Below are 57,671 nucleotides of genomic sequence, written 5' to 3'. Positions count from 1 at the left end.
CGGTCATGGACCGCACGACCCGCGCCGTGATCATCCAGCCGAACACCGCGAGCAGTCCCACGAACGCGAACCAGCCGGCGCCGCGCAGCCGTGGCGAGACGATCGCGATGATGAGGAAGGACGGGAAGACCAGGAGCAGGTCGACGAGGAACATCAGCAGCCGGTCGGACCAGCCGCCGAAGTAGCCCGCGCACGCCCCGACCAGCGCGGCGAGCCCGGTGGCGAACAGGGCCACGAGGACCCCGATGACGAGGGACTTCTGGAGTCCGCGCACGGTCTGCGCGAAGACGTCCTGGCCGATGCGGTTGGTGCCCCACCAGTGGTCGGCCGAGGGGCCCTCGCGCAGCGCCGTGTAGTCGACGGTGCTGTACGTCCAGGAGGTGAGGTGCGGGCCGAGCACGGCGAGGGCGACGAGGAGCAGCAGGACGCAGGCGCCGGCGAGAGCGCCGCGGTTGCGCAGGAAGCGGCGGGCGACGACGGAGGCCCGGCCGCGGGGGCGGGCGAGCGGCGCGTTCTCCACAGGTATGGCTGTCATGGCAGGCGATCACTCAGGCGCGGCGCACGCGCGGGTCGAGGGCGGCGTGCAGCGCGTCGGCGAGGAAGCCGGACAGCAGCACGACGACGGCGGCGAAGACATTGACGGCGACGACGGAGTTGACGTCGTTCTTGCCGATGGAGGAGACGAACCACTCGCCCATGCCGTGCCAGCCGAAGATCGTCTCGGTGAAGGTGGCGCCGGTGAACAGGGCGAGGAACCCGTAGCTGAAGAACGTCGACATGGGGATGAGGGCGGTGCGCAGTCCGTGCTTGAGCAGGGCCGCGCGGTGGGTGAGGCCCTTGGCGCGGGCCGTGCGCAGATAGTCGGCGCCGAGCACGTCGAGCATCGCCGAGCGCTGGTAGCGGCTGTAGCTCGCGATGGCGCCGAGCGCGATGGAGACCGTCGGCAGCAGGAGGTGCACCGAGCGGTCCTTGAGCACGGCCCAGAAGCCGGAGTCGACGCCGGGGCTCTTCTCGCCGGTGAACTGGATGACGTCCGTGCCGGTCCGCTGGTTGAACCAGATCGCGCCGATCTTGAGCAGAACGGCCAGCAGGAACACGGGAGTCGACAGCAGCGCGAAGGAGGTCAGCGTCAGCGCGCGGTCGGAGAGCCGGTACTGGCGCACCGCCGTCCACGCCCCGGCCGCCACCCCGAGCACGGTGCCCGCGACCGTGCCGAGCAGCAGCAGGCGCAGGCTCACCCCGATCCGACGCCCGAACTCGGCGCTCACCGACGAGCCGTCGATGGTCCGTCCCAGATCACCGCGGACGGCGTGCCCGGCCCAGGTCAGGAAGCGGTCGAGGAGCGGCTTGTGGTCGTTGACGCCGATCGCGGTCAGGTGGTGTTCGACGGAGGCGCTGGACAGCGGGGGCTGGCGGCCCTCGTAGTAGGCGCGCGGGTCCAGGGCCAGCGAGGCCAGGAGGTACGACAGACAGATGGCGACGGCGAGCAGGACGACGTAGTAGCCGATCCGCTTGCCCAGATAGCCCCACACCTGTTCGTCCTCCGTTTGTGCAGGTCACCGGCTTACCGCTCCAGCATGATCGCGGTTTGTTGCTGCGTCATGAAGAGCACATGTCATCTCCCGGGAGCCCTTCCACGGGCGTCGTCGGCAGGCTTACGGTCCCGTCGACCGTGGCCGCACCCCTGGCCGCGCCCGACCCGGAGGAACCCCCATGCGCAGATCCACCGTCACCGCCCTCGCCGCCGCCCTGTCGGCCAGCCTGGTGCTGGCGGGCTGCGGGTCCTCCGACGACGGCAAGCCGGTCAAGAAGCAGGCCGCCCCGGCGGCCGACGGGCAGGACGTCAACGCCCACCCGGTGAGCGATCTGAAGCAGGGCGGGACGCTGAAGACGTACATCACGCAGTGGCCCGTGCAGTACAACGTGAACACGCCCGACGGCGCCCAGGGCGACACCCAGGAGATCGTCGGCGCGATCCTGCCGGACCTCTTCGACTCCGACGCGAAGGGCGCCGTCCACGCCAACCCGGACTTCCTGGCCTCGGCGAAGGTCGTCTCGAACGACCCGCAGATCGTCGAGTACGAGCTGAACCCGAAGGCGAAGTGGACCGACGGAACACCACTGAGCTGGAAGGACTTCGCCTCCCAGTGGAAGGCGCAGAGCGGCGTGAACAAGGCGTACGAGGTGGCGGACACCTCCGGCTACGACCAGATCTCCAAGGTCGAGCAGGGCAAGGACGCCCACGGTGTCCGCATCACCTTCGACCAGCCGTACGCGGACTGGCAGCGGCTGTTCGACCCGCTGTACCCGGCGGCGTACACGAGCACGCCGAAGAAGTTCAACGCGGCCTGGCAGGAGAAGGTGCCGGTCTCCGGCAACGCCTTCAAGATCAAGTCGTACGACAAGACGGCGCAGACCGTCACGATCGTGCCCGACCCCAAGTGGTGGGGCGCCAAGCCCCGGCTGGACTCCGTCGTCTACCGCGTCATCGACTTCACGGCGACCACCGAGGCGTACCTGAACAAGGAGATCGACTTCGCGACCGCGCTGCTGCCGGAGGACTACAAGCGCCTGGTGAAGGCGTCCGGCACGGACATCCGGCGCGGCGCCCGCTGGGACGAGGTGCACATCGCCCTGAACGGCGCGCACGGTCCGCTGAAGGACGTACGGGTGCGCCAGGCGCTCGGCAACGCGATCGACCGCAAGGGCATCAACGCGGCGTTCAGCAAGGACCTCTCCTTCGAGCTGAAGCCGCTCGACAACCACTTCTTCATGCCCAACCAGGAGGGCTACCGGAACAACGCGGGTGAGTACGGGACGTACGACCCGGAGAAGGCCGGCAAGCTCCTCGACGCGGCCGGCTGGAAGTCGGCCGGTGAGGGCGAGCCGCGCACCAAGGGCGGCAAGCAGCTCACCCTGGAGTACACGCTGAGCGCGGGCAGCACCTCGGCGCAGTTCGACCAGGCGGAGCTGGTGCAGCAGCAGCTGGCCGCGGTCGGCATCAAGATCACGCTGAAGAAGGTCCCGGCGAACGACTTCTTCCCGAAGTTCGTGAACACCGGCAACTTCGACCTCACGAGCTTCCGCAACGTGGACGCGGTGTTCAAGTCGACCATCGTGCCCACGTTCCTCCAGCCGCAGGGCAAGAACCTGCTGCAGAACTACGGTTCGATCGGTTCCCCGAAGGTCGACGCCCTGCTGAAGAAGGCGCAGCGGACCACCGACACCGCCGAGGCGAACAAGCTCTACAACGACGCCGACAGGGAGCTGTGGAAGCTCGGCCACTCCATCGAGCTGTACCAGCGCCCGCAGATCCTCGCCGTCCGCTCGGGCCTCGCGAACTACGGCGCCGAGGGCCTGGCCAGCAGCGACTACACGAAGATCGGCTGGCTCAAGTAGTCAGCCCGCGTGAGCGGTCAAGCGGTCCGCGGCCGCAGGGCGTCCCGCACGAGGCGCCCTGCCCCGCCCTCCCCCGGCGGCACCAGCACGCACGACATCGCGAGGCGGACGGCCAGCTCGCAGTCCCGCGCGAGCGCCTCGGACTCGGTCATGGGCGCGCCCGGCGTCCCCAGCGCGGCCAGGCACCGGTCGCGGACGGCGGAGACGAAGTCGGCGGGGGCGGGCAGCGGCCCGTCCGCGCGGCGCTGCGCGGGCACGGCGGAGGAGGAGGGCACCGCGGAGAGCGTCGGCGAGGGCAGCCGCTCGCTCCAGCAGCCGGTGAGCGCGGCCCGCACCAGCGGATTGCGCCGCGCCGCGGTCACCGTCCACTCGGCGACCGCGTCGAGCCCGCCCTCCTTCAGGGCCCGGTCGACGCCCGCGAGATAGGCGTCGGCCTCCCGGCGCACGAGCGCCCGCGCGAGCCCTTCCTTGCTGCCGAACTCGTTGTAGAGGGTCTGCCGGGACACCCCGGCGACCGCCGCCACGTCCACCATCCGCACGCCGCCCCAGGGACGCCGCGCGAGCGCCGTATAGGCCGCGTCCAACAAGGATTCCCGCGCTGCAGGCATCGTCGCCTCCCGGGGCCGCCGTGTGTTCTACGGCTCGTTTCGCCAGAGTTGACGGGCTTGTCCGCACTGTCAATAGTCCGCGCGCCCGCGGTGGGGGCCGTTCCGGCCAGGGTCCGTCGTCGGACTCCCCTCGTCGCCGGGAGGGCAGCCCCCGGGGCCCTGTGGCCGAGAGCCGATCACGGTCGCTACTGTGCAGTCATGCCCGACTACCACGATGATCTGCGGCTCGCCCACGTCCTCGCCGACTCGGCCGACGCCACGACCATGGCCCGCTTCAAGGCCCTCGACCTGAAGGTCGAGACGAAGCCGGACATGACGCCGGTGAGCGAGGCCGACAAGGCCGCCGAGGAGCTGATCCGTGGCAACCTCCAGCGGGCCAGGCCGCGCGACGCGATCCTCGGCGAGGAGTACGGCGTCGAGGGCACGGGACCGCGCCGCTGGGTGATCGACCCGATCGACGGCACGAAGAACTACGTACGCGGCGTGCCGGTCTGGGCCACCCTGATCTCCCTCATGGAGGCGGGCGAGGGCGGTTTCCAGCCGGTGGTCGGCGTCGTGTCGGCCCCCGCGCTCGGCAGGCGCTGGTGGGCGGCGAAGGGCGCGGGCGCGTACACCGGGCGCAGCCTGACCTCCGCGAGCCGGCTGCACGTGTCCAATGTGGGCCGCATGGCCGACGCCTCCTTCGCGTACTCCTCGCTGAGCGGCTGGGAGGAGCAGGGCCGGCTCGACGGGTTCCTGGGCCTGACCCGGTCGGTCTGGCGCACGCGCGGCTACGGCGACTTCTGGCCGTACATGATGGTGGCCGAGGGCTCGATCGACATCTGCGCTGAGCCCGAGCTCTCCCTGTGGGACATGGCGGCGACCGCGATCGTGGTGACGGAGGCTGGCGGCTCCTTCACCGGGCTCGACGGGCGCCCGGGCCCGCACAGCGGCAACGCGGCGGCGTCGAACGGTCTGCTGCACGACGAGATGCTGAGCCACCTCAACGCCCGCTGACCGGATCTCCGTCGCGCGGCGGGCGCCCCCGAACTCACCTCACGCGCCCTCTTGTTGGCACTCCCTTTACCTGTAACTCTGAGAGTCCCCCCACTTGTGAACTTGTGAACCGTTTCTCGTTGAGCGGTGGACAGGTACCTCACACAGGAAGGTGGCTCCATCCATGCTCGTCCGCGACGCCATGAGCACGATGGTCCTCACCATCGGACCGACCCACACCCTGCGCCAGGCGGCCCGGCTGATGTCCAGCCGCCGCGTCGGAGCCGCCGTGGTCCTCGACCCCGACGGCTCCGGCATCGGCATTCTGACCGAGCGCGACGTCCTCAACTCCCTCGGCCGGAACCAGAATCCGGACATCGAGACCGCCGACACCCACACCACCACGGATGTCGTCTTCGCCGCTCCCGCGTGGACCTTGGAGGACGCCGCGCAGGCGATGACGCACGGCGGGTTCCGGCACCTGATCGTGCTCGACGGCCAGGAGCCGGTCGGCATCGTCTCGGTGCGCGACATCATCCGCTGCTGGGTCCCGGCGCGGCGGCACGCGCCCCCGCTGACCGTCTGAGGACAGCAGAAGAGGGCCGGCTCCCCGACAAGGGAACCGGCCCTCCTCCTCACGCCTTCACGCGTTCACGCGTTCACGCCCTCATGCTCAGCGCAGGTCGAACCGGTCCAGGTCCATGACCTTGGTCCACGCCGCGACGAAGTCCTTGACGAACTTCTCCTTGGCGTCGTCGCTCGCGTAGACCTCGGCGACCGCGCGCAGCTCGGAGTTGGAGCCGAAGACGAGGTCGGCACGGGTGCCGGTCCACTTCACGGCGCCGGAGGCGTCGCGGCCCTCGAACTCCTCCTGCGCGGACGACGTGGACTTCCAGCTGTAGTCCATGTCGAGCAGGTTGACGAAGAAGTCGTTCGTCAGCGTGCCCGGACGCTCGGTGAGGACACCGTGCTTCGAGCCTCCCGCGTTGGCACCGAGGACGCGCAGGCCGCCGACGAGGACGGTCAGCTCGGGCGCGCTCAGGTCGAGCAGGTTGCCCTTGTCGATCAGCAGGAACTCGGCGGGGAGGCGGTTGCCCTTGCCCACGTAGTTCCGGAAGCCGTCGGCGGCCGGCTCCAGCGCGGCGAACGACTCGACGTCCGTCTGCTCCTGCGTGGCGTCGACCCGGCCGGCCGAGAACGGCACCTCGACCTGGACGCCGCCGTCCTTGGCCGCCTGCTCGACGGCCGCGGAGCCCGCGAGCACGATCAGGTCGGCGAGGGAGACCTTCTTGGCGCCCTTGGCGTTGAACGACTCCTGTACGCCTTCCAGGGCGCGCAGCACCGCGGCGAGGTCGTCGGGGTTGTTGACCTCCCAGCCGCGCTGCGGCTCCAGGCGGATCCGGGCGCCGTTGGCACCGCCGCGCTTGTCGCTGCCGCGGAAGGAGGAGGCGGCGGCCCAGGCGGCGGAGACCAGCTGGGAGACGGTCAGGTCGGTGCCGAGGATCTGCTCCTTGAGGGAGGCCACGTCGGCGGCGTCGATCAGCTCGCCCTCACGCGCGGGCAGCGGGTCCTGCCACAGCAGCTCCTCGCTGGGCACCTCCGCGCCGAGGTAGCGCACGACCGGGCCCATGTCGCGGTGCGTCAGCTTGTACCAGGCGCGGGCGAAGGCGTCCGCGAACTGGTCGGGGTTCTCGTAGAAGCGGCGCGAGATCTGCTCGTAGACCGGGTCGAAGCGCAGCGACAGGTCCGTGGTGAGCATCGTCGGCTTGTGCTTCTTGGCCGCGTCGAAGGCGTCGGGGATGGTCTCCTCGGCGTCCTTCGCGATCCACTGGTTCGCGCCGGCCGGGCTCTTGGTGAGCTCGTACTCGTACTCGAAGAGGTTCTTGAAGAACCCGTTGCTCCACTGGGTCGGCGTGCTGGTCCAGGTGACCTCGAGGCCGGACGTGATCGCGTCCTTGCCGACGCCGGTGCCGTGCGTGGACTTCCAGCCGAGGCCCTGCTGCTCCATCGGCGAGGCCTCGGGGTCGGCCTCGACCTTGTCGGCCGGGCCCGCGCCGTGGGTCTTGCCGAAGGTGTGGCCACCGGCGATGAGGGCGACGGTCTCCTCGTCGTTCATCGCCATGCGGCGGAAGGTCTCACGGATGTCGCGGGCCGCGGCGATCGGGTCCGGGTTGCCGTTGGGGCCCTCGGGGTTGACGTAGATGAGGCCCATCTGGACGGCGCCGAGCGGGTTCTCCAGCTCGCGGTCGCCCGTGTAGCGGCCGTCGCCGAGCCACTCGGTCTCGGGGCCCCAGTAGACGTCCTCCTCGGCCTCCCAGACGTCCGCGCGGCCACCGGCGAAACCGAAGGTCTCGAAGCCCATGGTCTCCAGCGCGACGTTGCCCGTGAGGATCAGGAGGTCGGCCCACGAGATGTTCTTGCCGTACTTCTTCTTCACCGGCCACAGCAGACGGCGGGCCTTGTCGAGCGAGGCGTTGTCCGGCCAGCTGTTGAGCGGCGCGAAGCGCTGCTGACCGGCGCCGGCGCCACCGCGGCCGTCGCTGATGCGGTACGTGCCGGCCGAGTGCCAGGCCATCCGGATCATCAGCGGGCCGTAGTTGCCGAAGTCGGCCGGCCACCAGTCCTGCGAGGTGGTGAGCACCTCGGCGATGTCCTGCTTGACGGCGGCGAGGTCCAGCGCGCCGAACGCCTCGCGGTAGTCGAAGTCCTCACCCATCGGGTTCGCGACCGCGGGGTTCTTCGCGAGGATCTTCAGGTTGAGCCGCTCCGGCCACCACTGACGGTTTCCCCCGCCCTGGGTCGGGTGCGCCGCACGCCCGTGCGCGACCGGGCAACCACCCTCCCCCTCCAGCTTCGGGTCAGTGACGATTGCTTCGTGATTCTCGGACATTGGGGGCCCTTCCGGAGTTGTCCTGTCGCTTGGCCTGAGCCGTTTCTGATCCTACAATGGACAATGTCTAAGTCAAGTAAGGCTCCAAAGTCACACCCGTTCGGGATTTGTTCCCCTGACTGTTAGGCTGGTTTCCATGAGTGACCTGTTGGAACGACTGCGCGGACGCGGCTGGCGGATGACCGCGCAGCGCCGCGTCGTGGCCGAGGTCCTCGACGGCGACCACGTCCATCTGACGGCCGACGAGGTGCACGCCCGCGCCGTCGCGAAGCTGCCCGAGATCTCCCGGGCCACCGTCTACAACACCCTGGGTGAGATGGTGTCGCTGGGCGAGGTCATCGAGGTCGCCACGGACAAGCGGGCCAAGCGCTACGACCCGAACGCGCACCGCCCGCACCAGCACCTGGTCTGCGCGCAGTGCGGCCAGATCCGCGACGTCCACCCGACGGGCAACCCACTGACGAGCCTGCCCGACTCGGAGCGCTTCGGCTTCACGATCTCCGACGTAGAGGTCACCTACCGAGGCGTCTGCCCCACCTGCAGCGCCCCGTAGTTCCGCACGCCTTCCAGAGCGGCCCGCACTTTCCGGTGCGGGCCGCTTCTTTGCGCCCCGCCAGGGGCGCGGGGAACTGCGCGAGAAGCCCCACCGGCCGCCACCCGACCGACAACCCCAGGGGCGCGGGGAACTGCGCGAGACCCCCCACGACGGCACACCCGGCACCAAACCCCCACCCCCACCCCCTCTTCCAGAATCTGACACCCCGTCATATTCTCGCGGGCGCCCACCACAACTCCCGCACCCCGGAGGGCCCATGCACCCCAAGCTGCAAGCCCACGACCTCACCCGCACCTTCGGCCCCACCCACGCCCTCGGCCCCCTGGACCTGACCGTCACCCCCGGCGAATTCGTCTGCGTGGTGGGCCCGTCGGGCTGCGGCAAGTCCACCCTCCTGCGCATCGCGGCCGGCCTGACCCGCCCCTCCACCGGCACCCTGGAGATCCGCACCGCCGACCCCCGCCCGGCCGCCATGATCTTCCAGGACTACGGCATCTACGACTGGAAGACGGTTCTGGCCAACGTCCGCTTCGGCCTGGACATCCAGAAGGTCCCCCGCAAGGAGGCGAACGCAAGAGCGCGCGACTGGCTCACCCGCATGGGCCTCGCCGACTTCGCCGACGCCTTCCCCGCCGCGCTCTCCGGCGGCATGCGCCAGCGCGTCGCGATCGCCCGGGCCCTGGCGGTGGAGCCCGAGATCCTGCTCATGGACGAGCCCTTCGCGGCGCTCGACGCCCAGCTCCGCACGATCCTCCAGGACGAACTGCTCGCCCTGACCCAGTCCACGCGCACCACGACCCTGTTCATCACGCACAGCCTGGAGGAGGCGATCGTCCTCGGCGACCGGGTCCTGGTGATGTCGGCCCGCCCGGGCCGGGTGATCGCCGAGCGCCGTCCGCCGTTCCCACGACCGCGTACCGGAGACATCCGCGACACCCCGGAGTTCACCTCTCTCAAGGGCGAGTTGTGGGACCTGCTGCGCGGCGAGGTGCACCAGGAGGCGATCCCGGCATGACGACGACCGCCCCCGCCCAGTCCCCCGGCGACGACGTCCTGGTCCGCGCCCCCGGCCCGCAGGAACTCCACCCCGCCCGCACCCGCCGCCGGCGCCGCACCCTGGAACTCGCCCTCGCCGTCGCCGTCCCCCTGCTCCTGGTCCTGCTGTGGCAACTGGCGGCCACCCAGTCCTGGATCGACGACCGGGTCTACCCGGCCCCCTCCACGATCCTCGCCGACGGCTGGGACCGGGCGACGGCGGGCGACCTGTGGCCTGACGTCTGGGCCACCCTCAAACGCGTCCTCGGCGGCTACGCGATCGGTACCGTCGCGGGCTACGCCCTGGGCCTGCTGATGGGCTCGGTGTCCCTGATCCGCGCGGCCCTGGAGCCGCTCCTCGACGCCCTCTACGTCGTCCCGAAGCTCGCCCTGCTGCCCGTGTTCCTGAACATGTTCGGGCTCGGCGAAGGCCCCCAGATCGCCCTCGTCGCGGCGACGGTCTTCTTCTTCGTGTGGATCTCGACCATGGCGGCCGTCCTCTCCGTGCCCGCCGGGCACCGCGACGCGGGCCAGGTCTTCGGCGCGTCACCGTGGCAGATGTTCCGCCACGTCCTGCTGCCGGCCTCGCTCCCCGCCGTCCTGGTGGGCGCCCGCATCGCCGCGGGCGTGGCGGTCCTCGTGATCGTCGCCTCGGAGCAGATCGCGGCGACGAACGGCCTCGGCCACCTCATCTTCGACGCGCGCGCCCTCTTCCAGAACGACGTGATGTTCGTCGGCATCGTCTGTGTCGCCGTGCTCGGCGTCGTCTTCTCCGAACTGGTCCGCCTGGCGGGCCGGTTCCTCACCCCCTGGGCGCCGCGCGACCGCGGCCGAGGCCAGTCCTGACTTCTTTTTGCACCCCTGTACGGAGGTTCCATGCGCACCAGAGACCTACGTACGGCCCTGCTCGCGACCGGCGCCCTGCTCCTCACCACCGCGGCCTGCGCCAAGAACGACACCGACACGTCCGGGCCCGCGGCCGCGCCCCGCACGATCAAGGCGGTCGACGGCTGCGGCAAGGGCGGCTGGACCGACCCGGCCGACCTGGCGACCGACCGCGAGCCCGCACGCTGCGCGTCCGGCGCCCCCGCCCCCGTGAAGCTGGCGAAGCCCCGCAAGCTGACCATCGCGACGGGCACCCTCAGCGCCGAGTACGTGGCTCCACTCGAAATGGCCGTCGAGAAGGGCGAGTTCAAGAAGGAGGGCCTGGACGTCACGCTCAAGGTCCTGCCCACCCCCGACGCCCTCCCCCTGCTGGCCAAGGGTGACATCGACGCGCAGTGGGCGGCTCCCGAGGCCGCCGTCATGAACGGCATCCTGGGCGGCTTCGACATCAAGTGGGTCGCGGGCAACTTCTCCCCCGACCCCAAGTCCAAGTCCGGCCTGTGGGTACATCTGAAGGACGGCGAGAGCGCGTCCCACGTCTCCATGGCGGGCCGGAAGATGGGCACGATGATCGGCAAGGGGTCCGTCATCTCGTACCCCATGAACACGGCGCTCAAGAAGCACGGCGGCGGCCTCGACAAGATCCAGTTCCAGCAGCTCGGCTCGGCGGACGTACTGACCGCGCTGCAGAACGGCGGCGTCGACTCCGCCTGGCTGCTCGACCCGGTCTGGCGCAAGGTCGACGGCGACAAGCGCTACGCGTTCCTCGGCGGCCAGCCCTTGGGCGAGCCGCTGGGCGGCCTGTTGTTCGGCCCGAACCTGCTGAATGACGACCCCGACGCGGGCGTGGCGTTCCTCCGCGCGTACATCCGCACGGTGAACACGTACTTCGCGGGCGACTACAAGAAGGACCCGGCCTTCGTGACGGAACTGGCCGCGCTCCTGAAGACCGACAAGAAGGTCCTGGAGTCGACGCCGTCGCTCCGCATGGACTGGGAGATCCGCGCCGGCACGACGGACCGGCTCCAGAAGGCGTACAAGGCGGCGGGCGTCTCGAAGGGCGATCCGCTGCCGGAGTCGAAGACGGTGGACAGGAAGCTGTACGAGGAGGCCGTGGGCCACAAGCCGTCCTGAAGCCCCCTGAACGCGCCGAAGCCCGGAACCTTGATGGTTCCGGGCTTTGGACTTTCAGTAGCGGGGACAGGATTTGAACCTGCGACCTCTGGGTTATGAGCCCAGCGAGCTACCGAGCTGCTCCACCCCGCGTCGGTAAACCCGACTCTACGCGACGCCCCCGACCAGCGCAAATCCCTTCCCAGCCGCCTTGGGCAATCTGCCGCTTTCCCACCCCGCCCCGCCGCGTTGGGCAATCTGCCGCCAGGGGCGGCAGGGTGGGCAAGGCGGCACCCCGGCGCGGGGCGAGCGCGCATCAGGCCCGAGCCCCAGCCCCGCCGGACCAGCCACAGCCCCGCTCTAAGCCGAAAGCTCCTGCCGCAAGGCATCCCGCAACCGCCCGGCCCGCTCGGCAACCTCAGCCGGCCCGAGCTCGACAGCCCGAGACGCCCACGTCTGCCCCGCGGCAAGCTCCCCACGCCGAGCACACAGCAGAGCCAACCGCAACGCCGCCCGCCCATGCCCCGCATCAGCCGCCCGCGTCCACCACAGCGCCGCCTCCGGCTCACTGCCCTCCCGCGCGAGCAGCAGCCCGAGATTGAACGCCCCGTTGCGCGACCCGGCCTCGGCGGCCGCCCGGTACCAACGAGCCGCCTCGACGACATCCCCGCGCGCGGCGGCCAGCATCCCGACCCGTACCTGCGCACGCCGGTGCCCGTGCTCGGCGGCCCGCTCGTACCACTCCTCGCACTCGGTCTTCGCCGTGACGGGCTCCCCCAGCTCGTGCCGGGGCGCGGGCGGCGTCCGCCGGTCGAGCAGCGTGGCGAGCCGGTAGGCGGCCTCGGGGCTGCCCCCGCCCGCCGCGCACCGCAGATGCCGCTCGGCGCCCTGCTCGTCGCCGTCACGCAGCCGCGCGATACCCGCCTGGAGGGCGGCCTCGGTGTGCCCGCCGGCCGCGGCACGCTCGTACCACTGGACCGCCTTGAGAGCCGACTCCGCCTCTTCGCGACCCGCGTAGAGGATGCCCAGATTGAAGGCGGCATCGACGCTGCCCGCTTCGGCGGCCTTGGAGAACCAGGGCTCGGCGCCGACCGCGTCCCCGTTCTGCAGGAGCAGGACAGCGAGCGCGTTGGCCGCCTCGCGGTGCCCGGCGTAGGCGGCACGCCGGTACCAGTCCTCGGCCTGCGCGGTGCGCTTCTGCTCGGCGCACAGCAGACCGAGGTTGTACGCGCCGTTGTTGTCGCCCGCGTCCATGGCGGCCCGGTACCAGCGCTCGGCGGTCTGCGTCTCGCCGCGTCCGGCGTGCAGCGCGCCCAGCGCGTTCGCCGCGTTGCCGTCGCCGTCCTGGGCGGCGCGCAGCCACCACACGGCGGCGCTCTCCTCGTCGCCGGCGTCACGCAGCAGGAACGCGAGGGCGCACGCGGCGCGCGGCTCACCGTCCTTGGCGGACGTCAGGTACCAACGGCCGGCCTCTTTCAGCTCGCCGCGCTTCTCCAGGATCGCGCCGAGGTGCAGCGCGCCCCTGCGGTGCCCGCGCGCGGCGGCCTGGCGGTACCACTGCTCCGCTTCCTCGGCGGGGCTCCTGGCGTCTCCCGCGACCAGCACATCGGTGCCGCTCTTGCGGTCGAGCGCGCGGGCGAGGCGGTACGCGGCCTCCCGGTGCCCGCGCTCGGCGGCGACCCGCATCCAGCGCTCGGCGCCCACGTCGCTGCGGTGCTCAAGGAGGTCGGCGAGGGCGTACGCGGCGAGCGTGTGGCCCTGCTCCGCGGACTGGCGCAGCCAGTACTCGGCGGCGGGCTCGTCGCCCCGCTCGCGGTGGTGCCGGCCCAGGGCGTGGGCTGCGGCGGCGGAGCCGGCGACGGCGGCGATCCGCCACCATCCCGCGGCTTCGTCGGCGTAGCCCCGCTGGTGGAGCAGGACACCCAGATTGTTGGCGGCGGCCCGGTCGCCCACGCTCGTGGCGTTGCGCAGCAGAGGCTCGGCCCCGTCGAGATCACCGCGGCGCAGCAGCATGGCGCCGAGGACACTCATCGCCTCGACGTCGCCGGCCTCCGCGGCCAGCCGCTGGCGTGCTTCTTCTACAGCTTCACCGGATTCGTCCCGATCTGTCGGCTGCACAAACCGCCCTGTCTCCAACAGAGTTGCCTTGTCCCCCATAACGTCCATCGTCGCACCACCTGCAACCTGGGTACATCGTGAATACCGCAGCCAGTGAGGTCACTTCAGCGTTTTGTCGACATGCCCACAGAGAGATAAGTGAAACACAGATTCCTCAAGTCTCCCCGGGCGAAGCCTCTTTCGCACGTACCTGGGACAGACCTGGTACATCTCTGGTACGCCCCTGGCACGCGTACCCGGAACAGCCCGTTTCGCACTGAGTCGCACCGCACATGCCAGCGACTCATGACATCCGGTGCCCTGACGCACCGAAGGCCCGGAAGCCTTAGCTTCCGAGCCTTCGATCATCAGTAGCGGGGACAGGATTTGAACCTGCGACCTCTGGGTTATGAGCCCAGCGAGCTACCGAGCTGCTCCACCCCGCGCCGTTGTGATGCAACCGTACCACGGCGCGGGATGGTGCTCACTCACCCTCCGACCTGCACCTCAGCCACTGCTGCTCGTGCCGTCGGAGCCTGCCTTGTCCTTGCTGCCGGACTTGCCGTCACCGTTCTTGCCGGCTTCCTTCTCGGCCACGGTCTGGGCCTTGTCGGCGCGCTCCAGGGCGTCCTGCAGATCGTCCTGTGCCGTGCCGTACGCGGCCCAGTCGCCGTCCTTCAGTGCCTTCTGGCCCGCTTCGAAGGCCTTCTCGGCGTCGGCGAGGGCCTCCTTGACCGTGGAGTCCGTCGGCGTCGTCTTGTCACCGCCGGGTTTCTCCGGTTCGGTCGTCGAGCCGCCGTCCACGTCGAAGGCGTCGTTCAGCGCATCCGAGAGCGAGTTCGCGAAGCCCATTCTGTCTCCGTACGAGACGGCGACCTTGCGCATCAGCGGGTACTCGGAGTTGCGTCCCTGTGCGTAGATCGGCTCGACGTAGAGGAAGCCGCTGTCGAGTGGCACCGTCAGCAGATTGCCGTACAGGACCGTCGAGTCGGCGCCCTTCATGTCGCGCACCCAGTTCGCCACCGGATCCCAGGAGTTGAGCTTGTTCTGTACCTGCTCCGGCCCCTGAACCTTGTCCTCGGTGACTCTCAGCAGCCTTATGGCGCCGTAGTCCTTACTGGTCGCGTCGGCGTCCACCGCCATGAAGGCCCGTAGATTCGGCCTTCCACTGGGTGTGAACGTCGTCGTCAGTGAGAACTGCTGACTGGTCTGACCCGGCATCTTCATGGACAGGTAGTACGGCGGGACCGCGCTGTTGTCCTTCTTGGTCGGGTCGTTCGGCACCTGCCAGGCGTCGGACGCGTTGTAGAACTGGTCCGAGTCCGTCACGTGGTACAGGCTCAGCAGCTCCCGCTGGACCTTGAACATGTCCTGCGGGTAGCGCAGGTGCTCCTTCAGGTCGGCCGGGATGGCGCTCTTGGGCTGCACCGTGCCGGGGAACGCCTTCTCCCACGTCTTCAGGACCGGGTCGCTCTCGTCCCACGCGTAGAGCTTGACCTCGCCCGTGTACGCGTCGACGGTCGCCTTCACCGAGTTGCGGATGTAGTTGACCTGGTTCTGCTGCGCGACCACGGAGCGCTGGCTGTCGGCCTCGTTGAGCGAGTCGGCGGTGGTGTCGCCGAGCGTCGTACGAGACGCGTACGGGTAGCCGTTCGACGTCGTGTAGGCGTCGACCACCCACTTGATCTCGCCGTTGACGACGGTCGGGTACGCGTCGCCGTCGATGGTCAGCCAGGGCGCGACCGCCTCGACGCGCTCCTTGGGCGTGCGGTTGTACAGGATCCGCGAACCGTCGCCGATGGCGCCGGAGTAGAGGATCTGCGGCTCGCTGAAGGCCACCGCGTACGCCGCGCGGTTGATCGGGTTCGAGAGGTTGACGCCGCTCTTGCCCTTGTAGCTGGTGGTCTTCTGGGTGCCGTCCTCCTGCTCGTAGTCCAGCTCCTTCTGCGGCCCGCCGACGATCGAGTACTGCGTCGTCTTCTCGCCGTAGTAGATGCGCTGGTTGTAGTCCCCGAGGTCACCGCTGGTCGGCAGACCCGACTCGGTGAACTGCGGGGCGCCCTGCGAGGTGGAGGTGCCCTTCGCCGTCACGGCTCCGTAGCCGTGCGTGTAGACGAAGTGGTCGTTGATCCAGTTGCGCTTGTCGAGCTTGCCGAGGTTCAGCTCGCGCAGGCCCACGACGGTGTCCTGGCCCTTGTAGCGGTCCACGTCCAGGGTGGTCGGGAACTGGTAGTACTTCCGCTGCTGCTCGAGCTGCTGGAAGGTCGGCGACACGATGTTCGGGTCGTTCAGGCGGTAGCTGGCCGCCGAGTCGGCCTCCGAGCGCTGCTTCTTGGTGTCCTTGTCGGACCCCTCGCCGCTGTAGTCGCCGACCGTCGCCGTGTCGATGCCGTACGCCTTGCGCGTGGCATCGATGTTCTTCTTGATGTACGGCGCTTCCTTGGACTGCTCGTTCGGCTGCACCTGGAACTTCTGCACGATGGCCGGGTACAGGCCGCCGATCAGGATCGCCGAGAGCACCATCAGGCCGAAGCCGATGACCGGCAGCTGCCAGGTGCGCCGCCACAGGGTCGCGAAGAACAGCAGGGCGCAGATGACGGCGATGCAGAACAGGATCGTCTTCGCCGGCAGATACGCGGTCGCGTCGACGTACCTGAGGCCCGTCCAGTTGTCCGTCGCCTTGAAGTCGCTCGACTTCACCGCGAGCCCGTACCGGTCGAGCCAGTACGCGACCGCCTTGAGGGCCACGAAGAGGCCCAGGAGGACGGAGAGGTGTCCCGTCGCGGCCGCCGTGGCGCGCGCCCCGGGGCTGGTGATCCGCAGTCCGCCGTACAGGTAGTGCGTCAGCGCGGCGGCGACCAGGCCGATGACCGCGGCCGCGAAACCGAAGCCGAGGAGGAAGCGGTACCAGGGCAGGTCGAACGCGTAGAAGGACACGTCCAGGTGGAACTGCGAGTCCTTCTGGTTGAACGGCACGCCGTTCACGAACTGCAGCCATGTGCGCCACTGGCTCGCGGCCGAGGCGCCCGCGATCAGGCCGACGAGGGCGGTGATCCCGAGCAGCAGCCACTTCTTGAAGGGCGCGATGCCCATCCGGTAGCGGTCGAGGCTCTGCTGTTCCGTCGACATGGCGCTCAGCGGCGGGCGCAGCCGGTGCGCCAGCCAGATGTTCACGCCCACGGCGAGCGCCATGAGCAGACCGAAGACGAAGAAGAGTCCGATCTTCGTCTGCAACGTCGTCGTGAACACGGACGAGTAGTTGACCGACCGGTACCACAGCCAGTCCGTCCAGAACCCGGAGAACATGACGAAGGCCATGCCGAGCACGGCCAGGACGCCCAGCGTCAACAGCAGCGTCCGGGCACGCCGGGAGGGGCGTCCCACTCTGATCCGCGGTCCCGTCGGACCCCCGCCCCGGTCCGGCATCTGGAAAGCCAAGGTGCGCACCTCGATAGTTCGCTAATCGATCTGTCAGGCCCCCGAGATCGCGGACCCCTCACCTATGCAACTTACTCAGGCTTTACTCAGTTCCCGCTTCGGGGGACTAACGAGGCAGGATTGTGACCATGTCCAACACCCCCATGGCAGCAAGCCCCCTCACCCGCGCCGTTCTCGAGATCGACGAGTACGCCTCCGGCATGGGCTGGGACCAGCCCGCCCGTCTCTTCGCCCTCGTCGACACCGCCGCCCTGCGCAGCCAGGAACCGGCGCTCGCCTCCCAGCTCGGCCTGGAGAGCGAGGGCGAGACGACCGGCTTCACCCCGATCCTTCAGGACGAGGTTCCCGCCTCCAAGCCGCTGGACGAGTTCCTCGGCACCATCGCGTGGCCCGACGCCGTCGCGGGCTGCGCGCTGACGGTGGAGCGCCTGATGCTGCCGCCGTCCGCCGAGGCCTCCGTCCCGGAGGGACTGACCGGCAAGAAGCTCACCCGGTGGGTCGCCGAGCACCCGGACCGCCAGGAGGTCCGGATGACGGTCGCGGTCCTGCGCGACGGGACCCGCGACTCGGCGCTGCGGCTGCGCGAGAAGGACTCGCCGACCGAGGTCCTCACGGGTTCCGACCTGGTGCCGGGCCTCGCCGAGGCCCTGACGGCGACCTTCGCCGAGTGAGGTTCTCCTCGTCCACCCATTCGTCTACACGTTCGTCTACGTAGAGCCGTGTTTCGGCTCGTGCCTCAGCTTTCAGCTCTCAGCTCTTGGCGGAGCACTTCGGCAGGGCGTCGGTGTTGCCACTGCGAATGTCCTTCAGGGCGCCCATCGCGTCGTCCAGGGTGTCCACCTTGACCAGCGTGAGCCCGTCCGGGGTGTCCTTGGCCGCCGTCGCGCAGTTGTCCTTCGGCGTCAGGAAGTACTGCGCTCCCTTGTCCCGCGCGCCGACGAGCTTCATCCCGATGCCGCCGATGGGGCCGACCTTGCCGGCGTCGTCGATGGTGCCGGTACCGGCCACGAACTTGCCGCCCGTCAGATCGGTGGGCGTGAGCTTGTCGACGATGCCGAGGGAGAACATCAGACCGGCGCTGGGGCCGCCGACGTCGGCGAGCTTGATGTCGATCTGGAACGGGAAGGTGTGGTCGGTCCCAGCCTGGATGCCCACGATCGCGCGGCCGTCGTCGGCCTTGTCCGTCTTGATCGTGACGTTCTCCGTGCGGGTCGCCTCCTTGCCCTCCTTCTCGGCTGCGGCGGCTTCCTTGACGGGCACGACCGTGAAGACGACGTTCTCGCCCGCCTTGTGCTTCGTGACGAGCTTCGCGACATCGGCCGGCTTGGTGATCCTGGTGCCGTCGACGGCCTTGATGACGTCACCGGCGTGCAGTTCGCCCTCGGCCGGGCTGTCCTTGACGACGGAGGAAACGATCACCCAGGACTTCACGGGGATGTTCAGCTCCTCCAGGGCGGCGACCTTGGCGCTCTCCTGGGACTGGCTGAACTCCTCGGCGTTCTCCTGCGAGGACTGCTCCTCGGTCTGGCCCTCCGGGTACAGGGTGTCGTGCGGCACCACGATGCTGTCGTGGGCGAGCCATCCGTAGACCGCGGAGACCAGGTTCATGTTGAAGTCGGCGCTGGTGACCCGGACGGTCGTCATGTTGAGATGCCCGGACGTGTCGTACGTCTTGTGCCCGGAGATCTGGATGACGGGTTCGCCGTCGTGGTCCGCGAGGGTGTTCACCGTCGGGCCCGGGGACATCTCCGCGTAGGGCACTTTGATGAGAACCCCCGCGCAGAGCAGCGCGATCAGCATCAGAGTCGAGGCGAGCATCGTCGCGGTGCGGCGTGGCATGGAACGACAGTACGGGACGCGCCTGTCCGTGCACCTGTGGGGCCGGTCCGTACGGGACCACGGGCGCGGGCCGCCTCAGGTCCCGGAGTGGGACTTCTCCATCGCCTCGCGGAAGCGTTCGTAACCACTGAGCTCGGTGACGTCACCCGTTTTGTGCCGGGTCCGCCCGGCCCACGAGCCCCAGAGCCCGGCGCCGACCGCAGCGACAACCGGAATCAGCAGCCACAAGAGCACTGCCATACCGACCTCCCGACCCCATGTGCGACCGCAACTGACTGATCAGCAGATTAACCATCCGCACTGTCAACGCTCGCCGCAGGGGGGCGGTTACGCAACTGGAACCTCAGCAGGCTCCGACCCACTCCTCCGTACCATCGGCGAACGTCTGGTGCTTCCAGATGGGGACCTCGTGCTTGAGGTCGTCGATGAGCCTGCGGCACGCCTCGAAGGCCTCGCCGCGGTGCGGACACGACACGGCGACCACCACGGCGAGGTCACCCACCGCCAGGTCGCCGACGCGGTGGACGGCCGCGAGCGCGCGCACCGGGTACTCGGCGACGACCTTCTCCGCGACGCGCCGCATCTCGGCCTCCGCGGTCGGGTGGCACGAGTACCCGAGCCGGTCCACGTCGGCCCCGCCGTCGTGGTTGCGCACGGTCCCCACGAAGAGCGCGGTACCGCCCGCGGCGTCGTCCCCGACGGCCGTGAAGACCTCGTCGACGGAGAGCGGTCTCTCACGGACGGCGAGCAGTTTGATCGGGTCCTGCGCCGCCTGCTCGCCGGGGTGGTCGTGCTGGGTGGATGCCATGCCCTTCATCGTGCCGTACGCCACCGACAGCCGTGAATTGGAGCCTCCTACAGGCCACCCGGATGCAGGCAGGCATTCCGCACGGCGCGGCACGGCGGGCGAGGTCTCCCCCGCCCGGCCCTCAGATGCGCCGCCGGGCCTTGCGCACCCGCCGCACCACGGCCGCCGTACCCAGCAGGGCCACTGTCGCGCCCGCCGCGCCCGCGGCCGTCGCGTCCTTGCGCCCGAGCCGTCGTCCGGCCACGGTGCGCCGCCCGGCGACCTCCTCCAGCAGCTCCGCGAGGACCTCCTCGTTCGTCCACCGGGGCCGCCATCCGGCGTCGTGCAGCCGGCTCCCGCTGACGACCCAGGGGTACATCGTGTAGGCCAGGTCACCCGCGGGCGAGGGCGTGAGGCCGATCCGGTGCAGCCGGGCCGCGGCGCCGAGCGCGACGGCGGAGGGCAGCTCCATGCGCCGGATCCCGCTCAGCTCCTCGACCTCCTCCTGCTCCAGCCACCCGTCGCAGCCGACCGCGAGCTCTCCGTCGACCTTCTCCAGGACGGCGTACTCGAGAGCGCTGCACAGGTCCTCCACGTGGCAGAACTGCCAGGCGGGCCGCGAACCGGCCACGACGAGCAGGCGAGGCGACTCGAAGTAGCGCGTGAGAGCCGTGTCCGTGCCGCCGACGAGCACCGAGGGACGCACCACGGTGACGTTGAGGCCGGGGTGCGCGCGGGGCGCGCGGCGCGCGAGACGCTCGATCTCCAGGAGGTCGCCGACACCGGTCGCCTCCGCGGTGGCCCGCAGCTCCGCGTCCTCCGAGAGCGGCAGCTCGTTGTCGGGCAGAGCCCCGTAGACCATGGCCGAGGTGCACAGCACGACGCGGTGCACACCGGCCGCGGCGGCGGCGGTGAGCACGGTCTGGGTGCCCCGCACGTTGTACGCGGTGCGGGCCGCCGGGTCGGATTCGAGATCGAGGTCGAGCGCGAGGTGCACCACGACGTCCGCGCCGCGCAGCTTCTCGGCGATGGCCGGATCCCGTACGTCCAGGATGTGCCAGGTGGCGGACGTGCACTCGCCCCGCCGCTCGTCGATGGCGAGCACCTGCTTGATCTCGTCGGACGCCGCGAGCCGCTCGGTGAGCAGAGCGCCGATGCCGGACGCGGCACCGGTGACCGCGACGACGGGGCCGCGCACGGCCGGACTGGTTGAAGGGTTTCGCGCTGCGCGAACCTGCGGATCTGGGGAACTCACCGGGCGTCTCCAGCGGTTGTCTTCGGTAAGTACGTGTATGACGCGTACGTACCAGGAGGCATCCATCCTGCCGCAGGCCATGAGTCGGCGAAGCACCGAGGCCCGATCCCGTCGCGGTGTCTACGCTGGGTGTGTGTAAGTCGGGCAGTCGCCACCGGGCAGAACCGGTGGCCTTACCAGCCGAGGAATCCCGTGAGTGACACCCCATTCGGTTTCGGCCTTCCGCCGGAGGAGCCGGAAGACGGCGACGAGGGCAAGAAGAAGGACCAGCAGGGCGGTGGCGGTCAGGGACCGGCCAATCCGTTCGGATTCGGCGCTTTCCCGGGCCTTCCCGGCGCGGGCGGCCCCGGTGGCGCGGGCGGGGACAACCCGTTCGCGGCGATGTTCGGCTCGATGGATCCGAACGATCTGGGGGCGGCGTTCCAGCAGCTCGGCCAGATGCTCTCCTACGAGGGCGGGCCGGTGAACTGGGACATGGCCAAGGACATCGCACGCCAGACGGTCTCCCAGGGCACGCAGGACGGCGTGAAGGACGCGAGCGTGGGCCCCGCCGACCGCACCGCGGTCGAGGAGGCGGTGCGGCTGGCCGATCTGTGGCTGGACGACGCGACGTCGCTGCCCTCGGGCGCGCACTCCGCCGTGGCGTGGAGCCGCGCGGAGTGGGTCGAGGCGACCCTCCCGGTGTGGAAGGAGCTCGTCGACCCGGTCGCCGAGCGGGTCGGCCTGGCCATGGGCGACGTCCTGCCCGAGGAGATGCAGGCCATGGCGGGCCCGCTGATCGGCATGATGCGCTCCATGGGCGGCGCCATGTTCGGCTCGCAGATCGGCCAGGCGCTCGGCGTGCTCGCGGGCGAGGTCGTCGGCTCCACGGACGTCGGCCTGCCGCTGGCCCCGGCCGGCAAGGCGGCGCTGCTGCCGCTGAACGTCGAGGCGTTCGGCAAGGACCTCGGCGTCCCGCAGGAGGAGGTCCGCCTCTATCTGGCGCTGCGCGAGGCCGCCCACCAGCGGCTCTTCTCGCACGTGCCGTGGCTGCGCTCGCACCTGTTCGGCGCGGTCGAGGGCTACGCGCGCGGGATCAAGGTCGACACCACGAAGCTGGAGGACGTGGTCGGCCAGTTCGACCCGCAGAACCCCGAGCAGATCCAGGAAGCACTCCAGCAGGGCATGTTCCAGCCGGAGGACACCCCGGAGCAGAAGGCCGCCCTGGCGCGTCTGGAGACCGCTCTGGCGCTCGTGGAGGGCTGGGTCGACGCGGTGGTCCACGCGGCCGCGAAGCCGCGCCTGTCGTCCGCCGACGCGCTGCGCGAGACGCTGCGCCGCCGCCGTGCGACCGGCGGCCCGGCCGAGCAGACGTTCGCGACGCTGATCGGTCTCGAGCTGCGGCCGCGCCGGCTGCGGGACGCCTCGCGCCTGTGGGCCTCGCTCACGGACGCGCGCGGGGTCGACGGCCGGGACGGCCTGTGGGCGCACCCGGACATGCTGCCGACGGCGTCCGACCTGGACGACCCGGACGGCTTCGTCCACCGCGAGCAGCTGGACTTCTCCGAGCTCGACAAGATGCTCGGCGAAGCGGCCGGCGGCACCGCCGACACCACCGAGAGCGGCGACAAGCCGAAGCTCACCAAGGACGACGACACGGGCGAGGACGACGACACCAAGTGAGCCTGTACGACGACGCGGTCCTTGTGCTGAAGAGCTACGAGGACCAGCCGGAGCTGCGCCAGGCCTACCTGGACCACCTCGCGGCTCACGGCGAGGCGGGGATGTGGAAGCCGTGCACGGCCGGTCACCTGACGGCGAGCGCCCTGGTGATCGACCCCGTGCGTGGGCGCGTCCTGCTGACGCTCCACAAGAAGCTGCGGATGTGGCTGCAGATGGGCGGCCACTGCGAGCCCGGTGACCCGACGCTGGCGGCCGCGGCCCTGCGCGAGGCGACGGAGGAGTCCGGTGTCCCGGGTCTGACGCTGCTGGCGGGCGGCCCGGTCCGGCTCGACCGGCATCCGATCCCCGGCCCGTGCAGCCGGCACCTGGACGTGCAGTACGCGGCGCTCGCGCCGCCGGACGCCACGGAGGCCATCAGCGACGAGTCCCTGGACCTGCGCTGGTTCCGCTACGACGAGGTCGCTGACGTCGCCGACACGTCAGTGGTCCGCCTGGTGGAGGCGACCCGGGCGCGCCTGTAGGCACGTCCGGGCACGTGTAAGGGGCGAGCGCTATGGCGCTCGCCCCTTACATGTGTGGCTGTACGGCTCTAGGGCCTGTCCGGCGGATCAGGTCGCGTTCGGGTGGCCCGCACCTTCTGTGCTGGTGAGCGGGGTCTGGTGCGTGCAGCTGCAAGGCGGAGGAGGGCGACAACGCGGAGCGTTGGCAACCGACGACAACGCCGCAGATGTGCGTGCCAGACCCCGCGCCCGCGACAAGATCCGCCGGACAGGCCCTAGCTCCAGACGTTGCCCTGGTTGGCGCCGCGGGCGCCCTGCTGGCCCATCCCGTACTGAGCGGCGAGGCCGCCGCCGATCGCCGCGTTCTGCGGCGGCAGCAGCTCGCTGGGCTGGACGAGCGCGTAACCGCTCCCCATGAAGCTGAGCTCCCAGCCCTCGCCGGTGTTGCCGCGGCGCCGCCAGACGCCCGAGGAATGCGTCTGCGCCTGCATCTGGACCCGGAGGCCGGTCGACCAGGCGACGATGGCGTCCGCGTCGACATTGACGTACTTGTCCGGCGTGACCTGCATCATCAGCGGCTGGCCCGACGTCATCAGGGCGACCTTGCCGTGGCCGGTGATGTTGAGCTGGTACTTGCCGGATCCGGAGATGCCGAACTGGCTGTCCACCGCGATCACCTCGTGGTGCAGGCCGGAGTCCATGGCCAGCACGTAGCTGCTGTCCACAGTCAGACCGTCCTGCTCGACGTCCACCACGTGGACGTACTGGGCGAGGTTGGCGAGGTAGACGATGCCCTGGCCGTGGCAGCGCATCAGGCTCAGGCCCTCACCGGTGACCGCGCGGGCGCGCTGCTGGCCGTGGGCCTGGTACTCGCCGTCGAACTCGACGAGTCCCTGGTAGGCGACCATCGAACCCTTGCGGGCGAGGAGGTCGTCGTGGCCTTCCAGGACGACCCGCAGCATCTGCGGGTTCTGCACCGTGTAGCGGTCCTGGGACTGCTGATCGGCGTATGCGAAAAGCGGGCTCTGCATGGTGTGTTCGCTCCCCCTCAGCCCCGGGCTCGGAGACGGTCGGTGCTGTCCTCGCTGGGCTGTACGACGACGATGCCCTCGCCGGAGAAGCCCATCTGGTAGGCCTCCCCACTGCCGCGCCCGATGAGCGAGCCGGCCCGGAAGCTGCGCTTGCCCTTCACCTTGAGCTGCGGCGACCAGGCGATGAGCGCGTCCGGGTCCACGTACGTCTCGTCCTCGCCGCGGCCGCAGTCGACGACGATCGGGGTACCGCGCGAGGTCAGGGCGACGAAGCCCTGACCACTGACGGTGATGTTCCACAGGCCCTGCCCCGCGAACTTGGCGAGGCCCTTCACCCGCTCCACGCCCCACTGGAGGTGGGCGTCGAAGGCGAGCAGGTTGGTGCCGTTGACGGAGATCGAGTCGCCGCCGAGGTTGATGACGACGACGTCCGCGCCGTAGTCGGCGAGGTAGAGCAGGCCGTCGCCGGACGCCTTCATCAGCGGCGCGCCCTCGCCGGTGATCCAGTCACGGGCGATCTGGCGCACGGCGGGCGGGTTGGGCTCGTACTGGATGAAGCCTTCGTAGGCGACCATCGAGCCCACGCGCGCCATCAGGTCGTTCCCGCTCTGCATGGCGACCTTCAGCATGTTGCTGCCGTGGTTCTCCATGCGGGCGCCTACGGGTGTCGGGGCGAAGCCCGCGAATGGCTGGTTCATGACGGGCTCCCTCAGACCTCGTACGGCTGGACGACGATGAAGTTTCCGGGTGCGCCCCGGAACTGCAGGTTCACGCCTTCGCCGCTGTGCCCGGGATAGGCGTTGCGGCGCATACGGACCTGGCTGGAGACGATCGCCTGGGCGGCGGCGGACCAGGCCACCACCGCGTTGGAGTCGGCGAACGTCGTGGGGGTCACCGGCAGGACCACGGGGGTGCCGTGGGTCTTCACGACGACGGTTCCGGTGCCCTGGAACTGCATGACGAACAGGGCGCCCCCGGGGATGCCGTGTCCCTCGATCCTGCGCACTTCGTACTGAAGGCTCTCGTCGAAGGCCAGCACGTTCTCCGAGGAGACGCAGATCGCGTCGCCCTGGAGCTCGATGGGGTGCAGGTAGGTGGCCTCTTCGGCGAAGAACACCTGGCCGCGGCCGGTGCAGCGCATCAGCTGCATCTCCTGGCCCGTGGCGTTGCCCACGATGCGGCCCGCGAAGCCCGCGCCCTTGTAGCTGAAGTCGACCTTGCCCTGGTAGAGCACCATGCTGCCCTGGCGGGCGAGCACGGGCTGGTCACCGGCGGCGCCGAGGTCGACGCGGATCAGCTTCTTGTTCTGCGGTGTCCAGCGCTGCCCGGTGGGCGCCTCGCGGTACTTCTCCAGGGCCGCCGCGACACCCGGCGCCGCGGACTGCTGCGGGACACCCTGCGGGGCGCCCTGCGGAGCTCCTTGCGGGCCGCCGAACGGGGCCGGTGCGGCGGGTGGCTGCTGATAGCCCGGCGGCATGGGCGGCGTCGGGGACTGCGGTCCGTATCCGGGCGGCATCGGCGCGCTGCCCTGCCCCGGGACCTGCCCGAACTGCTGCTGCGGCTGCTGCCCGTACGGGCTCGGGGCGGGCGGGGGCGGCGGCACGGTGCCCGGAGGCGTGACCAAGGGCCCGGCGATGGTGGGCGCCTGGTGGATCGACGGCGCGGCCGGGGCGGGGGCGGGCGGCGGGGGACCCTGCGGCGGTGCTTGCGGCGGGGCGAAGTTCTGCTGCGCCGGGGCGGGCGGGGGCGCCGGGGCGGCCGGGGCTCCGAAGGCGGGCGGCGCGAATCCGGGGGCCGCGGCCTGCTGGGGCGGCGCCTCGGGCGCGGCGGCGGGCTCCTCCTCGGCGACCTCGCCGCCGAAGTTCTTGAGCAGCGCGTCCAGGCCGCCGTCGAAACCCTGTCCGACGGCCGCGAAGCGCCAGACGTCCTTCAGGTAGAAGTCGCCCAGCATCACCGCGCGCTCGGTGGAGAATTCGCCGCCGTTGAAGGCGTAGCGGGCCACCTCGTCACCACCGGCGACGATCCGGATGTACCCCGGGCCCACCTGCGACATCTGCCCCGCGCCGTCGACGGTCGCGGTGAAGGACAGCTTCTGGATCTGCGACGGGATCTTGTCGAGGGTGACACGGAAGGACTCGGTGTCACCGGCCTGGGCACCCAGCAGCTGAACGGACTCCTCGGGCGTCTTCGGCTGGTTGAAGAAGACGAAATAACGGTCGTCGGAGAGCCGCTCGTCGGCGTCGAGGCCGAAGCAACTGATGTCGAAGGTCAGGCCGGGACCGGCGATCTGTACGCCTACGTACAGATCGGTGCCCGCCGTGAGGTCACTGATCTTGGCCTTGTGGCCGCGTTGGAATTCCCTGGCCATGCGTAACGACCGTCCCCCATCCGGATGGTGATTGCGTCGCGCCAGGCTAACTGCAAACACCGACATCGGTAGATGTCGGTACAGCCCTGGTACAGAACCGTCCCCGCAGGGCACCGGGTGTGCTCAGGGATCGATCACTCGCCGCGCGTGGCAGGCAGCTGCGGCAGCCGGTCCGCCGCCACCACCCCTTCGAGGTAGCCACGCGCCCGCTCCGTTCGCGGATACGCCTCGAGAAGGCGCCAGAAACGCGGGCCGTGCCCGGGCACCAGCAGATGTGCCAGCTCGTGGATCAGTACGTAGTCGATGACGTACTCGGGCATGCCCTGCAGCCGGTGCGAGAGCCGGATGCTGCCTTCGGAGGGGGTGCAGGATCCCCACCTGGTGTTCTGGTTGGTGACCCAGCGAACGGACGCGGGGCGGGCCTTTCCGTCCAGGTGCTGTTCGGAGAGCCGCTCGGCGCGCTCGGCCAGCTCGGCGTCGCCGAGGACCCGCTTGCTCTCCTGCGCCGCGAGCTTGTCGAGCATGACGCCGACCCAGCGCTTCTCCTCGGCCTCCGACATCCGGGCCGGGATGAGGACCACGGTGCGATCGCCCTCGCGGTAGGCGGAGACCGTCCGGCGCCGCCGGGAACTCCTGCGAACCTCGACCGCGCTCGCCCCAAGGCCGCCTGGCGGCGGTTTCTCCGTGCTGCGCTGCGTGGTCGTGGCACGGTGCAGTGGGTCGACGGGCACGCCCCGACGTTACCCGCTGTACAGGGCGGAAGTCCCGCCTCCGGAACTCTTCGGTGCGGTCCCGCGCCGCCTGCGATCGATTCGTACGACTATTACCCACTGCCTGTGGACAACTTTCCGCACCCGTTCGGCCGGGTGGGCATGCTGGCCATCGATCGACGCGAACGGCTCCGGCCCCATCGGCGGGAGCACGGCACGGGGGACCACGGGGGACAGCCATGCATCCGATCCTCAAGCCCGCGCTGCGGCGCGGCTGGCACGACCTGAACACGGTGCAGTTCGGGGTGACACCGGCACACGCGGTGGTGCTCGGACCGGTGGACACGGCCACCGGGAGTTTTCTGACGCTGCTCGACGGCACCCGGGGTGTGCCTCTGCTGCGTGACGAGGCCCGGCGGATGGGTCTGCCCGACGGCCATGTGGACGCGCTGCTCGATCGGCTGACCGGGGCGGGCCTGCTCGACGACGCGACGGGCGGCGGCCCGGACGCCGACGCCATGCGCCGACGCGCGGCGGTCATGGACCGACTCCGCCCCGACCACGCGGCGCTGACGGTCACCACGTCCGAACCCGCCGAGGGAATAAGGAAGTTGGCGGCACGGCACGCGATGCGGGTGCAGGTGCGCGGGGCTGGCCGGGTGGGCGCGGTCGTCGCCTCGGTCCTCGCCGCTGCGGGAGTCGGCCATGTCGACGTGCGGGACGGCGGTTGCGTCGCGCCGTGGGACGTGGCACCCGGCGGGCAGTCGACGGAGGCGGTGGGCGAGCGCCGCGAGGTGTCCGCGCAGCGAGTGGTGCGCGCCGCGGCGCCGGCCCGGCCGCCGCGCCCGGACCGGCGCAGGACCACGCCACGCCCGGCCGAGCGGGAGCAGGGCGAACCGCAGCTGTCGCTGGTGATCGTCGCGCCCCGGGACGGACTCGGCGTCCACTCCCCCGACCCGGTGGCCGTCGAGGACCTGATGGCCGCGGGGATTCCGCATCTGTACGCGGGCGTGGTCGAAGCCACGGGTGTGGTGGGCCCGCTGGTGCTGCCAGGCGGTTCGGGGTGTGCGCACTGTCTGCTCCTGGGACGCACCGACCGTGATCCGACCTGGCCGCGACTGCTCGCACAGTGGGGCTCGGGCCGCTCATCGCGTCAGGTTCAGGCCTGTGACGTGGGCCTGTCCACCGCTGTGGCGGGGCTTGCGGCAGCCCACGGACTGGCCTTCCTGGACGGCGAGCTGCCTTCGAGCACGGGGGCGCGCTGGGAGGCGTCCGCGCCGGGTCTTGACTGGCACGCACGGCCGGTGTGGCCGCATCCGGAGTGCCCGTGCGGTGCGGGTGAGGGAGGTTACGGGAAGGAGACCCCCGTGGAGGAAGAGCCGCACGACACAATGGCGGGGTAGGCAATGGCCGACGGCGCCACGACACCTGGACATGCGCGGCACGGCTGTCCAGGCACTTGGAGGGGTGTATGTCTGATCTTCCCCGGAAGGCGGTTACCCGTACCGCCAAGCTGGCCGCACTACCCATCGGCTTCGCGGGCCGGGCGACCTGGGGCATCGGCAAGCGCATCGGAGGCAAGTCCGCCGAGATCGTCGGCCGGGAGCTGCAGCAGCGCACGGCGGAGCAGTTGTTCCGCGTCCTGGGTGAGCTGAAGGGCGGGGCGATGAAGTTCGGGCAGGCGCTGTCCGTCTTCGAGTCCGCGCTGCCGGAGGATGTCGCCGGCCCCTACCGGGCCGCCCTCACCAAGCTTCAGGAGGCCGCGCCTCCGATGCCGACCCGCACCATGCACGCGGTTCTGGAGGAGCGGCTCGGAAAGGAGTGGCGCGAGCTGTTCCTGGAGTTCGAGGACAAGCCGGCGGCGGCCGCGTCGATCGGCCAGGTGCACCGCGCGGTGTGGCACGACGGCCGGGAGGTCGCCGTGAAGGTCCAGTACCCGGGCGCCGGTGAGGCGTTGCTGTCGGATCTGAATCAACTGGGCCGTTTCGCGCGCCTGTTGGGTCCGCTCATTCCGGGGATGGACATCAAGCCGCTCATCACCGAACTGCGCGACCGGGTCTCGGAGGAGTTGGACTACAGCCTGGAGGCGCAGGCACAGCAGGCGCACGCCGACGAGTTCGACGAGGACCCCGATGTCGTGGTGCCGCACGTGGTGCACCAGTGCGAGCAGGTGCTGGTGACGGAGTGGATCGACGGGATTCCGCTCGCCGAGATCATCAGCGACGGCAGCAGGGAACAGCGCGACCGGGCAGGCCAGTTGCTGGCCCGCTTCCTGTTCTCGGGACCGGCGCGCACGGGTCTGCTGCACGCGGACCCGCACCCGGGAAACTTCCGTCTGCTGCCCGATGAGAAGAGCGGCTGGCGGCTGGGCGTACTGGACTTCGGCACGGTCGACCGGTTGCCGGGCGGTCTGCCCTCGCCGATCGGTGACTCGCTGCGGTTGACGCTGGACGGTGACGCGAGCGCGATCTACGAACTGCTGCGCGAGGAGGGCTTCGTCAAGGAGTCGATCCGGCTCGAACCGGACGCGGTGCTCGACTATCTGCTGCCGATCATCGAGCCGGCGCAGGTCGAGGAGTTCACCTTCACCCGTGCGTGGATGCGCAACCAGGCGGCGCGGATCGCCGACCCCCGCTCCCCCGCGCACCAGCTGGGCAAGCAGCTGAACCTGCCCCCGGCGTATCTGCTGATCCACCGGGTGACGCTCAGCACGATCGGCGTGCTGTGTCAGCTGGGCGCCACCGTGCGGCTGAGGGACGAACTGGAGGCCTGGGTACCGGGCTTCGTGGCCGAGGAGACCGATTCCGGGGAGGAAGACCCGCCGCCCGCAGTCGAGGCCTGATCACCAGCGGTCGGAGTCGAGGCGGCCTTCGATGGCCCTGATGTTCTCCCGGGAACAGGCCTCGCAGAAGTGCCGCCGAACGCCGCCTTCGACGGAGTACGTCCAGGTCAGTGGTGTCCCCCGGGCCGTGGTGCCGCACCGGGCGCACACCGGCGTCCGGTGATCCGGTTGCTGCGCGGAGTCCCCGCCGGGAAGAGACGTCACCCGGCGACGATAACGCCGCCCGCCGGTGATCGCCCGGCACAACGCACAGCGGGGGTCGGTCCGGACCGGACCGACCCCCGCACGAACAGCCGGGTGCTGTTGTAGACGGTTACTGCATGGCGGCCATTACTGCATGACGGCCATGGCGAGCGCGCGGCGGGCGCGCAGCGAGGCGCGCTCGGCGCGACGCTGCATCCGACGGGCGATCACCAGGCGCATGGCCTGGCGGGCGATGTCGGCCTCACGCATGCGCTCGTGCATATGCGCACGAGCCAAGGCTTCTGGGGCGAGTTGCATCTGTCGGGTCCTGTTCTGACGCGAGTCGTTCGCGTCGGATGTCGAAAAGTCTGGAGTCACGGAGCCGGCGGGCTCGCTCGTGGACGGCTTCATCGGGGCCTGCTTCTTGGGGTCGTGCGTCAGGGGGCGGTCGATCGTTCCTCGGGTGTTCATGCCGCGACCGGGTTCTTGCGCGGGCGGCCACGCGGCCGCTTGCGGGCCACGACGACTCCCTGGATGAACAGCTCGCCACCCCAGACGCCCCACGGCTCACGCCGCTCCTTGGCGCCGGCGAGGCAGGCCTCGACCAGCGGGCAGGTACGGCAGAGGGACTTGGCGTACTCGACATCCGCCGGCGACTCCGCGAAGAAGACCTCGGGGTCGTAGGCACGGCAGGGGACGGGCACGCCGAGGTTCTCGATGGCGTCGTCGAGCGCGGTGAGCGCAGTCAGCGGGTTCAAGGTGGAGTCCTCCGTGGGGACGGGCGGGGGAAGAGGGTCTGAAGGCGGTACGGACGGGGCGTGCGCTTCGAGTTGCACGGTGTCGTCTTCCTCGTCTGGTCGTTCCGGCCGGTGGGCCGGGTGGCGGTGGTACCGGGTTCTTTTGTTGTCCCGAGGCCCCTTCGTACTGGTCCCTCGGAAGACCGCTGGTTCTTCCGGGAAAACAGAAGGGCCGCGGATCCCGGATGGGGTTCCGCGGCCCTGAAGGCGCCGGCCTGATCGAAGATCAGGCTGGATCACTCCAGGGTTCAGGCCCACGGAAGGCCCACATCGTGTGGTGCTGCGTCGTCTGCTTCCGGAATCCGGCACCGGCCGCTGCAAAGGCATAGGCATGGGCCTGTGCCGTCGCTACTGCTTCCGGTGCCTTGGTCGGTCGCTCATTGCCCTCGCGAATCGGAAGCGAAGCGAGGGACATGCCGGACTCCGGACGCATGGCGCTGAGGCCAGACAGACCGGTGCCCAGGTTCGAGAAGCCGAGCAGGCAGGAAGCGACGACCGAGCGATCGGTCATTTTCACGGTGGTGATGGAGCTGGCGTTGATGCTGATCACTGGAATCGCCTCCTCTCGGCGTCTAGGGGACCGGTGAACCGGTCCGACGGCTTTCAAGTACAACACGGAACCAGGGTCTTGGAGAAGACCGCTGCTCTCGTGCTTAAGAACCTATGGGGATTGCTGGGGCATGCGCAAACTATTTTTTCGACGAGTTTGAATCAGTCGTCCTCCGCGACCTCATCGCCCTCGTCCTCCAGCATCTGACCTGCGCAAAGAGCAAGAACATCGGAGCCGTAGCTCCGAAACTTCCGTCGGCCGACACCCGGGATGCGCGAGAGCTCCCGCTCATCGTCCGGCGACGCCTCCGCGATCGCGATCAGGGTCTTGTCCGTGAAGACGCAGAACGCGGGCTGCCCGAGGGCCGCCGCCGTGCGGGCGCGCCACTCGATGAGCCGGTCGTAGAGCCCCTCGTCCATGTCGGACGGGCAGTCCTCGCAGCGCATCAGCTTCATCTCGGCGGCGTCGAGCGTGTGCCCGCACACCCGGCAGCGCGCCACCTTCCTGTCACCCCGGCGCCGGGCTCCGGCAGGCGGCTCCCACGCGGCGTCGTCCGGCCGCGCCCCGTGCTCGACGCCGGCGTGCCCGCCGCTCGCACGGCGTCCGGCCGGACCGGTGGACCCCGGCCGCAGCCCGTCGAGGAAGCGGCTCGCCCTGCGGTTCGCGCGGCCGCCCGGCGAGCGGGACAGCGCCCAGGAGATGCCCAGGTGGCGCCGCGCGCGTGTCACACCGACGTACAGGAGCCGTCGCTCCTCCTCGACCTGCTCGTCGGTCTTGGCGTACGAGATCGGCATCATGCCCTCGGCCACCCCGACCAGGAACACGGCGTCCCACTCCAGGCCCTTCGCCGCGTGCAGTGACGCCAGTGTGACGCCGTCCACCGTGGGCGCGTGCTGGGCGTTCGCCCGCTCGTCGAGTTCGGTGACGAGGTCGGACAGGGTCGCTGTGGGGTTGGCCCGCGCGAAGTCCTCGGCGAGCCGGGCGAGGGCGGCGAGGGACTCCCAGCGCTCGCGCACGGCGCCGGATCCGGCGGGCGGCTGGGTCGTCCAGCCCTCGCCGGAGAGAACGGCTCTCACCTGGGAGGGCAGGTCGACGGCCTCGTCCAGCCCCGCGTCGTTGCCACCGAAGCGGGCCGCCGCGCGCAGGGAGTGGCCGGCCTTGCGCACCTCGGGGCGCTCGAAGAAGCGCTCCGCGCCGCGCAGCTGGTAGGGCACGCCCGCGTCGGCCAGGGCCTGCTCGTAGATCTCCGACTGGCCGTTCGTCCGGAACAGGATCGCGATCTCGCCCGCGGAGACCCCGGAGGAGATCAGCTCGCGGATGCGGCGGGCCGCGCCCTCGGCCTCGGTGGGCTCGTCCACGTACTCCACGTAGACCGGTTCGGGTCCTGCCTCGCGCTGTGAGATCAGTTCGAGGCGGTGCTCGGCGGCGCGCCCCTTGGCCCGGGCGAGCACGCCGTTGGCCAGGTGCACGACCTGGGGCGTCGAGCGGTAGTCGCGGACCAGCTTGACGACGGTGGCGCTGGGGTGTCGGGTGCGGAAGTTCAGCAGGTGGTCCGGGGTGGCGCCGGTGAAGGAGTAGATCGTCTGGCTGGCGTCGCCGACGACGCACAGGCTGTCCCGGTCGCCGAGCCACAGGTCCAGCAGGCGCTGCTGGAGCGGGCTGACGTCCTGGTACTCGTCGACGACGAAGTGCTGGTACTGGGCGCGGACCTGCTCGGCGATGTCCTGCCGGTCCTGCAGAACGCCGACGGTCAGCAGCAGCACGTCCTCGAAGTCGATGACGCCGCGGTCGCGCTTGAGGGTCTCGTAGTCGGAGTAGATCTGGGCGATCTCGGCGGGGTGGCGAGGGGTCTCACGGGCCACCTTGTGGGCCGCGGCCGCATAGTCGCCGGGGACGGTCTGGGTGACCTTGCACCACTCGATCTCCGCGGTCACGTCACGCAGCTCGCCCCGGTCCAGACGGAGCCGGGAGGCGGCCGCCGCGTCGGCGACGAGCTGGATCTTGCGGTCGACGAGCCGGGGCAGGTCGCCGCCGACCGCTTTCGGCCAGAAGAACTGGAGCTGGCGCAGGGCCGCCGAGTGGAAGGTGCGGGCCTGCACTCCCCCGGCACCGAGCTGCCGGAGCCGTCCGCGCATCTCACCCGCGGCGCGGTTGGTGAAGGTGACGGCGAGGACGGTGTTGGGCTGGAGGATCCCGGCGCGGACGCCGTACGCGATGCGATGGGTGATCGCGCGCGTCTTGCCCGTGCCGGCGCCCGCGAGCACACACACCGGACCGTGCAGGGCCGTGGCGACGGCGCGCTGCTCGGGGTCGAGCCCGTCGAGCACCGCGTCGGCCGATTCCGGGACCTGCGGGAACAGGGTGGAGTGCGTTGCTGCTGTCACCCCGCCATGCTGCCAGGTCCGCGGGGGCGGATGCGTCGCGTTGTCCACAGGCAGCGGGCGCCGGTCGTACTAATGCGCCCGACGTGCGGGAATGGCCGCCCGGTCGCGTACGTTCGACACATTGCGAACACGCATCCCCAGCCACGAAGGAGCGCGAGGAACATGCCGGGCACTGTGACGATGTACAGCACCACCTGGTGCGGCTACTGCCAGCGGTTGAAGAAGCAGATGGACCGCGAGGGCATCGCGTACAGCGAGATCAACATCGAGCACGACCCGGAGTCGGCGGCGTTCGTCGAGAAGGCGAACGGCGGGAACCAGACGGTCCCCACCGTCCTCTTCGCCGACGGTTCGACGCTCACCAACCCCTCGCTGGCACAGGTCAAGCAGAAGATCGGCGCCTGAGGCCCCCGGCGCCGGGGCCTACAGCGCGTCGCGGGGCTTCGGCAGGGGCTTGCCGTACCAGAGCTCGATCAGGCGGGCCGCAATCGAGATGCCGTAGGGAGGCACGACCTCCTCGGACTCGAAGGCGGCCCGCAGGTCGTCGCGGGAGAACCAGCGGGCCTCGTGGATCTCGTCCCCGTCCACGTTGATCTCCGTGGACGAGGCCTGGGCCATGAAGCCGAGCATCAGGCTGGACGGGAACGGCCAGGGCTGGCTGGCGACGTACTCGACGTCGCCGACGACGACGCCGGCCTCCTCCCACACCTCGCGGCGCACGGACTGCTCGATGGACTCGCCGGGCTCCACGAAGCCCGCGAGCGTCGAGAAGCGGCCTTCGGGCCAGTGCACCTGACGGCCGAGCAGGATGCGGTCCTGCTCGTCCGTGACGGCCATGATCACGGCCGGGTCGGTGCGGGGGTAGTGCTCGGCCCCACAGGCCTGGCAGCGGCGGATGTGGCCCGCCGCGGCGATGACGGTGCGCTCGCCGCAGCGGGAGCAGAAGCGGTGCAGCCGCTGCCAGTTCTCCAGGGCGACGGCGTGCGCCATGAGGCCCGCGTCCCGGTGGGAGAGCAGCAGACCGGCCTCACGCAGACCGGCCGGACGCGCGGACTGGTCCATGCGGCCCGGAAGCGTGTCCTTCTGGAGCGCGAAGTAGCTGATCCCGTCGTCGTCGGTGCCCAGGAAGTAACGGTGCGCCTCGGTGAGCGGCGCTTCAAAGGCCGGCGTCATGACCAGTTCCGTCACGCCGTTCGATGTCTCGTCGATCAGCGCCTGACCGCCGGAGACCACGAAGACCCGGGTCGTGGGGTGGCTCCAGGCGGCAGCGAGCCACGCCTCGTCGAGGCGGTGGTGCGCGGCGCGGTCGATGCCGCTCGGGGCGGCGAGCGAGAGCGGTCGGTCGGCGGTGCGGTCGGTCCAGGTGGTCACGGGTGCTTCCAACTCCCCCGGTGGAATGGGTGGTTCGGCAGGCGGTTCAGCAGGAGATACGGCGCGGTGGGTGCGGGGTGTGTCGGTCACGGAGCGTCTGCCCAGCTCTCGGCGAGATCGCCCCACAGGTGCGCGGCTGTTTCCACGCCCTTCATCAGGAGGTCGAGTTCGACCTTCTCGTTCGGGGCGTGCCAGCCGTCCGAGGGGACCGAGATGCCCAGGAACAGCACGGGGGCGTCGAGGACGTCCTGGAGGTCGGCGGCGGGGCCCGAGCCGCCTTCGCGCGTGAAGAGGATCTTCTGTTCGAAGGCCTTCCCCATGGCGCGGACGACGGACTGCAGGGCGGGGTGGTCGAGCGGGGTGAGGCAGGGCCGGGTGGCGGCCCCGAAGGTGATCTCGTGGCGGATTCCGGCGGGCAGCTGGTCGGCGACCCAGGCGGTGACGGCCTTCTCCACGTGGTCGGGGTCCTGCCCGGCGACCAGCCGGAAGGAGAGCTTGAGCTGGGCGGACGCGGGGACGATGGTCTTGCCGCCGGGGCCCTGGTAGCCGCCGCCGATGCCGTTGACCTCGGCGGTGGGCCGGGCCCAGATGCGCTCCAGGGTGGTGAGCCCGGCCTCGCCGGAGGTGGCGTGGGACTTCGCCGTGCGCAGCCACTGCTCCTCGTCGAAGGGCAGCTCGGCGAAGAGTGCGCGCTCGCGGTCGGTGAGTTCGACGATGCCGTCGTAGAAGCCGGGGACGGCCACGCGCGCGTGCTCGTCGTGCAGCGCGGCGACCAGGCGGGCGGCGGCGGTCGCCGGGTTCGGGACGGCGCCGCCGAACGAGCCGGAGTGGATGTCCTGGTCGGGCCCGTACAGCTCGATCTCGCAGTCGGCGAGGCCCCGCATGCCGGTGCAGACGGTGGGGGTGTCCTCGGACCACATGCCGGTGTCGGAGACGATCACGGCGTCGGCCGTGAGCCGCTCCTTGCGGGCCTCGATCAGCTCCCGGAAGTGCGGGGAGCCCGACTCCTCCTCGCCCTCGACGAGCAGCTTCAGGTTGACCGCGGGGGTGGTGCGGCCGGTGGCGGCGAGGTGGGCGCGCACGCCGAGTGTGTGGAAGAACACCTGCCCCTTGTCGTCGGCCGCCCCGCGCGCGTGGAGGCGGTTTCCCACGACGACGGGCTCGAAGGGGTCGGTGTCCCAGCCGTCCTCGCGGGCGGCGGGCTGCACGTCGTGGTGTCCGTAGACGAGGACCGTGGGGGCCTCGGGGTCGTCGGAGGGCCACTCGGCGAAGACGGCGGGGGCGCCGGGCGTCGGCCACACCTCGGTCGTCGGGAAGCCGGTCTCGGCCAGCTTGGCGGCGAGCCAGTCGGCGCTGCGGCGCACGTCCGGTGCGTGGTCGGGCTGGGCGGACACGGAGGGGATCCGCAGCCATGCGGCCAGGTCGTCGAGGAACGCCTCGCGGTGGTCCTCGATGTACGCACGGACAGTGCTGACGGCGTTGTCAACGGGCTTGCTCATGGTCACGAGCCTAGTCCCCCGCCGAAGGGTGCTCGTCCGGCGGCTCCTGGACGACCTGCGGATCCTGGGTGAGGAGCCGCTCCAGCTCCGCCCGGCCGGGCAGGCTGCGCGGTCGCACGGTTTCCCCGGTGCGGACGTACAGGAAGGCGGCGTCCACCGATTCCGGCGGCACCCCTTGCCGCTCGGCCCAGGCGAGCCGGTAGATGGCGAGTTGCAGCGGGTCGGCGTTCTGCTGGTGGCCGGTCTTCCAGTCGACGATCTCGTACGTCGTCTCCTCGCCGTCGCCCTCCTTCTTGTAGACGGCGTCGATCCGGCCGCGGACGACGCGGCCGGCGATGGCCAGCTGGAAGGGGAGCTCCACCCGGTGCGGGGTGCGGTGGGCGTACGGAGTGCGCTCGAAGGCTTCCTTGAGTGCTTCCAGGTCACGCTCGTCGGCGATCTCCGCGTCGCTTCCGGGCAGCTCGTCGGGGTCGATCATGGGCAGCCGCAGCTCTTCGAAGCGGGACTCGACCCAGGCGTGGAAGCGGGTGCCCCGGCGGGCCGCCGGCTGCGGCGGGCTGGGCATGGGCCGCACCAGCTCCTGGGCGAAGCCGTCGGGGTCGGCGGCGATCCGCATCAGCTGGTAGGCGGTGAGCGACTGCGGCAGGGGCACCTCGCGCACGGCCGCGCGGGCACGCTTCAGCTCCCCGGCGAGGGCGTCCAGGTCGCGGTCCCAGGAGTCGATGGTGCGGGCCTCTTCCGGAGTCAGGTCGAACTCCGGGGCGTGCGCGGGGTGCGGAACCGCCGCGATCTGTGGCTGGGGCACGCGCGCGTGGTGCGGTGTTTCCAGGTCCGGCTCCTCCGGACGGGGTGCCGGGTGCGGGACCTTGGGTCGCTCGGTGGGCAGGTTCTCCCAGTCGTCCGGGATCTCCTCGTCCGGGGCCGGGGGCTCGTCCTCGCCGAGGGCGTCGTCGTCCGGCGGGGGCGGCCAGTCGGGGTCCTCGAAGGGCGGCTCGTCGTGGGCGGCGGGGTGGGTCTGTGTGTGGGCGCGTGCCTGTACGGGGCCCGCCGCGCGCTCCAGATGGGCGAGGACGGTGTCGGCTGCCGCCCGGCGCCGGGCGAGGGACACCTCGTCGAGCGGCAGCGGCCAGGCCTGCTCGGCCGACGCCTCCTGAAGGGCCGGGTTCTCCTCGTCGTCGCCCGGCTCGTCCGCCCAGACCTCGATGTCGCCGTGGCCGGTGACGCAGTGGTCGTACAGCGCCTGGAGGAAGTCGGAGGGGCCGCGCTTCTTCTTCTGGGACGGGCCCCACCAGTGGCCGGAGCCGAGCAGCAGGCTGCGGGGGCGCGTGAACGTGACGTAGCCCAGGCGCAGTTCCTCGGTGTGCTGGTGGTCCTTCATGTCGGCCTGGAAGGCCTTCATGCTCCGGGAGTCCCACGCCTCGATGTCGGGCAGGGTGGCGGAGTCGCCGCGCAGTGCGTGCGGCAGGACCTTGCCCTGGGCGGTCCATTTCTCGCGGCCCTGGGTGCTCGGGAACGTGCCGCTCACGAGTCCGGGGACGGCGACGACGTCCCATTCGAGGCCCTTGGACTTGTGGGCGGTGAGCACCTTCACGGTGTTCTCGCCGCCCGGCAGCGCGTTGTCCAGGCCCTTCTCGTACTGGGCCGCGGTGCGCAGGAAGGCGAGGAAGGCGAGCAGGGTCGCCGAGCCGTCGTTGGCCGCGAAGGAGGCGGCGGTGTCCAGGAAGTTGGACAGCGTCTCGCGGCGGCGGGCCGCCAGCGCGTGCGGGGACGCCGAGAGCTCGACCTCCAGGCCGGTGACCGCGAGGACCCGGTGCAGTACGTCCATGAGCGGGTCGGACAGCGAGCGGCGCAGGTCGCGCAGTTCGGCGGCGAGACGAGCGAAGCGCACGCGCGCGTCCGGTGAGAACGGCAGCCCGTCGTCGTCCCCGTCGGCCTCCACGGAGGTCTCCAGGAACGTGTCGAGCGCGTCCGCCAGCGATATCACCTCGGACGGGTCGACGCCTTCGACCGCCTCGGCCAGGCGCCGGTCCGGGTCGTCGGCGTCGCTCCCACGCGTGTGGGAGACGAGAAGGCGCGCCCGGCGCCCGAGGAGGGCCAGGTCGCGGGGGCCGATGCGCCAGCGCGGCCCGGTCAGGACGCGGACCAGGGAGGCATTGGCGCCGGGGTCCTGGAGCACCTCGCACACGGAGACCAGGTCGGCGACCTCCGGGAGGTGCAGCAGGCCGGAGAGGCCGACCACTTCGACGGGGATGTCGCGGGCGACGAGCGCGCCCTGGATCTCGGCGAAGTCGGTCGCGGTGCGGCACAGGACGGCGATCTCGCCGGGCGCCGTGCCGGTGGTGACGAGGTGGGCGATGGAGTCGGCGAGCCAGTCGATCTCCTCGCTGTGGGTGCGCAGCAGGGCGCAGCGCACGAGGCCGTCGCGCTCGGCCCCGGGGGCGGGCCGCAGGGCCTCCACGCCCGCGTGCATCGCGCGCAGCGGCTCGGCGAGGCCGTTGGCGAGGTCGAGCAGCCGGCCGCCGCTGCGGCGGTTCTCGCTGAGCGCGAAGCGGGTGGCCGGGCGGCCGTCGGCGTACGCGAAGTGCTCGGGGAAGTCGTCGAGGTTGGCGACGGAGGCGCCGCGCCATCCGTAGATCGCCTGGCAGGGGTCGCCCACGGCGGTGACGGCGTGCCCGGTGCCGCCGCCGAAGAGGCCCGCCAGCAGGATGCGCTGGGCCACGGAGGTGTCCTGGTACTCGTCGAGCAGGACGACCCGGAACTCGTCGCGCAGGATCTCGCCGACCTCGGCCCGGGTGTCGGCGAGCGTGGCGGACAGGGCGATCTGGTCGCCGAAGTCGAGGACGTCGCGGGTGCGCTTGGCGGCCCTGTAGTGGCCCACCAGCTCGGTCAGCTCCAGCCGGGCGGCGGCGGCTTCGGGCACCTTCCGCAGATCGGCGTTGCTGAGCTTGGCGTCTTCCAGGGTGTGCAGCAGCTCATGGTCGAAGGCGCGCAGCCTGCCCGGCTGTACGAGGTGTTCGGCCAGCTCTCCGTCGAGCGTGAGGAGATCGCTGACCAGGTCGGCGAAGGAGCGGGTGAGCGCCGGGTACGGGCCCGGCGCCTCGCGCAGCACGCGCGCGGCGAGCTGGAAGCGGGTGGCGTCGGCCAGCAGCCGCGTCGTCGGTTCGAGCCCGATGCGCAGGCCGTGGTCGGTCAGCAGCCGGCCGGCGAACGCGTGGTACGTGGAGATCACGGGCTCGCCCGGGGGGTTGTCCGGGTCGATGACGTCGGGGTCGGTGACGCCTGCCCTGATCAGGGCCTTGCGGACGCGCTCGGCCAGCTCGCCCGCCGCTTTGTTGGTGAAGGTGAGGCCGAGCACCTGCTCGGGCGCGACCTGTCCGGTGCCCACCAGCCAGACCACGCGCGCGGCCATCACCGTCGTCTTGCCGGAACCGGCTCCGGCCACGATCACCTGCGGGGCGGGCGGCGCCGTGATGCAGGCCATCTGCTCCGGGGTGAACGGGATGCCCAACAGCTCCTTGAGCTGCTCGGGGTCGGTGAGGCGTGTGGTCACCTCATCGAGGCTAACCGGCACCACCGACAGCACCGGTCCGTTCCGCCGCGGCGGAGGCGCACGTCACTCCACGACGTGCTTGCCCTCGGGGCGCGCGCTGCACGAGGCCCGGAAGGCGCAGTGGGTGCAGTGCTGACCGGTGGTCGGCGCGAACCGCTCGTCGAGGACCTTGCCCGCCGCGGTGGCGAGGAGGTCACCGACCCACTCCCCTTCGAGAGGCTCCTGCGCCTGCACCTTGGGAAGGGTCTCCCCGCCGTCCTTCTTGGCGGCGCCCTGCCGCAGCTGCACCAGTTCGGCGCCGCCGGGGTGCGGGCGCGCCCCGAACGGCTCGTCGACGGCCCCTTCGGTGACGGCGAGCTGGTACACGGCGAGCTGGGGGTGGTGTGCGACGTCGGCGGCGCTCGGGGCCTGCTTGCCGGTCTTGAAGTCGACCACGTAGGCGCGCCCTTCGGCGTCCCGCTCGACGCGGTCCATGGAGCCGCGGATGCGTACTTCGTAGGAGCCCGCTTCCAGTGTCACGTCGAAGTCGTGCTCACTGGCGACGGGGGTGCGCCCGCCGCGGTCCATGACGTGCCACTGGAGGAAGCGCTCCAGCGCCACGCGCGCGTGCTCCTTCTCCTGGGCCGACTTCCAGGGGGCGTCGAAAGCGAGGGCGTCCCATACCGAGTCGAGGCGCTCCATGAGGACGGCCAGATCGGCGGGGGTGCGCCCGGAGGCGACCTCGTCGGCCAGGACGTGCACGACATTGCCGAACCCCTGGGCCGCCGTGGCGGGTGCGTCGGCCTTGACCTCGCGGCCCAGGAACCACTGCAGAGAGCACGTGTTGGCGAGCTGGTCGAGAGCGCTTCCGGAGAGCACGACAGGCTTGTCGCGGTCGCGCAGCGGAACCTTGCTCTCCGTCTGCTCGTACATGCCCCACCAGCGGTACGGGTGAGCGGACGGCACCAGGGGCCTGCCGTCGTCGTCGCTGAGTGCGGCGAGCCGGGCCAGGCGGCGGGCGGCGGCCTCGCGCAGCGCCTCGGACACGCGCGGGTCGACGGTCGTGGCACGCAGTTCGGCGACGAGCGCGGCGACCGAAAGGGGGCGGCGCGGGCGGCCCGCGACGTCCTTGGGCTCGACACCGAGTTCGGTCAGGAACCGGGAGGGCTGGTCCCCGTCGTCGGCGGGCGCCTTCACCGCGGTGACGACCAGGCGCTCACGCGCGCGGGTGGCGGCCACGTAGAACAGGCGGCGCTCCTCGGCGAGGAGCGCGCCGGGGGTGAGCGGTTCGGCGAGTCCGTCGCGTCCGATGCGGTCGGCTTCGAGGAGGGAGCCGCGGCGCCGCAGGTCGGGCCACAGGCCTTCCTGGACGCCCGCGACGACGACGAGCCGCCACTCCAGGCCCTTGGAGCGGTGCGCGGTCATCAGGCGGACGGCGTCGGGCCGTACGGTGCGTCCGGCGAGCGTGTCGGCGGCGATGTCCTGGGCCTCGATCTCCTCCAGGAAGTTGCGCGCGCCGCGGCCGCCGACGCGCTCCTCCGCGCGCGAGGCGACGGCGAACAGCGCGCATACGGCGTCCAGGTCGCGGTCGGCGTTGCGGCCCGCGGCTCCGCCGCGCCGGGCGGACCGCTCCAGGCGCTGCGGCCAGGGCGTGCCGTTCCACAGCTCCCAGAGGGCCTCCTCCGCGGTACCGCCGTCGGTGAGCTTCGCGCGGGCCCGCGCGAGCAGGGCGCCCAGGCGCTGCGCACCGCGCGCGTACGCAGGATCGTGCACGGCGAGCCGCTCCGGCTCCGCGAGAGCGCGGGCGAGCAGGTCGTCGGAGGGCGGCGGCAGATGGTTGCCACCGGCGCGCTCCTCCTCGCGCAGGGCGCGACCGAGGCGGCGCAGATCGGCGGCGTCCATGCCGGCGAGCGGCGAGCCGAGCAGCGTCAGAGCGGTCTCGGTGTCCAGCCAGCGGGACGTCTCTGATTCCTCCGGTTCCTCCGGCTCGGAGCCCGCCGCGTCGGCCTCCGCGGGGCCCTGCGCGACCGCCTTCAACGCGGCCAGCAGCGGCATGACCGCCGGCTCATGGCGCAGCGGCAGGTCGTCGCCGTCTATGTCCACCGGAACACCGGCCGCCGTGAGAGCGCGCCGCACGGACGGGATGCTGCGCGCGCCCGCACGCACCAGCACGGCCATGTCGCTCCACGGGACGCCGTCCTCCAGGTGCGCACGGCGCAGGATGTCCGCGATGTTGTCCAGCTCCGCACCGGACGTCGGGTACGTGTAGACCTCGGCCCGGCCGCCGTCGCGCACGGGGGCGAGGTCCCGGTGCGCGCGCACCTTGTCCGCGGGCAGCCGGGTCAGCGGCATCCGCTGCGTGATGCGCCGGGTGGCCTCCAGGAGGTGGGCGCCCGAGCGGCGGGACGTGGTCAGCACTTCGACCGGCGCGGGGGCGCCCGTCACCCGCGGGAAGGTGTGGGGGAAGTCCAGGATGCCGTTGACGTCCGCGCCGCGGAACGCGTAGATCGACTGGTCCGGGTCGCCGAACGCGACCAGGGTGCGGCCGCCCCCGGCGAGTGCGTCCAGCAGCCGCACCTGGGCCGGATCGGTGTCCTGGTACTCGTCGACGAACACGGCGTCGTACTGGGCGGCCAGTTGCTCGGCGACCTCGGTGCGGTGGGCGAGCAGGACCGCGCGCTGCACCAGTTCCGCGTAGTCGAGCACGCCCTGCATGTCGAGGACGTCCAGGTACTCGGCCAGGAAGGTGGCCGCCGCGCCCCAGTCCGGGCGGCCGATGCGCCGGGCGAAGGAGTCGAGGGCCGCGGGCCCGAGACCCAGCTCGCGGCTGCGGGCGAGCACCGCGCGCACCTCGTCCGCGAACCCGCGCGTGGTGAGGCAGGCGCGCAGTTCGTCGGGCCAGCGCACGTGGCCGAGCCCGGCCCGCTCCAGGTCGATCTGGCCCGCGAGCAGCTCTCGTACGGTGACGTCCTGCTCGGGACCGGACAGGAGACGCAGGGGCTCGGCGAAGAGGTCGGCGTCCTGGTGGGCGCGTACCAGGGCGTAGCAGAACGAGTGGAACGTCGTCGCCTGCGGGGCGCGCGCCGCTCCGATGCGCAACCCCATGCGGTCGCGCAGTTCGACGGCGGCCTTACGGCTGAACGTGAGCACCAGAATGCGCGCGGGTTCGACGCCCTCGGCGATGCGGGCCGCGACCGCCTCCACGAGCGTGGTGGTCTTGCCGGTGCCCGGCCCGGCCAGCACCAGGAGGGGGCCCCGCGCGTGGTCAACCACCGCACGCTGGCGTGCGTCCAGACGAGGGGGGTCCACGGGCGCCGGCGGGGTACGCACCAGTCGGTACGCGCCGGGCATCCCCTGTCGAGCCTGGAGCGGCGACAGGTACCGGGTGGACGAAGAGGAGCTCACGTGGATCGCTGGTCCTGGTGGGTGTGCTGGTGGTCGATGTGCCGTCCGCGCGAGGCGGTGGCCACGGGGTGAGGGAGGTGTCTGCCATCGACGGTGCCGTCGACGCTACGCCGTCGAGTGTGGCGGAAGCCGGTCTTCCGGCGCCTGTCCCGGACCCCGTTCGGCACAGGTGTGCGCTGTCTCACGAACGGACACGGGCGTCTCGAAGTGCCCCCCGCGTCCCGTTTCCCCCGTACGGGCCACCGGCACCCCACCCGCGCGCGGGATGGCGGAAGCTGTCAATTGTGAGCTTCCGTACGGGTCTGCCCGTCCCACCGAGCCCGCTTCATGTCGAGGCGCGGCAGGTGGCCCTCGGCGGTGCGAGAGGCCTGACGCAGCGGGGTGCTCTCCTCCCGGTAGTGACCGAGCGCCCGCAGTTCGTGGCCGGGCAGCAGCGCTCCGTCGGCGCGCACCACGCGCCACCACGGCACCGCTCCTCCGTAGAGAGACATCACACGCCCGACCTGGCGCGGCCCGCCCTCCTCCAGCCACTCGGCGACATCCCCGTACGTCATGACGCGCCCGGGCGGAATCAGCTCCGCCACTTCGAGGACCCGCTCCGCGTACTCGGGAAGTTCTCCTGCCGGCTCGCTCTCCTCGCTCATCCGGCCCATCCTGCCGCACGGCACCGACAACACCGGGGGAACGGTGAGCCGGGCCCCGGACGGATGTACAAGAAGGCGCTTGCCGACGACTCCGCTCGCTATGGATGCACCCTGATGCCCCCCTTCGGCGATGGGACATGCCACCATCGTGCGGGCGGTGACTGGTGATACGAGATCAAGAAGAGACGACGGAGCAGAGCGTGCACCCCGACAAGGCGGAAGGCACCTCTGTGGCATCGGCGCGCCCTGAGGAAACGGCCGAGAAGGCCACCGAGACGAAGCAGGAGCAGCCGCTGCACGACCCGGACTGCGTCGACGCAGGCGCGCACGCGGATCGTGTCGACGGCGACGAACCGCTGCTCCCCGCGCGCGTGCACCGTCCGTCCGATCTCATGCGCCTGCTCGCGGGGTTGCTGGCGGTCGTCGTGCTGCTGGCCATCGCCGCGTTCGCGCACGCCACGACGACAGGTTTCGCCCAGGACATCAACAAGGGCACCGAGCAGGCCCCCGACCTGCTGACCAAGTTCGCCGGATTCGCGTCGAGCATCGCCATCCTGCTCGTGCCGGTGGCGTTCGCCATCGAGCGGCTCATCAAACGTGACGGGCTGCGGATCGCCGACGGCGTGCTCGCCGCGGTCCTCGCCCACGGGGTGACACTCGCGACGGACCTGTGGGTGGCCAAGGCCGCGCCCCAGTCCATCCAGGACGCGCTCACGAAGGTGTCCCCGAGCGACATCCACGCGCTGACCGACCCGGTGCACGGCTATCTGGCACCCGTCATCGCCTACATGACAGCCGTGGGCATGTCCCGGCGACCACGATGGCGTGTCGTGCTGTGGGTGGTCCTGCTGCTCGACGCGTTCACGATGCTGGTCACCGGTTACACGACGCCGTTCTCGATCATCCTGACGATCCTCATCGGCTGGACCGTCGCCTACGGCACGCTGTACGCGGTCGGCTCCCCCAATGTGCGGCCCACCGGGCAGACCCTCCTCGCGGGCCTGCGCCATGTCGGCTTCCACCCCGTCAGCGCCTCCCGCGAAGAGGCCCACGAGGGCACCACGGAGAACGGCGACCGCGGGCGGCGCTACTTCGTCACCCTGGAAGACGGCCCACCGCTCGACGTCACCGTGGTCGACCGGGAACAGCAGGCACAGGGCTTCTTCTACCGCGTGTGGCGGCGGCTGACGCTGCGCGGGATCACCCAGCGCCGCAGCCTGCAGTCGCTGCGCCAGGCGCTGGAGCAGGAGGCGCTGCTCGCCTACGCGGCGATCTCCGCGGGGGCGAACGCCCCGAAGCTGATCGCCACGTCGGAGCTGGGCCCCGACGCCGTGATGCTCGTCTACGAGCACATCGGCGGCCGCTCCCTCGACGCGATTCCCGACGAGGAGATCACCGACGATCTGCTGCGCGACACCTGGCACCAGGTGCAGTCGCTCCAGTCGCGGCGGATCGCGCACCGGCGGCTCGCGGGCGACGCGATTCTGGTGGATCGTTCCGGCACGGTGATCCTGACGGATCTGCGCGGCGGCGAGATCGCGGCCGGCGAACTGGTGCTGCGCATGGACATCGCGCAGATGGTCACCACGCTCGGCCTGCGGGTGGGCGCCGAGCGGGCGGTCGCCTCCGCCGTGAGCGTCCTCGGCCCCGACCCGGTCGCCGACTGTCTGCCGCTGCTTCAGCCGATCGCGCTCACCCGCTCCACCAGAGCGACGCTGCGCAAGCTCGGACGGGAGCGCGCCCAGCGTGAGCGTGATGCCGTCCTGGAGGCGTCCGACCGGGCCAAGCAGGCCCGCATGGAGGCCTCGGACGATCAGACCGGGGCCGACGCCAAGAAGTCCGTACGGGCCGAGAAGAAGTCCGAGAAAGCCGAGCGTCAGGCCGAGAAGCGCGCTCTGGACGAGGCTCTGGACGAGGCCCGCGAGGAGGATCTGCTCACTCAGATCCGCCATCAGGTGCTCCGCATCAGGCCGCAGGCGCCCGTCGAACCGGCCCGTCTGGAGCGCATCAAGCCGCGCACCCTGATCAGTTTCATCGCCGGTGCGATCGGCGCCTACTTCCTGCTGTCGCAGCTCACGCACATCGATTTCGGCGCCATCGTCAGCGAGGCCGAGTGGGGCTGGGTCGGACTCGCGGTGGTCTTCTCCGCGCTCAGCTATGTGGCCGCGGCGATGAGCCTGTTGGGCTTCGTACCGGAGCGGGTGCCGTTCATGCGGACCGTCGCGGCGCAGGTCGCGGGGTCGTTCGTGAAGATCGTGGCTCCCGCGGCGGTCGGTGGCGTGGCGCTCAACACGCGCTTCCTCCAGCGGGCCGGCGTACGTCCGGGCCTGGCGGTCGCCAGTGTCGGCGCCTCGCAGCTGTTCGGCATGTGCAGCCACATCCTGCTGCTGCTGACCTTCGGCTACCTGACAGGGACGGAGAAGACGCCTTCCCTGTCCCCTTCGAGGACGGTCATCGCCGGTCTGCTGACCGTCGCCGTACTCGTCCTTGTGGTGACGTCGATCCCGTTCCTGCGCAAATTCGTCGTCACGCGTGTGAGGTCGCTGTTCGCCGGTGTCGTGCCGCGCATGCTCGACGTGCTCCAGCGGCCGCGGAAGCTGATCACCGGCATCGGCGGCATGCTGCTGCTGACGGCCTGCTTCGTGATGTGCCTGGACGCCTCGATCCGTGCCTTCGGCGACGAGACCACGAGCCTGAGCCTGGCCAGCGTGGCGGTCGTCTTCCTGGCCGGCAACGCGCTCGGTTCGGCGGCGCCGACCCCGGGCGGCGTGGGCGCCGTCGAGGCCACGCTGACGGTCGGTCTGATCGCGATCGGGCTCCCGAAGGAAGTGGCCGCCCCCGCGGTGCTCCTGTACCGACTGCTCACTCTGTGGCTGCCGGTGCTGCCCGGGTGGCTGTTCTTCAACCACCTGACCCGCAAGGGCGCGCTGTAAGCCGTCCGGCGCCGGACACGTGCTCCGGCGCCGAGGGCCGCGGACCTCACCCGCACAGCCCGCTGCAAGAGCGCCCCGCACCGGTCCGCCGCAGGATGGACGCATGCCCATTCCGTCCCGGCCCCGCGCCGCAGCCCTGGCCGTCACCGCCGCTCTGCTCTCCGCTTCTCTGGCCGCGTGCAGCGGCGATTCGCAGGACGACGCGGACCTGCCGTCCCAGAAGCTGAGCTGGAAGGACTGTCCGGCCCCTGCGGACTCCGAAGGCGGCGGTACCTCCCCGTCCCCGCTGCCGGGCGGCACGGACTGGAGCTGCGCCACCATGAAGGCGCCGCTCGACTGGAACGACCCCAAGGGCGACACCATCGATCTGGCGCTGATCCGCGCGAAGTCCAGTGGCGACGAGGACCGGCGCATCGGCTCGCTGATCTTCAACTTCGGCGGGCCGGGCGGCTCGGGTGTCACCACGCTGCCGGCGTTCGGGTCCGACTACGACAAGCTGCGCAAGCGCTACGACCTGGTCAGTTTCGACCCGCGCGGAGTGGGCCGCAGCGCGGGCGTCACCTGCGAGGACGCCGACCAGCTCGACACGTACTTCGAGCAGGATTCGACGCCCGACGACACGAAGGAACAGAACCAGCTCGTCGACAACATCAAGAAGTTCAACGGCGCCTGCGACAAGAACTCCGGCAAGGTCCTCCCCCACGTCCGCACCACCGACGCGGCCCGCGACATGGACCTGATGCGCCAGGTGCTCGGCGACGACAAGCTGCACTACTTCGGCATCTCGTACGGCACCGAGCTGGGCGGCGTGTACGCCCACCTGTTCCCCAAGAACGTGGGCCGCGCCGTGTTCGACGGCGTCGTCGACCCGACGCAGGACCCCGAGCAGAGCTCCCTCGGGCAGGCCGAGGGCTTTCAGCTCGCCCTGGACAACTATGCGAAGGACTGCACGTCCAAGACCGAGGACTGCCCCGTCGGCGACACCCCGCAGGACGTCAAGGACAAGATCGCCAAACTGCTCGACGAACTCGACGAGAAGCCGATCCCGGGGATCTTCCCGCGCGATCTGACGCAGACCGCCGCGACCAACGGGATCGCGCAGTCCCTGTACTCCAAGGATTTCTGGGAGTACCTCACCGAGGGTCTGCAGCAGGCGTACGACGGCGACGGCAAGATCCTCATGGCGCTGTCGGACTCGATGAACGGACGGAACGAGGACGGCAAGTACAGCAATATGCAGGCGGCCAACGTGGCCATCAACTGCGGCGACTACAAGCCTCGTTACACGGCGAAGGACGTCGAGGCGAAGCTGCCCGCGTTCCGCAAGGCCTCACCGCTGTTCGGCGACTATCTGGCCTGGGGCATGCTCGGCTGCACCGACTGGGCCGTCGACGGCGCGGCCGACCATCCCGACGTGAGCGCGTCCGGGTCCGCCCCGATCCTCGTCGTGGGCAACACCGGAGACCCGGCCACCCCCTACGAGGGCGCGAAGAAGATGGTCGGCGCGCTGGGCGCCGGTGTGGGCGTCGAGCTGACGTACAAGGGCCAGGGCCACGGGGCGTACGACAGCGGCAACTCCTGCGTGCACAGCGCGGTCGACGGCTATCTGCTCGACGGGAAGGTCCCGGACGAGGGAACGGTCTGTTCGTGATCGCGGGGTTGTCCACAGGCTGAATCGGGAGTTGTCCACAGGCCCGAGCGGCTGTCGGCGGGGCCTCCTACGATGGCCTGACTGTCTCTCGAACGGGGGCAGTCGACGGGGGAGGTGCCCATGGCGCCAGAAGATTCGCGCGCTCGCGCACGGACACGTACACGCACAGACGCAGGGACAACGGTCCGGGCGATCGGTCTGGTCACCGCCGTCCTGCTGACGGCCGGACTGATCACCGCGTGCAGCGACTCGGGCGGGGACGGCGACGCCGCGCCGAAGCCGGTGCCGGTGCCGTCCTCGCCGCGGACCAGCGCCTCGCGCTCCGCCGACGCCACACCCCGCGCCGACGCACTGCCCGCTCTGCCTTCCGCACTCACCGGTCAGCGCCTGCATTGGGGCCGCTGCGAGGGCACCGCGAGCACGCCCGCCCCCGGCTCCGACTGGCGGTGCGCGACGCTCAAGGTCCCGCTCGACTACACCCGGCCGACAGGGCCGACGATCGGCCTCGCCCTCATCCGGGCCACGTCCCGGGACGCCGGCGAGGAGCGCATCGGGTCCCTGTTGTTCAACTTCGGCGGGCCGGGCGGCTCCGGCGTCGATCTGCTGCCGGCCTTCGCTCCCCAGTACGCGAAGTTGCGTGCGCGCTACGACCTGGTGAGCTTCGACCCGCGCGGTGTCGGAGCGAGCCGTGGGGTGCGCTGCCGCAGCGACAAGGCGGTGCAGGCCGCCGAGTCCATCGACGTCACCCCGGACACCGCCGCGGAGGAGTCGGCGTATTTCAAGGACGCCACCGCCTTCGGCCAGGGCTGCGAGAAGCAGGCCGGAGAGCTGCTCAGCCACGTGTCGACCATCGAGGCGGCCCGTGACATGGATCTGATGCGCCAGGTCCTGGGCGACGACAAGCTGCACTACATGGGCGTCTCGTACGGCACCGAGCTGGGCGGCGTGTACGCCCACCTGTTTCCCGGCAAGGTCGGCCGGCTCACCCTGGACGCGGTCGTCGACCCGACGGTGGGCACGGTGGGCCACTCCGAGAACCAGGCGCGTGGATTCCAGCGGGCGCTCGACGACTACTTCACGTCCCGTGGCAGTGACCCGAAAGCGGGCTCGCGCAAGATCGCGGCACTGCTCAAGAGGCTCGACGCCAAGCCCCTGCCCACCGCGAGCGGGCGAGAGTTGAACGAGTCGCTGGCGACCACCGGCATCCTCGTCACCCTGTACCGCAAGACGAGTTGGCCCGCACTCACCCGGGGCCTGCGGGCGGCTGACAGGGGTGACGGCACGGCGCTGCTGGCGCTGGCCGACTCCTACAACGACCGTGACACCAAGGGGCATTACGGCACCACGACCCACGCACAGCGCGCGATCTCCTGCCTGGACGACAGGGAGCGGCCGACGGCGGCGCGGGCCAAGTCACTGCTGGCGAAGTTCCGTGCGATCTCGCCGGTCTTCGGGGAGGCCATGGCCTGGGACACGGCGGGATGGTGCCACGACTGGCCGGTGGCGGGCCTGTGGGACCACCCCGAGGTGAGCGCGCCGGGCGCGGCGCCGGTGCTCGTCGTCGGCAACACGGGCGACCCGGCCACGCCGTACGAGGGTGCTCGCAAGATGGCGGACGAGTTGGGCAAGGGGGTCGGTGTGGAGCTGACGTGGAAGGGCGAGGGGCACGGCGCGTACGGCTCCGGCAGCGCCTGCGTCGACTCGACGGTGAACGCGTATCTGCTGGAGGGGCGAATACCGCGCGACGGCAGGGTGTGCTCCTGAAGCGCGGCGTGGACGGCCCCGGCATGCCGGACGGGCCCCGCGCGTGGTGCGCGAGGCCCGTCCGAGGCAGTCAGGTCCGAGCCGTGGCCCGGTGGGCCGGCTAGTAGACCGGCTTGTCCGGCTCGATCTGGTTGACCCAGCCGATGACGCCGCCGCCGACGTGCACGGCGTCCGAGAAGCCCGCGGACTTCAGCACGGCGAGGACTTCCGCACTGCGGACACCCGTCTTGCAATGCAAGACGATCTTCTTGTCCTGCGGCAGACCCTCGAGGGCGGTCCCCATGAGGAACTCGTTCTTCGGGATCAGCTTGGCGCCCGGGATGGAGACGATCTCGTACTCGTTCGGCTCGCGGACGTCGATGATCTCGATGCTCTCGCCGTCGTCGATCCACTCCTTGAGCTGCTTGGGAGTGATCGTCGAACCGGCCGCCGCCTCCTGGGCCTCCTCCGACACGACACCGCAGAAGGCCTCGTAGTCGATGAGCTCGGTGACGGTCGGGTTCTCACCGCAGACCGCGCAGTCGGGGTCCTTGCGGACCTTGACCTGGCGGTACTGCATCTCCAGGGCGTCGTAGATCATCAGGCGGCCGACGAGCGGGTCGCCGACACCGGCCAGGACCTTGATCGCCTCGGTGACCTGGATGGAGCCGATGGACGCGCACAGCACGCCCAGGACACCGCCCTCGGCGCAGGAGGGGACCATGCCGGGCGGCGGGGGCTCCGGGTACAGGCAGCGGTAGCACGGCCCGTGCTCGGACCAGAAGACCGAGGCCTGGCCGTCGAAGCGGTAGATGGAACCCCACACGTAGGGCTTGTTCAGCAGCACGCAGGCGTCGTTGACGAGGTAGCGCGTCGCGAAGTTGTCCGTGCCGTCGACGATCAGGTCGTACTGGCTGAAGATGTCCATCACGTTCTCGGCCTCGAGCCGCTCTTCGTGGAGGATCACGTTCACGTACGGGTTGATGCCGAGGACGGAGTCCTTCGCGGACTCGGCCTTCGAGCGGCCGATGTCGGCCTGGCTGTGGATGATCTGGCGCTGCAGGTTCGACTCGTCGACCTCGTCGAACTCCACGATGCCGAGCGTGCCGACGCCCGCCGCGGCGAGGTACATCAGCGCCGGCGATCCGAGACCGCCGGCGCCCACACAGAGCACCTTGGCGTTCTTCAGTCGCTTCTGCCCGTCCATCCCTACATCGGGGATGATCAGGTGGCGGGAGTACCGGCGGACCTCGTCGACGGTGAGCTCAGCAGCTGGCTCGACCAGGGGTGGCAGCGACACGGAGACCTCATTAATGCAGCTGGTCGGTATCTACGTACGGATGTTCCGTCTGTAACACTGCCACGCCCGACTTCATTCCGAGACACCAGGTCCGATCCGCGAGACGATCTCGTCCCAGTAACCGGGCATCGCCTCCCAGGGGTCGGTCAGGCCCCCGCGATCCGTCCGGTCGGTGAAGTAGATGGTGCCCGCGCCCTGCCAGCGAGCGATGCGCAGCGCCTCCTCCAGGTGCCCGCGCGGCATGCCGTGGACGAAGTGGCAGAACTTCTCGGGCGGATACTCGGCCGTCCACTCCGCGACCTGCGACCAGCGGTAGTCGCTCCAGGGGCCGGTGAAGGTCACCAACTGCTCGGCGGACTCGGCGTATCCGGGATACGGGTGGGTGCCGTGACCGAGCACGATGTACGCGTCGTCGACGAGGGCGCGCAAGGTCGTGACCGTGCGGCGGATCTCGGGCAGGGCGACCCGCTCGGTGGGGCACCGGTCGAGCAGGAACCCGTCGACCTGGTACCAGTCGAGGAAGCGGTGGGCGTCGGAGACGATCTCGCCGAAGGAGCGGGCGCCGTAGGTCGCGTCCACGTGACCAAGGACACGCACACCGGCGTTGCGGAGCCGGCCGGCCGCCGCCAGGCAGTGCGGGTCGGGGCGGGCGCCCGGACCGCGCGCGACATTGAGGACGACCCAGTGCAAAGGGGTTGCCGGGCGGGTGAGTTCGGCCCATTCGGCCGGGGCGACGAGGGGGTGGGCGAAGCCCGGGATCCCGAAGCCAAGGCGTACGTCGGTGCTCGACTGGCCGGTCGCGGTGGGGGTCAGATACGGCATGCCGCCTCCATCCAGATGTCGGCGAGGGACTCTTCGAGGTTGATGCGGGGACGCCAGCCGAGCCGGTCGCGGGCCGTTCGCACATCGGCCTGCTGCCAGCTCCCGCAGCCGTCCGGGTACGGATACGCGGCGGGCGGGCTGTGCATCCCGTGGTCGGATTCGGTGCGCGGGTGGCCGACGGATGTACGGACTCCCATCGGCGGCGTGTCCAGTTCGTGGAGGGCGCCGCCGAATCCGGCGACCCGGGCGAGCACGGCGGCGGCGTCGCGCAGCCGCACGGCGCGGCCCGAGCCGATGTTGATGACGCCCTGCGCGGCGGAGAGCGAGGCGGCGTGCACGGCACGTGCCACGTCACGCACGTCGATGAAGTCGCGCTGTGCGCCGAGGCCGCCGAGCTTCAGCTCGCCGTCGCCCGCCTGCATGGCGCGGCGCATCGCCTCGGCGAGCCTGCCGAGCGGGGAGCCCGCCGGGGTGCCCGGTCCGGCGGGCGAGAAGACGCGCAGGACGACGGCGTCGAGGCCGGAGCCGAGGACGAGTTCGGTGGCGGCGAGCTTGCTGACGCCGTACGGGCCGCCGGGCCGGGGCACCGCGTCCTCCGCGGTCGACGAACCGGGCTGCGACGGCCCGTACTCGGCGCCGCAGCCGATCTGCACCAGGCGGGCGCCGCAGCCGCTGCGGCGCAAGGCCTCGCAGACGGTGGCGACGGCGACGGTGTTGTGCCGGGTGAGTTCGCGGGCACCGCCGCGGGTGGCGCCCGCGCAGTTGATGACCACTCCGGGGTGCACGGCGTCCAGGAAGCGGGTGAGCGCGCCCGGGCTGCCGCTGGCGAGGTCGAAGCGGACGTCGGCGTCGTCGCCCCGGCCCAGCGCGGTGAGTTGCACGGCGGGGTCGGCGAGCAGCCGGTCGGCGACGAAGCGGCCGATGTACCCGTTGGCTCCGATCAGCAGGACCCTCATCGGACGCCTCCCTGGGTTCGCGCCGAGAGCGCCGAGTGCGCCGGAAGCGTCCTGCGCGCCGAGTGCTCAGTGCGCGCCGGGCACGCCGTCCGCGGGGCGCATCCGACGCGCGTCGCGCGCTGCCCGTGGGTTCCGCGCTGCCCATGAGGTCCGGAGTGTCCGGTGCCTCCGGGAGGAGGGGTGGTCATCTGGCGTTCTCCTTACGGATGTTGCTGAGAGTCGACGAAAGGGCCCGCGGTGTCGGCCCCGCGGGAGTGTGGTGGGTCTCAGGCCGCGCGCCGTGCGCGCGGGGGCAGAGCGCGTCCGGTTGCGGCACAGGTGGTGCCTGTGGGGGTCATGGGGCGCCCGTCCGGCTGTCGGTGCTCGCGTGGACGGAGGCGCGGGTGAGGGTCCGGGTGGCGTGGATCAGCAGGGCGAGGGCGGCGACGGCGCAGGCCGTGCCGGGCACCACACCCACGCCGACGGCGTCGACGGCGCTCTCCACGGGAGTGCCCAGGACGGCGCAGCCCGGCATGCGCGCGGCGAAGACGGTGGCGACGGCCAGGACCTCGGCGCCGGCCGCCGCGCCCAGCACCACGGCCGGGGCGTAGGTGCGGCCGTGCGCGGAGAGCAGCCGGGCGAGCAGCAGCAGGACGCCCAGGGCACACGCACCGGCGTAGTCGACACCTTGACCGCTCTGACCGTTCTGACCGGCCAGGCCGCCTTGGTCGAGCAGGGTTCCGGCCGCGCCGAGCAGCGCCGTCAGGGCGAGGGCGAACAGCAGGACGCAGCCGAGCAGCAGCGGCCTGACGGAGGAGGTGAATTCGGCGAGGCCGCGGCTGGCGGCGAGGCGTCGGCGGGCCCCGGCGGCGAAGAGCCGGGCGCACCAGGTCGCGGGCGCCACGGCGACGGCGAGCGCGAGGAGCGGTGCGGCGGCGGGGGCCCAGGCCCCGTCGGGGCCCCCGGCCAACGCGGCATCCAGGAGTCCGTCGCCGAAGGCCGCGTAGAGCAGGAGCGACCAGACCCACAGCCGGGTCGTGGGTGCGGGCCGGCGTGTGCCGGTGCGCAGTGGTCCGTGTCGCAGGGTCGTGCGCAGGGCGGCGGCGATGGCAAGAGCGCCCACGAAGGCGACGGCCAGATGCGGGGTGCCCGTGGTGACGTTCAGGGCGAGCAGCGCAAGGGCGCAGACGGCGCCGGGCAGCAGGGCGAGTCCCGCCCATGCGCCGCGTACGCCGGAGGTGGGGGCGGGGGTGGCGACGGCGGGTGCGGCCGGTTCGCCGTCCCTCGGCATGCGCGCGTACATCTCCTCGGCGAGCGAGAACACGTCCTTGTGCCGGTAGCGGGCCGCGGTCCGGTCGGTCAGGCCGTGCGCCTCAAGCCCGGCCGCGATCTCCAGCGGGTCGACGGCGCGCTCGCACAGTTCACGATGGTGATGCATCAGGACCTTGACGGGGTCCACTCCCGAACGCCGCTGTGCGGTACGGGAGTTGGCGGAGCCAGAGGCCTTCTCGGTGGCGTTCCGGGGACGCTGTTCGCGGGCCGGCTCTGCACTCTTGCCTGTGTCCGTGCCTGTGCCTGTGCCTGTGCCCGTGCCGTGGCCCTGGCCCTGCCCCTTGCCCTGACCGTCGGTACCGCCCTGCCCGATTCCCTGGCCAGACCCCTGATCGGCACCGGACGCGCCCTCCGCCCCGACCAACTTCCGCCAGGCGCCGGGCTCGTGGAGCAACTCCGCGTCGAGGGCGTCCAATGGGGCGAGGGGGTCAAGGGCGGTCTCGGGTCCGGCCGGCTCGGTGGCGGTCAGCGCGAGCGCCTCTTCGGAGCTGGCGCCCCAGGCGCCGGCGCCCACCGGCACCCGAGGCACGTCCGTGCCGACCCCGCTGCCGCCGCTGCGACCCTCGCCGCCGCCGTCGAAGCTGTCGCTCCCGCTCATGCGTCTGCCTCCCCGCCGCCTCGCGTCACTCCGGCCAACTCCTCACGCGCGCCTCCGCTGGACGCCCAACTCGGCCCGCCCGTACCGGTGGAGCGGCCGGCGAGCCATGCCCCGCCGATGCCGCCGGCGGCCGGCGCCGTCCATCTCCCCGGCACATGGGCCTCGGGCGGATGGGCGAACGGCCGGGGTTCCCCGGCGTCGTCCACGGCCTCCCGGCGTACGGGGCAGTGCGAGACGATCTCCAGGTAAATGCCGCGAAATGCCGTGACGTTCTGCTCGACGGTGAACAGCTCCAGGGCTCGCGCACGGGCGGCCGCGCCGAGCCGCTCACGGCGGTCGGAGTCGTGCAGCAGGGCCACGCAGGCCTCGGCGAGGGCCCGCGGGTTGCGCGGCGGCACCACGAGACCGGTGCCGCCGATCACCTCGACGACGGCACCCACATCGGTCGACACCGTCGCGCGCCCGCAGAACATGGCCTCGACCAGGCTGATCGGGAAGCCCTCGACGACGCTGGAGAGGACGACGACACTGCCGGAGCCGTAGACCTCGGCGAGGCCGGGGGCCTGCGGGGCGCCGAGCTCCTCGAAGGAGACCGGGTTCTCGCCCACGGCATGCAGGCCCGTCGCCTCGTCGGGGAAGAGCTGCGCGGCCAGTGCCTTGCAATGGCCGAGATACGCCTCGGCCTCCTGGTCGTCGCCGGAGCCGGACCCGGTCGGCATCGCACCCACGATGCGCAGCCGCGCCCCCGGCTCCTCCTTGCGGACCTCGGCGAAGGCGTGCAGCAGGGAGATGAGGTCCTTGGACGGGTCGATCCGGCCGACCCAGACCAGGGTGTCCGGCTCCCCCGGCTCCTCGCGCTCACCGACCTCGGCGAAGCGGGAGGCCTCCATGCCGGGGTGGACGGTGCGCAGTTTGGCGCGGTCGGCGCCGCACCGTTCCTGCCAGCGCCTGGCGTGGGCGTTGCCCGGCGTGATGACAGCTGCCTGCCGGTAGACCTCGGCGGCGAGCCTGCCGTGGAAGGCGGCGAGGAGCGCCCGCACCGGCGCGCTCAACTCGGCGTCGCCCGCCGCGATGTAGCGGGCCCGCAGCTGCACCCCGTACTCGGTGACGAGCAGCGGGACACCGTGGAACCGCTTGGCGATCAGTCCGGGCAGCGCCGCCGCCCCGCCCGACGTCGCGTGACAGAGGTCGACGGCACCGAGCCCGCCGCCACCGGACCCGCCGGACGCGTCGTCGTACCAGTCGAGGGAGAGCGGCCGCAGCGCGCACTCGACCTCCGCCGCGAAGGCCAGCAGGTCGGGCACCCGGGCTCCCCGGGCGGCGCGCCGGGCCCCCGGCGCGCGACAGGCGCGCTCCAGGATGCGCACGGCGGCCTCGGAGCGCAGAGCCGCCCCCAGTCCGCCCTCGTCCCTGGCGAGTTCGGCCAGCCCGTACAGCGCGCTGGCGAAACGGTCCGCCTCACCGGGCGCACCGCCCGGCCCGCCGCCGACCCCGACCCCGGCGCCGGAGTCGGATCCGTCACCGGGCCCGCACACCACTGCCTTGGCCAGCTCCGCGTACAGAGTGGTGAACCGGCGTCGGGCGCGCCGCCCGAGTGCGCCCCCGCACACGCCGTCGTCGCCGGTGCCCGTGCGCGCCGTCCACAGCGGCGCGGTCCGCACCAGGCCGACCTGCGGGGGCAGTTCGAGCCAGCCCGCGTCCTCCTGCTCCTGGCTGCGGCTGAGCGCGTAGATGTCGAACTCGTGCTGCTCGAGCCCGCGCACGAGCCGGTCGCACCAGAGTCTGGCCTCACCGCTCACATACGGATAGCCACCCTCTGTCAGCAGTCCGATACGCACGAGTACACCCCCGATCTCCCGTATGGGGAGCCGCCGTTGGGTCGGCGGCTCGCAGCGGGACGAACGTATGCGGACATGCCGGTGGGGGGGGGGGGGGGGGGGGGGGGGGGGGAACCAGCACGGGAAAGGAGGAGGAATCGCCACGCTTCTCCCGTCCCTGCCTCCTT

Annotated in this window: 45 protein-coding genes and 2 tRNA genes (1 of these 47 running past the window's edge); 16 read left to right on the top strand and 31 right to left on the bottom strand. The window is 71.1% G+C overall.

Going from position 1 to position 57,671, the window contains the following annotated elements; genetic code table 11:
• Positions 1-535: the 5' portion of an ABC transporter permease gene (locus tag ACFVDP_RS31720; protein ID WP_383497317.1), read on the bottom strand. The gene continues 371 nt to the left of window position 1, outside the view; the window shows 535 of its 906 coding nt (coding positions 1-535); it begins with the start codon at positions 533-535; its stop codon lies off the left edge, out of view.
• A gap of 13 nt (positions 536-548) precedes the next feature.
• Positions 549-1,532: an ABC transporter permease gene (locus ACFVDP_RS31715; protein ID WP_383497315.1), complete on the bottom strand. Its 984-nt coding sequence runs from the start codon at positions 1,530-1,532 to the stop codon at positions 549-551.
• A gap of 181 nt (positions 1,533-1,713) precedes the next feature.
• Here ACFVDP_RS31715 and ACFVDP_RS31710 point away from each other — a divergent pair, with 181 nt between their 5' ends.
• Positions 1,714-3,399: an ABC transporter family substrate-binding protein gene (locus ACFVDP_RS31710; RefSeq protein ID WP_383497313.1), complete on the top strand. Its 1,686-nt coding sequence runs from the start codon at positions 1,714-1,716 to the stop codon at positions 3,397-3,399.
• Positions 3,400-3,416: 17 nt separating this feature from the next.
• On the opposite strand, the gene ACFVDP_RS31705 is transcribed toward ACFVDP_RS31710, so the two are convergent.
• Entirely contained in the window at positions 3,417-4,007 is a 591-nt protein-coding gene (locus ACFVDP_RS31705; RefSeq protein ID WP_383497311.1) for a TetR/AcrR family transcriptional regulator, read from the bottom strand.
• Between the two features lie 198 nt (positions 4,008-4,205).
• Here ACFVDP_RS31705 and hisN point away from each other — a divergent pair, with 198 nt between their 5' ends.
• Positions 4,206-5,003: a histidinol-phosphatase gene (gene hisN, locus ACFVDP_RS31700; protein WP_383497309.1), complete on the top strand. Its 798-nt coding sequence runs from the start codon at positions 4,206-4,208 to the stop codon at positions 5,001-5,003.
• 163 nt (positions 5,004-5,166) lie between these two features.
• Positions 5,167-5,568 (top strand): cyclic nucleotide-binding/CBS domain-containing protein, encoded by a 402-nt coding sequence (locus tag ACFVDP_RS31695; protein WP_383497307.1) that lies wholly within the window; start codon positions 5,167-5,169, stop codon positions 5,566-5,568.
• Between the two features lie 87 nt (positions 5,569-5,655).
• Here ACFVDP_RS31695 and katG read toward each other — a convergent pair whose 3' ends face one another.
• A complete protein-coding gene (gene katG, locus ACFVDP_RS31690; protein ID WP_383497305.1) occupies positions 5,656-7,872 on the bottom strand; it encodes a catalase/peroxidase HPI in 2,217 nt (738 codons plus the stop codon).
• Between the two features lie 136 nt (positions 7,873-8,008).
• Between katG and ACFVDP_RS31685 the strand changes: the two genes are divergently transcribed.
• From ACFVDP_RS31685 to ACFVDP_RS31670, 4 genes are all read left to right on the top strand, one after another.
• Positions 8,009-8,425, top strand: coding sequence for a Fur family transcriptional regulator (locus ACFVDP_RS31685; protein WP_383497303.1), 417 nt, complete (start codon positions 8,009-8,011; stop codon positions 8,423-8,425).
• A 259-nt stretch (positions 8,426-8,684) separates the two neighbouring features.
• Positions 8,685-9,443 (top strand): ABC transporter ATP-binding protein, encoded by a 759-nt coding sequence (locus tag ACFVDP_RS31680; RefSeq protein ID WP_383497301.1) that lies wholly within the window; start codon positions 8,685-8,687, stop codon positions 9,441-9,443.
• Entirely contained in the window at positions 9,440-10,309 is an 870-nt protein-coding gene (locus tag ACFVDP_RS31675) for an ABC transporter permease (RefSeq protein ID WP_383497298.1), read from the top strand. Before ACFVDP_RS31680 ends, ACFVDP_RS31675 begins: the two co-directional genes overlap by 4 nt.
• A 30-nt stretch (positions 10,310-10,339) precedes the next feature.
• Entirely contained in the window at positions 10,340-11,482 is a 1,143-nt protein-coding gene (locus ACFVDP_RS31670; RefSeq protein ID WP_383497296.1) for an ABC transporter substrate-binding protein, read from the top strand.
• Between the two features lie 58 nt (positions 11,483-11,540).
• On the opposite strand, the gene ACFVDP_RS31665 is transcribed toward ACFVDP_RS31670, so the two are convergent.
• The 4 genes from ACFVDP_RS31665 to ACFVDP_RS31650 all read right to left on the bottom strand — a co-directional run bounded on the left by ACFVDP_RS31665 (position 11,541) and on the right by ACFVDP_RS31650 (position 16,984).
• Positions 11,541-11,614, bottom strand: a tRNA-Met gene (locus ACFVDP_RS31665).
• 207 nt (positions 11,615-11,821) lie between these two features.
• Positions 11,822-13,627 carry a sel1 repeat family protein gene (locus ACFVDP_RS31660; protein ID WP_383497294.1) on the bottom strand — a complete coding sequence of 602 codons (1,806 nt, stop codon included), beginning with the start codon at positions 13,625-13,627 and terminating at the stop codon, positions 11,822-11,824.
• A 303-nt stretch (positions 13,628-13,930) separates the two neighbouring features.
• Positions 13,931-14,004, bottom strand: a tRNA-Met gene (locus tag ACFVDP_RS31655).
• Between the two features lie 61 nt (positions 14,005-14,065).
• Positions 14,066-16,984, bottom strand: coding sequence for a UPF0182 family protein (locus ACFVDP_RS31650; protein WP_383497448.1), 2,919 nt, complete (start codon positions 16,982-16,984; stop codon positions 14,066-14,068).
• Between the two features lie 140 nt (positions 16,985-17,124).
• Between ACFVDP_RS31650 and ACFVDP_RS31645 the strand changes: the two genes are divergently transcribed.
• Positions 17,125-17,667 carry a PPA1309 family protein gene (locus ACFVDP_RS31645; protein ID WP_383497290.1) on the top strand — a complete coding sequence of 181 codons (543 nt, stop codon included), beginning with the start codon at positions 17,125-17,127 and terminating at the stop codon, positions 17,665-17,667.
• Positions 17,668-17,746: 79 nt separating this feature from the next.
• On the opposite strand, the gene ACFVDP_RS31640 is transcribed toward ACFVDP_RS31645, so the two are convergent.
• From ACFVDP_RS31640 to ACFVDP_RS31625, 4 genes are all read right to left on the bottom strand, one after another.
• Positions 17,747-18,835 (bottom strand): PDZ domain-containing protein, encoded by a 1,089-nt coding sequence (locus ACFVDP_RS31640; protein WP_383497288.1) that lies wholly within the window; start codon positions 18,833-18,835, stop codon positions 17,747-17,749.
• A 75-nt stretch (positions 18,836-18,910) separates the two neighbouring features.
• The gene (locus ACFVDP_RS31635; protein ID WP_383497286.1) at positions 18,911-19,075 is read right to left on the bottom strand and encodes a hypothetical protein; all 165 of its coding nucleotides are present in this window, start codon (positions 19,073-19,075) and stop codon (positions 18,911-18,913) included.
• 103 nt (positions 19,076-19,178) lie between these two features.
• Positions 19,179-19,643, bottom strand: coding sequence for a molybdenum cofactor biosynthesis protein MoaE (locus tag ACFVDP_RS31630; RefSeq protein ID WP_383497284.1), 465 nt, complete (start codon positions 19,641-19,643; stop codon positions 19,179-19,181).
• A 121-nt stretch (positions 19,644-19,764) separates the two neighbouring features.
• Complete coding sequence (locus ACFVDP_RS31625; protein WP_383497282.1) at positions 19,765-20,877, bottom strand: SDR family oxidoreductase; 1,113 nt, start codon at positions 20,875-20,877, stop codon at positions 19,765-19,767.
• A 192-nt stretch (positions 20,878-21,069) separates the two neighbouring features.
• Here ACFVDP_RS31625 and ACFVDP_RS31620 point away from each other — a divergent pair, with 192 nt between their 5' ends.
• Together ACFVDP_RS31620 and ACFVDP_RS31615 are read left to right on the top strand one after the other, a co-directional pair.
• Positions 21,070-22,539, top strand: a complete 1,470-nt coding sequence (locus ACFVDP_RS31620; protein WP_383497280.1) for a zinc-dependent metalloprotease — start codon at positions 21,070-21,072, stop codon at positions 22,537-22,539.
• On the top strand, positions 22,536-23,060 hold the full coding sequence (locus ACFVDP_RS31615; protein ID WP_383497278.1) for an NUDIX hydrolase: 525 nt from the start codon (positions 22,536-22,538) through the stop codon (positions 23,058-23,060). Before ACFVDP_RS31620 ends, ACFVDP_RS31615 begins: the two co-directional genes overlap by 4 nt.
• A 254-nt stretch (positions 23,061-23,314) precedes the next feature.
• On the opposite strand, the gene ACFVDP_RS31610 is transcribed toward ACFVDP_RS31615, so the two are convergent.
• The 4 genes from ACFVDP_RS31610 to ACFVDP_RS31595 form a co-directional block, all read right to left on the bottom strand.
• The gene (locus ACFVDP_RS31610; protein WP_383497276.1) at positions 23,315-24,070 is read right to left on the bottom strand and encodes an AIM24 family protein; all 756 of its coding nucleotides are present in this window, start codon (positions 24,068-24,070) and stop codon (positions 23,315-23,317) included.
• Between the two features lie 17 nt (positions 24,071-24,087).
• Positions 24,088-24,768: an AIM24 family protein gene (locus ACFVDP_RS31605; protein WP_383497274.1), complete on the bottom strand. Its 681-nt coding sequence runs from the start codon at positions 24,766-24,768 to the stop codon at positions 24,088-24,090.
• Between the two features lie 11 nt (positions 24,769-24,779).
• Positions 24,780-26,438, bottom strand: a complete 1,659-nt coding sequence (locus tag ACFVDP_RS31600; protein ID WP_383497272.1) for a TerD family protein — start codon at positions 26,436-26,438, stop codon at positions 24,780-24,782.
• Between the two features lie 134 nt (positions 26,439-26,572).
• Entirely contained in the window at positions 26,573-27,169 is a 597-nt protein-coding gene (locus ACFVDP_RS31595) for a M48 family metallopeptidase (protein ID WP_383497270.1), read from the bottom strand.
• Positions 27,170-27,387: 218 nt separating this feature from the next.
• Between ACFVDP_RS31595 and ACFVDP_RS31590 the strand changes: the two genes are divergently transcribed.
• Together ACFVDP_RS31590 and ACFVDP_RS31585 are read left to right on the top strand one after the other, a co-directional pair.
• On the top strand, positions 27,388-28,551 hold the full coding sequence (locus ACFVDP_RS31590; protein WP_383497268.1) for a ThiF family adenylyltransferase: 1,164 nt from the start codon (positions 27,388-27,390) through the stop codon (positions 28,549-28,551).
• Positions 28,552-28,619: 68 nt separating this feature from the next.
• Positions 28,620-29,990, top strand: coding sequence for an ABC1 kinase family protein (locus tag ACFVDP_RS31585; protein ID WP_383497266.1), 1,371 nt, complete (start codon positions 28,620-28,622; stop codon positions 29,988-29,990).
• Here ACFVDP_RS31585 and ACFVDP_RS31580 read toward each other — a convergent pair whose 3' ends face one another.
• The 5 genes from ACFVDP_RS31580 to ACFVDP_RS31560 form a co-directional block, all read right to left on the bottom strand.
• The gene (locus tag ACFVDP_RS31580; protein ID WP_383497263.1) at positions 29,991-30,194 is read right to left on the bottom strand and encodes a hypothetical protein; all 204 of its coding nucleotides are present in this window, start codon (positions 30,192-30,194) and stop codon (positions 29,991-29,993) included. It abuts the gene before it with no gap.
• Between the two features lie 126 nt (positions 30,195-30,320).
• A complete protein-coding gene (locus ACFVDP_RS31575; protein ID WP_383497260.1) occupies positions 30,321-30,644 on the bottom strand; it encodes a hypothetical protein in 324 nt (107 codons plus the stop codon).
• Positions 30,641-31,009, bottom strand: coding sequence for a WhiB family transcriptional regulator (locus tag ACFVDP_RS31570; RefSeq protein WP_111666400.1), 369 nt, complete (start codon positions 31,007-31,009; stop codon positions 30,641-30,643). Before ACFVDP_RS31570 ends, ACFVDP_RS31575 begins: the two co-directional genes overlap by 4 nt.
• A gap of 187 nt (positions 31,010-31,196) precedes the next feature.
• The gene (locus ACFVDP_RS31565) at positions 31,197-31,520 is read right to left on the bottom strand and encodes a hypothetical protein (protein ID WP_383497257.1); all 324 of its coding nucleotides are present in this window, start codon (positions 31,518-31,520) and stop codon (positions 31,197-31,199) included.
• Positions 31,521-31,681: 161 nt separating this feature from the next.
• Positions 31,682-33,904: an ATP-dependent DNA helicase UvrD2 gene (locus tag ACFVDP_RS31560; RefSeq protein ID WP_383497254.1), complete on the bottom strand. Its 2,223-nt coding sequence runs from the start codon at positions 33,902-33,904 to the stop codon at positions 31,682-31,684.
• A 162-nt stretch (positions 33,905-34,066) separates the two neighbouring features.
• On the opposite strand from ACFVDP_RS31560, the gene ACFVDP_RS31555 reads away from it, so the two are divergent.
• Positions 34,067-34,309: a mycoredoxin gene (locus ACFVDP_RS31555; protein ID WP_383497251.1), complete on the top strand. Its 243-nt coding sequence runs from the start codon at positions 34,067-34,069 to the stop codon at positions 34,307-34,309.
• 18 nt (positions 34,310-34,327) lie between these two features.
• On the opposite strand, the gene nudC is transcribed toward ACFVDP_RS31555, so the two are convergent.
• The 5 genes from nudC to ACFVDP_RS31530 all read right to left on the bottom strand — a co-directional run bounded on the left by nudC (position 34,328) and on the right by ACFVDP_RS31530 (position 44,352).
• Entirely contained in the window at positions 34,328-35,275 is a 948-nt protein-coding gene (gene nudC, locus ACFVDP_RS31550; protein ID WP_383497248.1) for an NAD(+) diphosphatase, read from the bottom strand.
• 86 nt (positions 35,276-35,361) lie between these two features.
• Positions 35,362-36,774, bottom strand: a complete 1,413-nt coding sequence (locus ACFVDP_RS31545; RefSeq protein ID WP_383497245.1) for a dipeptidase — start codon at positions 36,772-36,774, stop codon at positions 35,362-35,364.
• 10 nt (positions 36,775-36,784) lie between these two features.
• Entirely contained in the window at positions 36,785-40,324 is a 3,540-nt protein-coding gene (locus ACFVDP_RS31540) for a UvrD-helicase domain-containing protein (protein ID WP_383497242.1), read from the bottom strand.
• Positions 40,325-40,387: 63 nt separating this feature from the next.
• Complete coding sequence (locus ACFVDP_RS31535; protein ID WP_383497239.1) at positions 40,388-43,708, bottom strand: ATP-dependent helicase; 3,321 nt, start codon at positions 43,706-43,708, stop codon at positions 40,388-40,390.
• 278 nt (positions 43,709-43,986) lie between these two features.
• On the bottom strand, positions 43,987-44,352 hold the full coding sequence (locus ACFVDP_RS31530; protein WP_383497236.1) for an MGMT family protein: 366 nt from the start codon (positions 44,350-44,352) through the stop codon (positions 43,987-43,989).
• Between the two features lie 164 nt (positions 44,353-44,516).
• Between ACFVDP_RS31530 and ACFVDP_RS31525 the strand changes: the two genes are divergently transcribed.
• The 3 genes from ACFVDP_RS31525 to ACFVDP_RS31515 all read left to right on the top strand — a co-directional run bounded on the left by ACFVDP_RS31525 (position 44,517) and on the right by ACFVDP_RS31515 (position 50,700).
• The gene (locus ACFVDP_RS31525; RefSeq protein WP_383497232.1) at positions 44,517-47,285 is read left to right on the top strand and encodes a lysylphosphatidylglycerol synthase domain-containing protein; all 2,769 of its coding nucleotides are present in this window, start codon (positions 44,517-44,519) and stop codon (positions 47,283-47,285) included.
• Positions 47,286-47,388: 103 nt separating this feature from the next.
• Positions 47,389-48,936: an alpha/beta hydrolase gene (locus tag ACFVDP_RS31520; RefSeq protein WP_383497229.1), complete on the top strand. Its 1,548-nt coding sequence runs from the start codon at positions 47,389-47,391 to the stop codon at positions 48,934-48,936.
• A 120-nt stretch (positions 48,937-49,056) separates the two neighbouring features.
• Positions 49,057-50,700: an alpha/beta hydrolase gene (locus tag ACFVDP_RS31515; RefSeq protein WP_383497226.1), complete on the top strand. Its 1,644-nt coding sequence runs from the start codon at positions 49,057-49,059 to the stop codon at positions 50,698-50,700.
• Positions 50,701-50,800: 100 nt separating this feature from the next.
• On the opposite strand, the gene moeZ is transcribed toward ACFVDP_RS31515, so the two are convergent.
• The 5 genes from moeZ to ACFVDP_RS31490 form a co-directional block, all read right to left on the bottom strand.
• Positions 50,801-51,979, bottom strand: coding sequence for an adenylyltransferase/sulfurtransferase MoeZ (gene moeZ, locus ACFVDP_RS31510; RefSeq protein ID WP_383497223.1), 1,179 nt, complete (start codon positions 51,977-51,979; stop codon positions 50,801-50,803).
• Positions 51,980-52,051: 72 nt separating this feature from the next.
• Positions 52,052-52,801: a spherulation-specific family 4 protein gene (locus ACFVDP_RS31505; protein WP_383497220.1), complete on the bottom strand. Its 750-nt coding sequence runs from the start codon at positions 52,799-52,801 to the stop codon at positions 52,052-52,054.
• On the bottom strand, positions 52,789-53,757 hold the full coding sequence (locus ACFVDP_RS31500) for an NAD-dependent epimerase/dehydratase family protein (RefSeq protein ID WP_383497217.1): 969 nt from the start codon (positions 53,755-53,757) through the stop codon (positions 52,789-52,791). The genes ACFVDP_RS31505 and ACFVDP_RS31500 overlap by 13 nt, the downstream gene beginning before the upstream one ends.
• 334 nt (positions 53,758-54,091) lie before the next feature.
• Complete coding sequence (locus ACFVDP_RS31495) at positions 54,092-55,666, bottom strand: hypothetical protein (protein ID WP_383497214.1); 1,575 nt, start codon at positions 55,664-55,666, stop codon at positions 54,092-54,094.
• On the bottom strand, positions 55,663-57,504 hold the full coding sequence (locus tag ACFVDP_RS31490; protein WP_383497211.1) for a DUF3492 domain-containing protein: 1,842 nt from the start codon (positions 57,502-57,504) through the stop codon (positions 55,663-55,665). The genes ACFVDP_RS31495 and ACFVDP_RS31490 overlap by 4 nt, the downstream gene beginning before the upstream one ends.
• Between the last annotated feature and the right edge of the window lie 167 nt (positions 57,505-57,671).

This window comes from Streptomyces sp. NPDC057694, assembly GCF_042799415.1.
In the GTDB taxonomy this organism is placed as follows: Bacteria; Actinomycetota; Actinomycetes; order Streptomycetales; family Streptomycetaceae; genus Streptomyces.
Note: the sequence above shows the minus strand (reverse complement) of the source record. Positions and strands in the feature narration are given on the sequence as shown.

Bases quoted from the DNA above. Each gene is read 5' to 3' on its own strand.
- ACFVDP_RS31710 (WP_383497313.1), top strand. From the start codon at position 1,714: ATGCGCAGATCCACCGTCACCGCCCTCGCCGCCGCCCTGTCGGCCAGC.
- ACFVDP_RS31705 (WP_383497311.1), bottom strand. From the start codon at position 4,007: ATGCCTGCAGCGCGGGAATCCTTGTTGGACGCGGCCTATACGGCGCTC.
- hisN (WP_383497309.1), top strand. From the start codon at position 4,206: ATGCCCGACTACCACGATGATCTGCGGCTCGCCCACGTCCTCGCCGAC.
- ACFVDP_RS31695 (WP_383497307.1), top strand. From the start codon at position 5,167: ATGCTCGTCCGCGACGCCATGAGCACGATGGTCCTCACCATCGGACCG.
- katG (WP_383497305.1), bottom strand. From the start codon at position 7,872: ATGTCCGAGAATCACGAAGCAATCGTCACTGACCCGAAGCTGGAGGGG.
- ACFVDP_RS31685 (WP_383497303.1), top strand. From the start codon at position 8,009: ATGAGTGACCTGTTGGAACGACTGCGCGGACGCGGCTGGCGGATGACC.
- ACFVDP_RS31680 (WP_383497301.1), top strand. From the start codon at position 8,685: ATGCACCCCAAGCTGCAAGCCCACGACCTCACCCGCACCTTCGGCCCC.
- ACFVDP_RS31675 (WP_383497298.1), top strand. From the start codon at position 9,440: ATGACGACGACCGCCCCCGCCCAGTCCCCCGGCGACGACGTCCTGGTC.
- ACFVDP_RS31670 (WP_383497296.1), top strand. From the start codon at position 10,340: ATGCGCACCAGAGACCTACGTACGGCCCTGCTCGCGACCGGCGCCCTG.
- ACFVDP_RS31660 (WP_383497294.1), bottom strand. From the start codon at position 13,627: ATGGACGTTATGGGGGACAAGGCAACTCTGTTGGAGACAGGGCGGTTT.
- ACFVDP_RS31650 (WP_383497448.1), bottom strand. From the start codon at position 16,984: ATGCCGGACCGGGGCGGGGGTCCGACGGGACCGCGGATCAGAGTGGGA.
- ACFVDP_RS31645 (WP_383497290.1), top strand. From the start codon at position 17,125: ATGTCCAACACCCCCATGGCAGCAAGCCCCCTCACCCGCGCCGTTCTC.
- ACFVDP_RS31640 (WP_383497288.1), bottom strand. From the start codon at position 18,835: ATGCCACGCCGCACCGCGACGATGCTCGCCTCGACTCTGATGCTGATC.
- ACFVDP_RS31635 (WP_383497286.1), bottom strand. From the start codon at position 19,075: ATGGCAGTGCTCTTGTGGCTGCTGATTCCGGTTGTCGCTGCGGTCGGC.
- ACFVDP_RS31630 (WP_383497284.1), bottom strand. From the start codon at position 19,643: ATGGCATCCACCCAGCACGACCACCCCGGCGAGCAGGCGGCGCAGGAC.
- ACFVDP_RS31610 (WP_383497276.1), bottom strand. From the start codon at position 24,070: ATGCAGAGCCCGCTTTTCGCATACGCCGATCAGCAGTCCCAGGACCGC.
- ACFVDP_RS31605 (WP_383497274.1), bottom strand. From the start codon at position 24,768: ATGAACCAGCCATTCGCGGGCTTCGCCCCGACACCCGTAGGCGCCCGC.
- ACFVDP_RS31600 (WP_383497272.1), bottom strand. From the start codon at position 26,438: ATGGCCAGGGAATTCCAACGCGGCCACAAGGCCAAGATCAGTGACCTC.
- ACFVDP_RS31590 (WP_383497268.1), top strand. From the start codon at position 27,388: ATGCATCCGATCCTCAAGCCCGCGCTGCGGCGCGGCTGGCACGACCTG.
- ACFVDP_RS31585 (WP_383497266.1), top strand. From the start codon at position 28,620: ATGTCTGATCTTCCCCGGAAGGCGGTTACCCGTACCGCCAAGCTGGCC.
- ACFVDP_RS31575 (WP_383497260.1), bottom strand. From the start codon at position 30,644: ATGAACACCCGAGGAACGATCGACCGCCCCCTGACGCACGACCCCAAG.
- ACFVDP_RS31555 (WP_383497251.1), top strand. From the start codon at position 34,067: ATGCCGGGCACTGTGACGATGTACAGCACCACCTGGTGCGGCTACTGC.
- ACFVDP_RS31545 (WP_383497245.1), bottom strand. From the start codon at position 36,774: ATGAGCAAGCCCGTTGACAACGCCGTCAGCACTGTCCGTGCGTACATC.
- ACFVDP_RS31530 (WP_383497236.1), bottom strand. From the start codon at position 44,352: ATGAGCGAGGAGAGCGAGCCGGCAGGAGAACTTCCCGAGTACGCGGAG.
- ACFVDP_RS31520 (WP_383497229.1), top strand. From the start codon at position 47,389: ATGCCCATTCCGTCCCGGCCCCGCGCCGCAGCCCTGGCCGTCACCGCC.
- ACFVDP_RS31515 (WP_383497226.1), top strand. From the start codon at position 49,057: ATGGCGCCAGAAGATTCGCGCGCTCGCGCACGGACACGTACACGCACA.
- ACFVDP_RS31505 (WP_383497220.1), bottom strand. From the start codon at position 52,801: ATGCCGTATCTGACCCCCACCGCGACCGGCCAGTCGAGCACCGACGTA.
- ACFVDP_RS31500 (WP_383497217.1), bottom strand. From the start codon at position 53,757: ATGAGGGTCCTGCTGATCGGAGCCAACGGGTACATCGGCCGCTTCGTC.
- ACFVDP_RS31495 (WP_383497214.1), bottom strand. From the start codon at position 55,666: ATGAGCGGGAGCGACAGCTTCGACGGCGGCGGCGAGGGTCGCAGCGGC.